This is a genomic window from Microbacterium sp. 18062 (assembly GCF_902706225.1).
GTDB lineage: Bacteria > Actinomycetota > Actinomycetes > Actinomycetales > Microbacteriaceae > Microbacterium.
On the sequence record NZ_CACSKB010000038.1, the window covers coordinates 1 to 42,902 of the forward strand.

The window sequence follows — 42,902 nt, forward strand, 5'->3', positions numbered from 1 at the left end:
GAGACAGCATGTCAGCCTCCCCAAAGGCTTTCGACCCCCCGCCGCCCCCGGCGTGAGGTTGCTTCCAGTTCCCAGGGGGCTACCGTACCCCATCCGCGAGTCGGCCGTGTCGACGCACTTGAGTATTTTTCCTGTCCCCCTTTTGGCGGACAGACGATTTGGGGGTAGCGTCGCTTCTCGCCGGTCACGAGGTGGTGTTTTGGGGAATGCCGCGAAGCCTCGGACCGCGTGGCATTCGGGCTGTCTGGGGGCGTCCCGGTGCGAACGCAATGCCCTTCGTGCAGCGCGGCTCTCAAGGGTCGCGCTGCACGAAGGCATACGTCCCGGGAGCCCCGGCTCAGGTCGGGATCCGAGTGAACGTTTTACGACGAGGTCGTTCACAACGCCGCGAAGTTGTGGTTAGAATCGGCCACGTCAGCCACCGCGAGGTGGATGTGCGCCACCGAGGGGTCGGTGCCGCAACGGCTCTCCGATATGGGAATCGGAGGGCGGATCTGACGGGGGCAGCGGGAATCCGCTCGCTCTGGGGACACGCAGGCTGGGGCCTGCACCGAACGCAGGCGGGGGCCTGCACTGGGGAATCAGCGGGTTTCGACCCGCTCTGGGGAATCACGGGCTGGGGCCCGTATCTGGGGAAACTGGGGAACGTTCATGGGGACAGGACGTTGCACGTGCGCGTGCACCGATAAGGCCGTACGCGGCGGGGACGATTCGACGACGCGCAAGCGTGCGGTCGCGGAGACGTCGCGATGACGACGCTCTCGGTCGAGCAGCCGCCGCTCGCGGTCACGGCACCCGCGCCGCGACCGACACCGGAGCTGGAGCGCCGACAGCGCCACGACGCACGGCATCGACGCCGCGTCGCGATGGGCGATCTGTGCGCGATCGCCGCGGCGACCGGAGCGGCCGCCATCCTGCGGAGCACGGTGGCACCCCCCGACACGCACGCCGGTCCGGGGACGGCGATGGCTGTCCCCCTCGCGGTCGCACTCGTGTGGATGGTGCTGCTCGCGGCGCTGCGCACCCGCGACCCGGGGCTCGTCTTCGCGGGGAAGGCCGAGTATGCGCGAGTGGCACACGCCACCGCCCTCGCCTTCACCGTCCTGTCGGTCTGTTTCGTCGCGCTGCCGCTGCAGGGCGTGCGAACACAGCTGATCGGCGCGCTTCCCGCCGGACTCGGCGCGCTTCTTCTCAACCGCTGGATTCAGCGACAGCGGGTCGCCCGCCGGCGCCGGCTCGGGCTGTTCGCATCGCGAACACTCATCGTGGGTTCCCGCAACGACGTGGAGCACGTGGCCCGTGCCCTTCAACACGGCGGTCGGCTCGGTCACAACGTCGTGGGGACGACGTTGGATGGCGATACCGCCACCGAGCTGACCGTCGGCCCCATGACCTACCCGGTATGGGGCCCCGCCGTCCGCACGGCCCAGGCGGCCCGCGAGCTCGGAGCCGACACGGTCGTCGTGGCCGGCGCGCTCGAAGACCCGGACCTCATCCGCCGTCTGAGCTGGGAGCTCGAGGGGACCGCCGCGGAGCTGGTCCTCGCCACGCGATTGACGGATGTGGCGGCCGGCCGCATCTCGTTCCACCGTGCCGAGGGACTCGCCCTTGTGGCGGTCAGCATCCCGACGTTCGACGGCACGCGGCATCGCCTCAAGCGTGTGCTCGACGTCGTCATCTCCGGGCTCGCGCTGGTCCCGATCGCGCTCGTGACGCCGCTCATCGCCGCGCTCATCCTCCTCGACTCCCGAGGCGGCGTCTTCTTCCGCCAGCGCCGCGTCGGACGCGACGGACGCGAGTTCGACATCGTGAAGTTCCGCACGATGCGCGCCGGAGCCGAGACCGAGCGCGCGGCGCTCGCAATGAGCAACGAGGCATCCGGCGCGCTGTTCAAGATCCGGCGGGATCCGCGGGTCACCCGCGTGGGCGGATTCCTGCGCAGGTACTCGATCGACGAGCTGCCGCAGTTCTGGAACGTGCTGCGCGGCGACATGAGCGTCGTGGGCCCGAGGCCTCCGCTGCCGAGCGAGGTGCGCGACTACGACGGGGTGGCGTCCCGACGGCTGTACATCAAGCCCGGCATCACCGGCCCGTGGCAGGTGGGCGGCCGCAGCGACCTGACGTGGGAGCAGAGCGTGCGCCTCGACCTGCACTACGTCGAGAACTGGTCGGTGCTCAGCGACCTCGGCATCATCTGCCGCACGGCGCGAGCCGTCGTCAGCGCGAAGGGGGCGTACTGATGAGTCAGACAGTCCCGCCCTTCGTCGTCGCCGCACCTGCGCGGATCTCGGCCCCGCCGCGCAGCGCCGCGCCGACACCCGTCGCGACGCGTGTGCCCCTGGGCATCCCCGCCGCGACGCACTCCACGCTCGACGCGCTCCAGCTCGAGATCGCCGGCATCGCCGTCCACGTGCTCGACGAGTCCGGCGCGCTCGGCATCATCGCCGAGGCGGGCCGCCGGCACCCGGCGGCCCCGCTGGCGATCGCGTCCGTGAACCTCGATCACATCCACCACTTCGGGCGCCGGAACGGCGCGCGCGCCGGTACGACGCCGCGCCATGCGACGGTGCCCACGGGTGGCGGTGTTCGATGGCTGAACCTCATCGACGGCGCACCGATCGCGCAGCAGGTGCGACGGCGCACCGGAGCGCCTCATCCGCGCCTGGCCGGCAGCGATCTCATCGGCGGCGTCCTGGACGACGCCGCCGCGGGCGGGCTCACGGTCGCCGTGCTCGGCGGCGCACCGGAGCTGAGAGATGCCCTCACTCGCCGGCTGCGCGAGCGCTGGCCGTCCCTCCGGTACGCGGGCCACTGGACGCCCGCGCGCGAAGAGCTCGACTCGCCCGATCGCTGCGTCGCGATCGCCGCGGAGATACGTGAGACGGGTGCCGACATCGTCGTCGTGTGCCTCGGCAAGCCCCGGCAGGAGGACTGGATCGACGCATACGGCGTCGCCACCGGCGCAGGTGCGCTGCTGGCGTTCGGCGCGGTCGTCGACTTCCTCGCCGGGCGAGTCTCCCGTGCCCCGCGGTGGGTTTCCGCGGCGGGCATGGAATGGATGTGGCGGCTCATGCTCGAGCCACGGCGATTGGCGCGACGGTACCTCATCGAGGGACCCGCGGCCTACGTCGCCGTACGCCGCTCGTCGGCTCACCCCCGACGAGCATGAGTCGCCACTCAAGAGCGGGCACGGGCGGATGGCTCCCCCTCCTCCGTCCGTGTCCGCCCTCTTGCTCCCCGTCGTCGGCCCTCGGGCCGGCAGCGGGTCACGAGCCGTCGCCGGGAGATGCCGAGCGACCCGATGACAAGCCCGAGCCGTCAGCGGTCGGACTCGAGTGGACCGAACTCCTCCGACGCAGCAGCACCAGCACCAGCACCAGCCACGCGATACCCGAACCGAGCAGCGCACCGAGCACGTTGGCGACGACGTCGCGGATGCTCGCAAGCCGCGCCGGCAGCAGGAGCTGCACGAGCTCGGCCCCGGTCGACACGGCCAGCGCGACGAGCACACCGATCCAGGGCCGCGACCACAGCGCCGTCAGCAGAAACCCGAGCGGCACGAACAACACGACGTTCGCGGCGAACTCGACCCAGCCCGCGCCGAACTCCGTGAGTCCGAGCCCGTCCCTCACCACTCGCACGAGCAGGTCGACGGCGGCTCCCGCCGACAGCGGCGAGAGCAGCACGACGGCGGCCAGCACCAGATATGCCGCCAGCCCCCAGGACGCCCAACGGCGCCGCGCTCCGGTCATTCGCCCACTGTCCCACAACGGCACCATCGAGGCCAACACCGCCGGGTTCCTGCTGTCCGCCGCTCCGAGCGACGCGCCTGTGTGGCGCGACACCACCGGACAGTACACATACGGCGAGCTGCGCCAGGCGGTCGCCGCGGTCCGCGATCTGCTCGCGGTGCATCGGATGGAACCAGGATCACCCGTGGCACTGCTGGCGCCCAACGGGTTGTTCTGGATCGCCTCCTACCTGGCCGTGTTCGCCGCGGGCATGGTGGTGGTGCCGCTGCCCGCGACGATCGCGATCGACGAGGCGGCGGCACGGGCCGCCTGGGCAGGCTGCGCCGCGGCGATCCTCGGCCGCATCCCGCACTCCCGCTCGGAACCGTTCGTCCAGCGGGGCATCGCGGTGATCGGCGAGACCGCCTTCGATTCCACGTGGGACCGTCGCGGCCGCGCCCCGCTGCGCCTGGCTCCGGTCGACCCGGACCAGGATGCCGCGTACCTGTTCACGTCGGGCACGACAGGCGCCCCACGCGCGGTGCGCCTGACGCATCGCAACCTCCAGGCGAACACGACCTCGATCCTCGGGGCGGTGCCGATCGCATCCGACGACAGGATGCTGGTGCTCCTCCCTTTCAGCTATGTGTTCGGGGCGTCGCTCCTGCACACCCACCTCCGCGTCGGGGCCGGACTGGTGGGACATGCCACTGCGGCGTACCCGGAGACGACGGTGGCAGCGCTTGCGGCCCACGAATGCACAGGGCTCGCCGGCGTGCCGTCGGTGTTCACCGCGCTGGTGCGCAACAGCAGCTTCACCGAGCGCCCGCTGCCTCGGCTGCGCACGATCCAGCAGGCCGGCGGAGCACTGGCGACCAGCATCCTGCACGAGCTCGTCGCGGCCCAACCCCACGCACGGGTACATGTGATGTACGGGCAGACCGAGGCGACCGCGCGGCTGTCGTGCCTCTCCCCCGACGACCTGTCCGCACGGCCCGGGTCGATCGGCCGCGGCATCCCCGGTGTGACCCTGCGGGTCGTCGACGACGCCGGCGACGACGTGCCGCCGGGACAGGTCGGGCAGATCGTCGCCACCGGAGAGAACGTGTCGCCGGGATACCTCCATGATCCGGCGGCGAGCGCCGCGAAGATGTCCGAGGGCATACTGCACACCGGCGATCTGGCGCGGGTCGACGCCGAGGGCTTCCTGTACGTCGTCGACCGTGCGGAAGGCTTCATCAAGACCTGGGGGCACCGGGTCAGCGCAGCCGAGGTCGAGTCGGCCGTGATGCGGATGTCGGACATCGTGGCCGCGGCGGCGTTCGACGTGCCGGACGAGCGGGCGGGCGAGCGGATCGAGCTGGCGATCGTGGCGCGCGACGGCAGCGGGCTCGCCGAACGCGACGTGGCGGAGCACTGTCAGCGCGCATTGCCCGCGCACATGCGGCCCATGCGAGTCCACGTGCTCGGCGCGCTGCCGCTGAACGCGAACGGCAAGGTCGTCAAGCACGAGGTGCGCCGGCTGTGCGCCGAGCGGGAGGCCGCGGTGGTGCCCGGACGGCGGGACGAGCCGTGGTGACGGGCACCCGCCGCGGCGCGCTGATCGCGGCCGGCGCCGCGTTGGCTCTGGCTGCGGGCGCGGTGACCGCCATCTGGAGAGTGGAGAACCCGCCCATGGACGCCATCGACCGCACGCCTCCCACCGTCGCCGAGCTGGAGGCCGCGGCGCGGACCCGCGTGCTCTTCGGCCATCAGTCCGTCGGCGGGAACGTTCTGGACGGGGTGGACGCTCTGTATGAGGCGGAGGGCGTAGCGGCTCCCCCCGTCACGGAGGTGCACGCGGACGGCCGCGGCGCCCTCGACGACGACGCCTTCCTCGCTCACGCGCACGTCGGCGTCAACGGCGATCCCTTCACGAAGCTCGACGACCTCGCGCGGCTCGTCGACGGACCGCTGGGCGATGGTGTGGACCTCGCCCTGGTCAAGTTCTGCTACCTGGACGTGACGGCGCCGACCGACGTGCAGGCGCTGTTCGACGAGTACGTGCACGTGGTCGAGGGTCTCGAACGCCGCAAGCCCGGCATCCGGTTCCTGCACGCGACCGTGCCGCTGACAACCGATCGCAGCTGGCGCGCGAGTCTGAAGGCCGTGCTCGGCGACGACGACCAGGCCGGGCCCGCGGACAACATCGCCCGGTACCGCTACAACGAGCTGGTGCGCGAACGCTATGCGGACTCCGGGCGCCTGTTCGACATCGCGGCGGTGGAGGCGACCCTCGCTCAGCACCCCACGATCCGATCCGAGGACGGAGTCGAGTACTTCGTGCTCAACCGCGCGCTCGCCGCCGACGCAGGCCACCTGAACGAGCTCGGCTCGGCGGAGGCCGCCGCGGAGCTGGTTCGCGTCGTCGCCGCGAACGCGCCATGAGCGTGCACGGGATCGGAGTGGACCTCGCCTCGGTCGCGCGACTGGATCGATTGCGCGCACGCGACACGGCGTGGCGACGGTGGTTCAGCGCGGCCGAACGGATGCGGTGCGCCGAGGCGCCGCATCCCGACCGTCGCGCCGCGGAGATCTTCGCCGCCAAGGAGGCGACGTTCAAGGCGCTGGCGCTCGCCCCCTGGGACGGGCGGGTGCCGTGGGCCTGGATCGACACGGCTCCGATCGGCACCGGCCGGCTGGCCGTGCGGCTGTCGGGCCCCGTTGCCGCGGCAGCCGGCGACCGCCTTCACATCGAGGTCTCGGTCGCCTCCGACGAGCGAGTCGCCACCGCCTTCGCCATCGCCCTGGCCGATGACGCCGCCCCCGCCCGGGATGCCCGCTGACGAGAGCGGGCGGAGCCGCCTGCGGGCGCTCCGCGGGAGAGGGAGGACCCGGTCGCTGAGCGAGCGCAGCGAGACGAAGCGCGAGGACTTTCGGGTCAGCCGCATCCGTCGCATGTCTCACTTGAGCATCCGGATCACGCCGAAACCCTGCACAAGCGAGACACCGACCCCCGGAACCACCCACACCCTCGACCCCGTGTCTCACTTGTACAGCCGGAAACCCCGACCGACCTGCACAAGCGAGACACGAATCCGGGACGACCGCCGTCGGGAGACTTTCGGGTCAGCGTTCCGGGGGCGCCGTGCCCCGCGACACGGACTCGACGAGCTCCGGCGGCTCGTGGAGGTACGCGGTGCTTCGCCGCTTCTGCGCGATGTCGCGGTGCACGCGGAGCACCTGCTCCTCGGTCAGCCCCGTGGCGTCCGCGATCTCTGTCGTGGAGACGCCGTGTTCGAGCCCGTAGAGGCACAGATCCATGCGCGGGTACGGCAGTGAGAAGTAGAACTCCTCCTGCGACTGCGGCAGCGAGTACGTGTCGGTGGTCGAGGGACGCGCCCGGACGGAGGCGGGAACGCCGAGGTGCTCGGCCAGCGCGTACACCTGCGTCTTATAGAGATGTGCGATCGGTTTCACGTCGGCCGCGCCGTCGCCGAGCTTGACGAAGAACCCCTGGTCGTACTCCAGCCGGTTCGGAGTGCCGGCCACCAGGTGGTTCAGCCGGTCGGCGTGGCTGTACTCGACCATCTTGCGCACTCGCTGCTTGACGTTCGTCGCCGCCACGATCTCCAGGTACGCCTCGGTCGTGAGCCGGTGCGTCGACTGCATGCCGTCGGGTGTCTCCACGACCACCGAGTAGAGCCGGAACGCGTCGGAGTCTACGACGCTGGGCAACACGATCTTCGAGCGCCATCGGTCCCCGTAGTCGGGTACCACGCGCCGGATGGCGTCGTCGCGGCGGCGGTAGGCGCCCGTCGCGACGAGCACCGGGGTGATGTCCTCCACCGCGGAGTCGACCCCGAGCCAGTCGGTCACCTCCCGGCTCATCGCGAGCGTCTCGGCCGCCGACTCCGCCTCCGGCATGTGCAGGGCGAACACGCGATCGGCGCCGAAGGCGCGCACGCACAACGCCGCGACCACGCTGGAGTCGATGCCGCCGGAGACCCCCAGCACTGCCCCGCGGCGCCGGAACCGTCGCGCGTATCCCTGCAGTGACTCGACGATGCGCGCCACCTCCGCCGCGGCGTCCAGCCGCAGCACCTCCGGACCGAATCCCGTCATGCCGCCCTCTCCTCCTCCGTGCGCACCAGATCACGCACCGCCACGGGGACGAGCGGTGGCACCGTCTCCCGCGCCCCGAGGAGCCGGTGCGCCAGCAGCTGCGTCGACAGCACCGTGGCCAGCCGCATGTCGTCGGTGTTCCCCATGCCGCGGCCGCCCGCCGCACGGGCCTTGCGCACGAGCGCTGCGACCGCATCCGGACGGAACACGCCGGCGTCTGCCACCGCCGCGGCCGAGGTGACGTCGTCGAGCCAGTCGGGCGTGCGCCCCGCGAAGAAACGCGAGGCCTCGGGCGCGCGGTAGGGCTGCTTGGGACGGCGGCGGATCGTCTCGGGCACGAGATCGGCGAAGGCGCGCTTGAGCAGGTGCTTCTCGTCGAGCCCCAGGAGCTTCTGGCGGGCCGGGAACCGTGAGGCGAGCTCGACGACCTCGGGGTCCAGGAACGGGAAGCGTCCCTCGACCGAGCCGGCCATCAGCATCCGGTCTCCCTGCGAGGAGAGGATGTAGCCGGGCAGCAACGTCGTCAGCTCGAGCCACTGCGCGCGCGACAGCGAGTCCCACCCGGCGCCGATCCGTCCCAGCTCGCCGAGGAGCCGTTCCTCGCCCGTCTCGACGGATGCCTCCAGGCCCGGGACGAGCATCGAGGTCAGGGCACGGCCCGCGTCCCACCGGGGTCGATGCGAAAGGCCGGGGTCTCCTGGATCGGCGCCTCGGGCGAAGAACGCGCGGGCGAAAGCCGGAGCCTGCTGCGGCGCACGTCGCAGCCACGGGTAGAGCAACGCGAGCGCCTCGGCGCGCACCGGAGAGGCGGGGTCGCGCGCCATCAGCTCGCGCACGCGGAGCTCGCGGAAGACGTCGTACCCGGCGAGCACCTCGTCGGCACCCTCGCCGGTGACCACGACCGGGAAGCCGCGCTCGCGCGCCAGCCGCGACAGCAGCAGCATGGGGGCGGGTGCAGTGCGCGGCAACACGGTCTCGGCGTGCCACACCGCCTCGGGGAAGACCTCGGCGATGTCCTGCTCGGTGACCCGGAGCTCGTGGTGGACGGTGCCGAGGGACGCGGCCACCTGTGCCTGGTGGCGGCCCTCGTCGTAGTCGGCGTCGGAGAAGCGCACGGAGAAGGTGTGCAGCTCGGCGTCGGTGAACCGCGCGATGGCGCCCGCTGTGACGGCGGAGTCCAGACCGCCGGAGAGGTAGGCGCCCACCGGCACGTCGGCGCGCTCGAAGCGCAGCCGGGTCGCCCGCAAGACCGCCTCGCGCAGCATCCGTGCGTTCTCCTCGAGGTCCTGCAGCGGCTCCTGCCCGCGCTCGGGGAAGGTCGGCGCCCAGTAGGGATGCAGCTCCTCCCGCCCCTCGGACACGATCAGGCAGCAGCCCGGCGGCACCTGGCTCACCCCGGCGAACACGGTGCGCGGGGCGACCGCGGACCAGAGCACGAGCGCGTCGCGCACCCCCGCGGCATCCCACTCGCGCCGCACCCGGGGGTCGGCGAACAGCGCCTTCACCTCGGAGGCGAAGACGAGGTCGCCGTCGGCGCGCGCATAGAACAGCGGATGCACGCCCACCCGGTCGCGCGAGAGCACGAGCCGTCGGGTGCGGCGATCCCAGATCGCCAGGGCCCACTGTCCGTTGAACCGCTCGAAGCAGTGCACACCCCATTCCTCCCACGCGTGCACGATGACCTCGGTGTCGCTGCGCGTGCGGAAGACATGGCCGCGGGCGGCGAGCTCGGCCCGCAGCTCGGGATGGTTGTAGATCTCGCCGTTGAAGGTGACCCACACCGTCTCGTCCTCGTTCGCCATCGGCTGGACACCGCCGACGAGGTCGACGATCGCGAGCCGGGTGTGCCCGAGCAGCACGGTCTCGTCGCGGTAGTAGCCGGCGCCGTCGGGACCACGGTGGCCGAGCCGGCTCAGCATCGCCACGCCATGCTCGACCCTGGGCGGCGCACCCCGTGAGTACACGCCGCACACGCCGCACATCAGGCCACGCCGATCGCGACGAGCGTCCGGCGGATCGCCGCCTCGTCGCAGAGGTGCTCTGGCGAGAGGAGCACGTCGGGGATCAGCACGCAGAGCGCGTTCTCGAGGTGCACCGCGACACTCAGCGCGTCCGCGCCGTCGTCCGGCCCGTTGCCCACCAGCGCCAGTGCCTCACGCACCGCCGTATCCGCATCCGGTCGTGTCATGATCCCCCACAATCACGTGCCGCGATCCCCCCGATCGCGTGACGCCGCAGCTGATATAGTATGCGCTGCCCACGGGTTCCTCATACCTTTTGCGGGCCGCGTTCGGAAAAGGGGATTCGTCGTGGCGGAAGACGTACGCACGCGCATCGAGGGATTCATCCTCGATGCATTTCTGCTGGGCGACACATCGGGGCTGCCGGGTCCATCGGACTCTCTCATCGAGACCGGGGTGATCGACTCGACCGGGGTGCTCGAGCTGATCGAGTTCGTCGAGGGCGAGTTCGGCATCCGCGTCGAGGACGACGAGACCGTTCCCGACAATCTCGACTCCGTCGACAGCCTGGTCGCGTTCGTGCAGCGGAAGCTCGGCTGAGCGTGGCCGGCGGGTCGCGCACGGGACGCGGGCGGCTGTGAAGGGCGCGTTCGCGGGCGATCTGGCCCGGATGCTCGACGGCGTACCGCGTTCGTGGCGTGCCCGCCTCGGTTTCCTGTTGCTCAGCTCGGAGCTGCACTGCGTCGCCTGCTACCGTTTCGGCCGCTTCGCGCGCCGGATGGCAGCGCGGCATCGGCTGGTCGCCCTGCCGCTGGTGGTCGCGCATAGATTCTGGAATCGCCGGTGCACGCACGTGCACCACTGCGATGTCCACCGCCACGCCCGCATCGGCCCCGGCCTGGTGATCATGCACCGCACGGGCGTGCTGGTGGGGCCGGCGACCATCGGCCGGAACGCGACGCTCCACCAGAACGTGACGATCGGAATGCGGGTGGCGCGCAACGACCAAGGCACGCCCCGCATCGGCGACAACGTGTGGATCGGTCCGGGCGCGACGATCACCGGGGCGATCACGGTGGGTGACGATGTGACGGTGTCGGCCGGCACCGTGCTCTCCCGCGATGTGCCGGCACGGTCGCTGGTCGCCGGCAACCCCGGGCGCGTGATCGCGCGCGACTACGACAACAGCACGATCGTCAACGCCTCATAGGGGTAGACGACGGTTTACGGGCAGAGACCGTCCGCCGGCCTCAGGGATCGGGCTCTCCCGCGCCCGCCTCGTCGAACCCGTGTGCGTCGCACCTCGGCACAGACGGCGATGGCATCCGGCTGACGGAGCGGCTAGACTTCCCGGAACTGGGGAATGGCGGCCGCTGGCCGCCGCATCACGACCGCCTTCGGCGAGTCGTCGGACATGGGGGTGTCCATTGGGGAATCCGACTGTCAGCGCCGTCGAAGCATGGCGCGATACAGCACAACGTCCACCGGCGTACTTCGTGAGGACCGGGCGCGTCGAAGTCGCCGTCGTGGTGGTGACGTACCGCAATGCGGACGACATAGAAGGACTCGTCGCCGACCTGCGCCGTGAGGCGGGCGCGCACCGGTTGCGCGTCATCGTCGCCGACAACTCCTCACCCGACGGCACGCTCGCGGCCGCGCAACGTTATCCGGACGTGGTCGCGATCGCCACCGGAGGCAATCTGGGCTACGCGGGCGGCATCAACGCGGCCGCGTGTCACATCGGCGAGGCCGAGGCCGTGCTGGTGCTGAATCCCGATCTGCGGGTGACGCCCGGAGCGGTCGGCTCTCTGCTCGCACGGATGCGCGCCGACGCGGCGATCGGCGCCGTGGTGCCGTTGCTGCGCGACGACGACGGCACGGTGTACGAATCCCTCCGGCGTGAGCCGAGCCTGCTGCGCGCCACGGCCGACGCCCTGTTCGGGCGGCGCTGGCGGACCAGGCCGGCGGTGCTGTCGGAATATGTGCGCGAGGAGTCCGCGTACCGTTGCACCCACCGCATCGATTGGGCGACCGGCGCCGCGCTGCTGGTCCGCGCAGAAGCGGCCGCCGCTGCCGGCGAGTGGGACGACCGCTTCTTCCTCTACTCCGAGGAGACCGACTACCAGCGTCGGCTCCGCGACGCCGGCTGGCACATCTGGTTCGAGCCCGATGCCGTGATGACGCACCGCCGAGGCGGATCGGGCGCGTCCGCCGACCTCGTGGCCCTCACGATCGTCAACCGGGTGCGCTACATCGAGAAGCATCGTCCCCGATCGGCAGCGGCCTTTCGCGCTGCGGTGATGGTCGGGGAAGAGCTCCGGCGCGATCCGACGCACGCACGCGCCCGCTGGGCGCTGCGGCGGCGCGCCCGCTGGCAGCATCTGCCGACCGCGCAATCCGACCCGCTCCCCCTTGAGCTCTTCCCGACGGCATCCGTCGTCGTCCCTGCGCACGACGAGGCGAGCACGATCGCGCGCACGCTCCAACCGCTCGCACCACTGGCGCAGGCGGGCCGGCTGGAGATCGTCGTCGTGTGCAACGGATGTCACGACGACACGGCTGCGCGCGCACGCGCCTTCGAGGGCATCCAGGTCGTCGAGACGCCTGTCGCATCGAAGGCGCACGCCCTCGATCTGGGCGACGAGCACGCCACGCGGTGGCCGCGCGTGTATCTCGACGCCGATATCGTCGCCACGCCGCGGGCGCTCGAACCCGTGCTGCGCGCGCTGACGGATGGCCGCGCGCTCGCCGGTCGTCCCGCATTCCGGACGGTGCTCGACGGCGCCTCGGCTCCAGTGCGCGCCTACCACCGAGCGCGGGCACGGATGCCGCAGGCTTCCTCCGCGCTCTGGGGCGCGGGCGTCTACGCGCTCAGCCGTGAGGGCCACGACCGGCTGGGACGCTTCCCGGCCGTGACCGCCGACGACCTCTACGTCGACCGCCTGTTCTCAGCCGAAGAGAAGGCCCTTCCGGATGGCGAGCCGGTGGAGGTGCGTCCGCCGCGCGACGCCGCGGCCATGCTGCGCGTGCTCGCACGTGCGCGGCGGGGGCCCGCCGAGCAGGACGTGGACACCGGCGCATCGACCTTGCGCGAGTTGGCGCGGACGATCCGCGGCCCGCTGTCGGCGCTGGACGCCGCGGCGTACGCGGGCTTCGCACTCATCGGACGGTGGCGCGGCGAGCGCGCGGCGCAGCGCGGCCGACGCGACTGGGAGCGCGATGATTCCTCGCGCGTCGCCGGCGGCTCGGCGGGCCCAGGGAGCGGAGACGTAGCGACGGATACCGCATCCGTCGATCACGTGCTGCTCACCCGGTTCAACCTGCCGACCCCCGGACCGGAGAGCCTCGTCCGCTCCCGCGAGGGATGGTTGCGCGAGCGGATCGAGCTGTTCGAGCGGTACACCGTGCCCTCGGTGCGCAGGCAGACGGTGCAGCGCTTTCGGTGGATCGTGTATCTCGATCCGCAGAGTCCGGAGTGGCTGATCGAGCGACTGACCCCCTTCATACGTGACGGGGTGTTCACCCCGCTGTACCGCGAAGCCGTGTCCTGGCAGGATGTCGCCGCCGACGCGCGCACGATCACCGGGGCCGCGGGGTCGGTGCTGCTGACGACGAACCTCGACAACGACGATGCGATCGCCGACGACTTCGTGGAGCGGCTGCAACGCCTCGCCGTACAGCGACCACACGCGGCGATCTTCCTCGGACGGGGGCTGATCATGCAGGGGAATGCTCTCTACCTGCGCCGCGACGACGAGAACGCCTTCTGCAGCGTCGCCGAGTCATGGCAGGCGCCGGGAACGGCGTGGCGCGACTGGCACACGCTGCTGCGCGAACATCTCCCGGTCGTGGTCGATCGGGGCTCTCCCGCATGGCTGCAGGTCGTGCACGGCGGGAACGTCAGCAACCGTGTGCGCGGCAGGAGAGTGAACCCGACGCCCTACCGGCAGGCGTTCGGCGGATTGCTCGACGGGCTGCCTGTTCCGGCGCCGGTCACGGTCGTCCGCGACCAGCTGGTGACGTCGCCGCTGCGCGCCGCGAGAGAGGTGGCGCGTCGGTCGGCGAAGCAGGCCGTGTTGCGCGTCGCCGGCAAGGACGCTCTCGACCGGATCAAGAGTCGGCTCGCCGAAAGACGGAGGTCGGCATGACCGTGCCTTCGGCCTCGGCCTTACGGCCGACGGCGCAGGATCAGATCGAGCACGAGCGCCACCACGACCGTGAGGCCGCCGCCGAGCAGCGCGATGCCGCCGAGCGCGCGCGCCCGGTCCGGTCCGACGTACGACACCTCCGGCGACGCGGGGCTCGCGTACCAGGCGATGCGCTGGTCGGCGACGACGCCCTGCGCGTCCTGCAGCTCGTCCATCCTGGTGACGATCTCGTCGGTGAGGGCAAGCACACGCTCTTCGACCTGGGCGGACGTGGGCGCCACCACATCGATGATGAGCGTCGGCCGGTTGAAGTTCGGCGACCACTGTCCGCCGTAGTTCGGCACGTAGACTACCGCGCCATCGCGGATCCCCGAGCCGTACAGCGGCGTGTCCGCGACGGCGAACAGCTGGCCTGTCTGCGCTCCGGGCAGCGATTCCTCGACGAGCTTCGCGAAGCCGACGAGCGACGCGGCGCTGTCGGTGAAGGTGTTGCCTGCGACGGCCCAGCCGGCCGGCGGGGTGAGCGTGATCGAGGTGCGGGCGGTGTACACACCGACCGCCTGGAACGCGACCACAACGGCGACGCAGGTGGCGATCGCGCCCACGAGCAGCACGTACCAACGCCGCCCGAGGGCGCGAAGAAGCTGAGCAAGGGTCATGGTCTGCCGTCACGGTCGGGCGATCCGCCAGTCTAACCGGTCCCGCGCACACTCCGGGACACACGACCAGTTCGACGTATTCGGCTGAAAGGGGAGCCATGTATTTCAGTGACCTGCTGCGCGGACTGTTGCGCCGCTGGTATGTCATCGTCGCCGGTTTGCTGCTGGCCGGCGGCGGCGCCTACCTCGTGTTCGACGCGGTGCCCGTCCGCTACGAGGCGAACGCGACGATGATGCTGCTGCCGCCCGAGGAAAGCCTCGGCGTGGAGGGCAGCAATCCCTATCTCATCCTCGGCGGCATGGGTCAGGCGCTGGCCGTGCTCACCACGCGACTGAACGCTCCCGTCACCCGGGACGCTCTTCTCGGCGACGACGATGAGACCGACTACGGCGTGACCGCCGACACCACCACCGGAGCGCCGTTCCTCGAGATCACGACCCAGACAGTCACCGAACACGACGCGCTCGCCGTGATCGCCGAGGTGCAGGAGGCGGCACGCGCCGAGCTGGAGCGCATGCAGGTCGAGTTGGAGATACCTGCGGAATCCATCATCGGCATCATGGATGTCGCTGCCGACATCGAGGCGACGAGACTCTCCTCGACGAGGATGCAGCTGACACTCGCGACGGCGACGGTCGGCGCCGTGCTCACGATCGTCGTCGCCGCCGTCGCAGATGGTCTCCTGGCCGTACGCCGACGCCGCCGTGTCGCGGCGAACGCGCCGACTCCGCGCGAGCGCGAAGCCTACGAGCCGCTGGCGGCCACAGAGGTGCTCGCCCAGGACGAGTCGACGCAGAAGGGCTGGAGCATGCGCAAGACATCGCGTCGACGAAGCCGCGTCGACGAAGCCCGCGAGAACGACGCCGACGAGCATGACGTATCCGACGGCAGTGACATCGATGCAGAGCATCGGGCCGGAGAACACGGCGGGTGGGCGGATGTCGCCGACGAGCACGAGCCGGCGATCGAAACCGCGCAGACGCACCAAGCGGAACAAGACACAGAGGGGCATGAGCAGGAACACGAGCAGGACGCACAAGAGGACGACGAGGTGAACGAGTCGGGCGAACAGGAACGTTCCTCCTCCATCGGTACGCAGCCGGGCAGCGGTGTCATCGGAGCGCCGCGGCGATGACCGACGTCAGGACCACCCGGAGCGATGAGCCGGTCCGCACCACCTACGACGCAGTCGAGTTGACCGAGCAGGGCACGCCGAGGAGAGGCTTCGACGCGGCGACGGCACTCACCGTCTACGTCGCCCTGCTGATCCTGATCCCCTCGGACCGGGTTGTCCCGGGGCTCGGGAATCTGGGGGCGCCCGCCGTGCTGTGGGGGTTCGCCTGCTTCCTCTGGTGGGTCTGGCATGTGCTGTCCCGACGCGAGTCCGACCGTTTGCGGCGGCCGTCGCCGGTGACGATCGCTGCGCTCGCGTTCGTCGGGACAGTGCTGCTGAGCTATGTGTTCGCGATGCTGAGGGCGGTCCCCGCCGACGAGGTCCTTCCCGCCGATCGTGGACTGCTGCGGATGATCTCCTTCCTCGGCGTCGTGCTGGTGGCTGCCGACGGCATCCGCTCGTTCTCGCGCCTCATCGTCCTGCTCAAACGGATCGTCGTGCTCGCCGGGTTCGTCGCGCTCGTCGGCGTCCTCGAGTTCGCGACGGACACCCCCATCGGCAATGCGATCACGATTCCAGGGCTGAGCGGCTCCGGGGATGCGTCGCTCCAGGTGCGCGGCGAGTTCGTGCGCCCCACCGCGACCGCGGCGCATGCGCTGGAGTACGCCACCATGCTGTCGGTGGCCTTTCCGATCGCGCTCATGCTCGCGCTCCGCAGCCGCGGCCGCACCCGCGCGACCATGTTCGTGTGCGCGGCCCTGATCGGTATGGCCCTGCTGCTGGCGGGATCGAGATCGGCGATCCTGGGCCTGGTGATCGGGGTGATTCCGCTGCTCGCCGTGCTCGGCGGGCGAGAGCGCCTCATGGCGCTCTTCGGCGGCATCGCCGCGGTCGTCGCGGTCTACGTGACCGTGCCCGGGATGCTCGGCACGCTGCGCAACATGTTCCAGTCCGCAGGCTCGGACACCAGCGTGCTCTCACGCACCGAGAGTCTGGACGTGTTTGGCATGCTGCTGCCGGTGAGCCCCTGGGTGGGCCGGGGCCTGGGCACTTTGCTGCCCCGATACCAGATCTTCGACAACCAGTTCCTGCTGCTGGTGCTGGAGCTCGGAGTGATCGGCGCCCTCGGATTCGTCGCCTTGTACGCCGTCGCGATCGTGTGTGTGGCCGCGTGCCGCACCGCTCCCCCGACGATCGCCGGAATCGCCGCCGCGCTCGCGGCCGGATGCCTCGTCGCCGTGTCGCTCTCCGCCTTCTTCGACTCGTTCTCGTTCCCCAAGGCGTTCGGTCTGCTCGCCCTCGCGCCCGGTCTCTGTGCCGCCGTCTGGGGTATCGCGCAGAGCCTGCCGGCGCAGTTCTCTCGCCCGGGCGTCCCAGAAAGCAGGATCTCATGACCCCCGATCTCGGAACCGCATCGGCTGCCGTCCCCCTCGACTATGCGATCGTCGTAGCCACGCGCAACCGTCTCGACATGTTGAAGGTCTCCCTTCCGCTGCTGCTCGCACAGAGCAGGCCGGCAGGCAGGATCGTGGTCGTCGATCACAGCGACGACCACGCAGCCGTGCGGAAACACTGCCTGTCGCTGGCCACGACCTCGATGATTCCGCTCGAGGTACACCACGGTCGGCAGGCAAATCTGCCCAGCCAGCGCAACCAGGGGCTGACACGAGTCCGTGAGGCGGTTGTCGCCTTTCCCGACGACGACTCGCTCTGGTTCCCTGATACGGCGGCTCAGCTCATGGCAGTGTACGAAGCCGACCGGAATGGATGCTACGGCGCCGTCTCCGCCACCGAGGTGCACGTCCCGCCCCGGGAAGCCGCCCCCGAGCGTCCCCCGCGTGAGGGACACGCCAAGGATCATCCGGCGATCATGCGCATCCGCAACCGGGTCGAGGCGACCATCGTCCCGCAGCCCTTCAACCTCTTCGGAGCCGAGCGCATCGATGCGCTCGGCTCCGTGGCGGCGACCGATGGGTTGTCGTATCCGCTCGTCGAGACGATCGGCGGCTACCTCATGAGCTTCCGCACTGAGGTGGCATCCGGGATCGCCTTCGACGAGTTGCTCGGTTCACGAATCGGCTATGCGACGCATGAGGACAAGGACCTCGGGTTGCGAGTACTCGCCGCCGGGAAGCTCATCGCCGCAGCACCCGACGCACACGTGTTCCACAACGCCGCCCCTGGGCGACGAGCGGACGGCTTCGACTACGGGTTCTTCCACATCCTCAACTACATGTACGCGTGCTACAAGACGGTCGCAGCGTCGCCTCGGGCGCGACGAGCGATCCCGCGGTATCTCCGGTACAAGGTCTTCCTCTACTCGCTGCGCCGCGCCGACCCCCATGGGCGAGATATCCATCGCGGAGCGCAGGCTGCGCTCACCGCACTGCCGGAGATGGCCTCGGCCTCACCCGGGTCGCTCGCTGAGCGGTATACGGCGATCTGCGACCGCAACGGCATAGGTGCTGCCAGAAAGACGGGAGGAAAGATCCGATGAACGGCAGGATCAGGTCTTTCGTCCGCCGCATCCGGAACAAGTCACCGCGTCAGCTGGCACAGTACGCGGCAGCTCGGCTGTTCGAAGCGACCAAGGCCGATGAGCGGGGATTCCCCCTGCTATCCCAGGACGTGGCCGACTCGACTCGGCTGAGCGCGCCCCGGCTGACGCCGCAGCAGCCGAACGCGCGGCCGCGCATCGCGTGGGTGACTCATCCGCCCAGCCCCGGCTCGGGCGGACACACCACGCTGTTCCGCATGGTCGCCGCGGCCGCTGCGTCCGGCTATGACAACACGCTGCTCCTCTATAACCGTCACGCCGGCGACATCCGCGATCACGCCGAGGTTATCCGCCACGCCTGGCCGTGGCTGGATGCCGCGGTCGAAGAAGCGCCTGCCGCCATCCGCGGTTACGACGCGCTCGTCGCGTCCAGCTGGTCGACCGCGCACGTCATCGCGAGCCGCGCCAGCGAAGGGCGACGACTCTACTTCATCCAGGACTACGAGCCCTTTTTCAGCCCGCGCGGCTCGGAATACGCCTACGCGGAGGACTCCTACCGGCTCGGCTTCCGCAATCTCGCCCTCGGCGGCATGGTCCATGCGCTGTTGCGCGACGAGTTGGGGGTCGGAAGCGACCTCATCCCCTTCGGCGCCGACACCAGCGCCTACGTGTTCGCCGGCGAGTCCGGACAGCGCCGGGGTGTGGGCTGGTATGCGAGACGCCGCAACGATCGACGCGGTTACGACCACGCCGTGCGCGCGCTGACGCTGTTCCATCGACAGTGTCCGGCCGAGCCGATCCACATCTATGGTGATGTCATAGGCGACACCCCCTTCCCCGCGGTGAACCACGGCAGCCTTTCGCCCGTTGAGCTCAACGCCCTCTACAACTCGGTCGTCGCCGGTCTCGCTCTGTCGTTCACGAATGTGTCCCTCGTGCCAGAGGAGATGCTCGCGGCGGGTGCGATCCCCGTGGTGAACGAGGACAGATACGCGCGGATGGTGCTCGACAATCCGCACGCCGTGTGGGCGCGGGCGACGCCCGGCGCATTGGCCGACGCGTTGGCCGCGGTGATCGGGCGTCCCGACCGGGACTCCCGCGCTGCCACCGCGGCGGCGAGCGTCGCAGGACGATCGTGGGCCGCAGCCGGGGCCGCAGTGCTGCGCGCCATCGCCGAGGAGATCGGCCCCGCTCCCGCTGAGAGACGCGCGGATCATGCGATGTGAGCGACGACCCGCTGCGGCCGCACGCCTGATCGCGGCCGTCAGCGCCCGGTTCTTCGGAGCGCTCGCGTTCGCCCTCGATCTGCTGCCGCCGCGGTGGCGGTACGGTCACGCTCGCCGTGTGACGACTGCTCTGTTCCGCGCCTCCATACGGTCGGTGCAAGAGACACGGCGGACAGGGCTCGACGCTCCGGGCCCACCGCTGCCCGAGTCGAAGGCCGAGCTGACCTGCGCGATCCTCTGTGCGCGTCTCGATGTCGGCGGCATCGGCTCGGTCGTCGAGATCCTCGCGCTCCGATTGTCGGCCCACGGCATCCGCGCGATCATCGTGTGCGACGGTGACGACGACGGCACACGCGCACGCCGTCTCCGCGAGCGCGGTGTCGAGGTGCACGCGGCCACGGACATACGTTCAGCGGCGGACGCTCTCTCTCGCGCGCAACCAGATGTGATCCAGCTCCACTACGTGGCTCCGCCGTACCTGGAACGAGTTGCGATCCACAGCGGCGTGCCGGTCGTTGCGGTCCTGCACAACACCGAGATCCACTATTCGAAGGAGAGATGGCGCGAGTTCTCCGCACAGCTTTCCGGTCTGGCCGACGCAGTGGCAGTGAGCGAGACGGTCCGCGAGTTCCACTCCCGGCACGTGCCGCCGGAGCTGCGGAGCCGGATTGCCGTGATTCCGAACGGTGTGCCTCCGCACTCGACGGCGGACGCCGGGCAGCGTACAGCAGCACGGCGGATGCTCGGGGAAGCCCTTGCCTGCGATCTGGAGGAGGACATCGTGTTCCTCTGCCTCGGTCGCTACGATCCGCAGAAGAACGTGGCTGGCACCGTCGCGTCTTTTCTCCGAGCGCTCGATGAAGGATGCGACGGGTCGGTGCGGCTCGTGTTCGCGGGCGAACCGTCTGACTGGGTGGAGTTCCGGCGAGCCGACGCGATCCGCCGCGCCCATCTCCGCGGTGACCGCATTCATCTGCTCGGAAACTCAGATGCCGGCGTGCTCCTGGACGCCGCAGACTCCTTCCTCATGAATTCCTTCTTCGAGGGTTGGCCGGTGGCGGCGACCGAAGCGCTGGCAGCCGGGCTTCCGCTGCTGCTCAGCGATTCGGGTGGTGCCCGCGAGCTCGTCGCGAGACGGCCCGAGCGTTCGATCCTCGTCTCCAACGCCTGCGGCGACCCGGCGACTGTCAGCGATGCGAGCGTGCGAGCGGCACGCCGCCGATCGCACCATCAGTCCAACAGCGCAGCCCTCGCAACCGCGATCGAGAAGACCGCCTTCCGTCTTCGGGATCGACGCGGAGAACACGACGGTATCGCTGCGCACGACGCCGGAGCAGACGGCTGCATCGCCGAGATGGTCGCTGCGCACGCAGCCGCGCTACGCGCTGCGGCCAAGCGAACCAGCGCGTAGCACCTCGGTGTCTGCGGTCGCCGCGGCCTGCGGTCGCCACCGCGCCCGACGCCCGACGAGCGCGGCGAGCTTTGGGAGCTCTCCGCCGAGGTCGCCGACCCACGCACGCAGCCTGTACGATTTCAGCGCCTGGTCGTACACGCCGGCGAGCCTGCGCGCCATCGCGTCGAGCCCGAAGTTCTCGGCCGCGAACGCACGCCCGAACCGCCCGAGTCGCTCACGGCGTGCCGGAGCGTCGATGAGCGATCGCAAGACGGACGCCTGCACCTGCGCCGCATGCTCCTGCACGTCAGGGTTCCAGAAGTTGCGGTGGAACAGGCTCTCCGCGTTCTCGGGTCCGAACACCTCCGTCGTCCCCCACTCCCCGTGCACGACGACGGGCGTCTCGAAGGCGAGCGAGCGGGCGGCGGAGTTCCCCATCCCCAAGGCGATGTCGGCGGCCGCGTATGCCGGTCGGGGATCGTGCATCGCGCCGATGAATCGCACCATCTCACGGCCCGCACGTCGATTGATCTCGTCGCCGAGGGCGCGCAAGCGAGGTTCCTCCGTGCCTGTCCCGACGACCACGAGCGCGGCGTCGGTATCGGCCAGGTGCTCCATCGCTCGGACGCCCGTCTCGACGGCGAATCCTTTGAGGTACTGGTCGAGGCGGGAGACGATGACGATGAGCGGCCGGTCGCCCAGCGCTCCGAGCTGGTCGCGGAACGGTGCGGCGAGCCCCGGGTCCGGCGAGTCCGCCGCCAGGTCGACCGGAGGACTGATGAACGAGGTGGGCCCCGGCCTGCCTGCCAACTCGTCGCGATGGTAGCCGGTGCCGACGATGAGGGAGTTGTGGCGGTAGACGCTCGGATCGACGACTGTCTCGTAGGCGGTCTGCACGAAGGGCAGCCGCCCGAACCGGCACGGTCCCCAGTAGGCGTTGCGCGCGCCTCCCCAGGTGCCGTAGAGGTGGACGAGGTCGGCGCCGATCGCATCGGCGCGTTCCCGGAGCTCGCGGGCGGCGCCGGACGCCACCGTGGCGGGAGGGCGGAAGCCGTGCAGCTCCACCCCGCGGGCCGCTGCGACCTCCCGCAGGTCCGCGCCGGATGCGGGCAACGAGTCCAGCGGACCGTAGAGAATACTGCGGTAGCCGTGCCGTGCGACCGCGCGGGCCAGGTCGACGGCGTTGATCTGCGTCCCTCCCAGCGCGAGGCTGTTCACCTGGACGAGGACGGTCTTCTCGGCGCTCACGCTATGCGCTCCGCAGGCTGTCGGCGACCAGCTGCTGCTGCTCGGGGGTGAGGTGCGGGAACATGGGCAGCGAGAGTATCTCGCCCGCGGCCCGCTCCGCGATCGGGCACACGCCCGGACGATGACCGAGGTGAGCGTAGGCGGCGCTCGAGTACCACGGTTCCGGGTAGTGCAGCGCCGCGGCCACACCCGCCGCGGCCAGATGCGCCAGCACTCGATCCCGATCCGCGACCCGGATGACGTACAGATGCCACACATCACTGTTGCCGTCCAGGGAGCGCGGTGTCGCCACTCCTGGGATGTCCGCGAGCAACTGCGCATACCGGCGGGCCGCATCCTGGCGGAGAGCGTTCCAGGCGCGCAGGCGTCGCAGTTTGGCGCGCAGGGTCACGGCGTGGATCGGATCGAGCCGCGAGTTCACGCCCACGACCTCATGACGGTATTTGACCTCCGAGCCGTGGTTCGCGAGAACGCGCACGCGTCGCGCGAGCTCTTCGTCGTCGGTCGTCACCGCACCGCCGTCCCCAGACGCTCCGAGATTCTTCCCGGGATAGAACGACGTGGCCGCGATCGTTCCGAGGCTGCCGGCGGCCCGTCCGTGGCGGAGCGCACCCTGCGACTGCGCTCCATCCTCGACGATCGGGATGCCGGCGGCCCGCGCGAGCGGCTCCAGCGCCTCGATCGGAGCGACCTGACCGTAGAGATGCACGGGGACGATCGCCCGCGTCCTGTCGGTGATCGCCACCTCGACCGCCGCCGGATCGATCAGCAGGTGTTCCGGGTCGACGTCCACGGGCACGGGGATCGCCCCGATGCGCGACGCCGCCTCTGCGGTGGCGATGAAGGTGTTGGCCGGGACGATGACCTCGTCGCCGGCACCGACGCCCACCGCTCGATAGGCGAGCTCCAGGGCATCGGTGCCGTTGGCGACGCCCACGGCCCAGGCCACGCCGACGAAGTCCGCGAACTCCCGCTCGAAGGAGGCGACCTCCTCCCCTCCGACGAACTGTGCGGCCTCGAACAGCCTCCGCCAGGCCGGAAGCACCTCCGCGGCGATCTCCGCGCTCTGCGCGGCGAGGTCGAGAAACGGTACGGTCACGACGACTCCCTCTCTTTGGGGCGAATCCTTCGAACGGCGGCGCGGATGAGGTCTCGCAGTTCCGCCCACACCGCGGGCAGCATGAATCTGATGAGCGGCAGGTAGACCGCGATCACGACCACGCATGCGACCGCGAGCGTGAGCAGCGGCGCAGTATCCTCCATCACGAGGACGATCGCGGTGCCCGCCGCACCGGCGCCCGCGGCGGGGACCAGCACTCGCACGAGCGTCTTGCCGATCACCCACCAGGACGTCTCCAGGAGCCGGGAGACCAAGAACCAGCGGGCCACGGTCGCGAGGACGGCGACACAGAGGAAGCCCAGCGCGAACGCCACGAGCCCATGCGGAGCGGTAAGCCACGCGACACCGATCGTCACAGCGTCCACGATCGCGACGTACACAAGCCACGTACCCGGTCTGCCGAGGCCGATGAACAGGCCGTTGTCCAGCCCGCTCAGCGTGACGATGCCAGCCAGCGCGAGGATCTGTGCAGGACCGATGCTCTGCTCCCACTGGTCGCCGAACAGGAGCGGTAGCAGCAGCGACGACCCCACGGCGAGTCCCACCATGACGGGCACAACCATGGCGTGCGCGAGGTACTGGGCACGAAGATATGCGGCGCGCAGCCGGTCCACCGCCTCACGGATCTGCGCGAAGATGACCATCGACACCCAAGTCACGGGCGTGGTGGTCAGGTCATGGGCAACCTGGACGAGCCGCTGTGCGATGTTCAGATACCCGAGTCCGGTGACACCGAGCGCCGCGACGACGATCACGTTCTCGAGCCAGCCGCGGACCAGAGCCACCACGTCACCGCCGACCACCTTCACCCCGAACCGGATCATGTCCGCCAGCTCCGTACTCGAGAACGACCATGACGGGTGCCAGCGTGCAGACGCCCAGGCCAGAACGGTCAGCACGGCTTGGAAGGTGATGGTCTGCCACACAAGAGCCCAGACGCCGGCACCGAGCAACGCGAGCGTGATGGCGACGACCTGGCCGATGGCTCCCGCGACGACGGACTGCAGCGCGATCGTCCGGAACCGCAACGCCCGACGTAGCAGGACGGTCGGCACCATGCCGAGCAGCGCGATGGGCCCCACGACCGCGAGCAGTTGCACGACCGGCCCCAGTTCATCGACATCGAAGAAGGCGCCGATGAACGGCCCGGCGGCCACCATTCCCCCCGCGAGCGCGAGGGAGACGGCTCCGGTGTACCAGAATACTGTGTCGAACGTTGCATCCGACGGTCGATCGCGCTGCACGAGATAGGTGGTCAGCCCCATGTTGGCGACCAGCTGCACGAACGGAATCATCGAGCTCGCGAGCGCGACGGTGCCGAACTCCGCCGGGCTCAGCAGCCGCGTCAGAATCGCGATGGTCACGAACCCTGTGATGCGGATGCTCCACTGCTGCGACACCGTCCACACGACCCCGGAGACCGCCCGTGATCGGAGGCCGCCCGTCTGCCCGGCTCGCGTGCTGGTCATCTCGTTTCCCGACCTGTGAAAGCGATCACACGCGACTCGGTTCGCGGTCGCCCGATGGGCGAGACGCGCGACCGGACTGCAGGCTCACCCGCGCTGCCTCCAGCACCGACAGCACACGCAGGCCAGCAGTTCCGTCGGTACGCGGCGGACGCCCGTCGCGGATCGCTTCGGCGAACTCGCCGACCATCGCCGCGAGGGCTTCGCGTTCTTGCAGTGCCGGCGCCCAGGTGTCGCCGAGCCGGTAGGAGATGTTCGCGTTCGTGCGGGCCTCGAGGGTTCCCGCGGTCAGATCCACACCACGGTCATAGACGCTCAGCCGTTGCTGCGGGTTGAGGTCGTCCCACACAAGGGTGCGGCGAGAGCCGCCGACGACCACCTGACGGATCTTGGTCGGGCTGAGCCAGTTCACGTGCGCGTGTCCGATCGCGCCGCCCGGGAGATCCATCGAGAGGTACCCGACGCACGCCTTGCCCGTGCCCAGCGGATCCGCGCCGACGGCGGTGACGGAGGTCGGATGCAGCCCGCCGGGCAGCAGGAAGTCCATGATCGACAGGTCGTGCGGCGCCAGATCCCAGAAGACGTCGACGTCGGGCTGCACGAGCCCGAGGTTGATGCGCACCGAGTCGATGTAGAGGATGTCCCCCAGATGGCCGTCTTCCACCAGCTCGCGCGCCTTCAGCACGGCCGGCGTGTAGCAGTACGTGTGGTCGATCATCAACACGACGCCGGTCGCCTGCGCCGCGCTTGCCATCTCCTCGGCCAGCTGCGTGCTGTCCGCGAGCGGCTTCTCCACGACGACGTGCTTGCCGGAGGCGATGGCCGCCATCGCGATCGGATAGTGCGTGCGAGCCGGTGTCGCGATGGCGACGGCGTCGACACGCGGATCGGCCAGCACCTCGTCGAGTGATCTCACGGCTGCAACGCCGAATTTCGCGGCCAGCCCGGTTGCTCGCTCGAGATCGAGGTCGCAGATCGCCTCGAGCCGCCAATCCGGACTGTAGTGGAAGTTGCGTGCGAGGTTCGGGCCCCAATACCCCGCACCGATGACGGCAACGCCGAGTGTCTCATTCATAGCCGAATCCCCCATTCGGATCGTGTTGCTGCGTGTGTTGTGTCGTGCCGGGTCTCAGCCGGCCGTCACCGTGAGGCGGCTGATCACCGCGGTGGACGGGCTGCCCCCGGCACCGCCCACGATGATGCCGGCTCTCGGCGAGTCGATGGACTGCGTCACACTGCCCAGCGCCGTCCATGTCGTGCCCGCATCGGTCGAGGATGAGGCGCTGAGCGACTCCCCGACGCGGTCGAGGCGGAGCACCAGACTCGTCGCCGACGTGCTGGCGCTCGACCGGAGCGACGCGCTTCCGCCGCTCTCGCGGACCAGCGAAACGAGTTGCCCGCCCGTCCACGGGTTGAAGTGGCGCGTCACCTGCACGTAGTCGTCGTCGGACTCGTAGACGACGATCCCGGCCTGGTCGAGCGCCGTCGACGGCGCATACTCGAGCGCGAGCTCGACCCGCGACCAGTCGTCGGGCAGATCACGGAAAAGGCTGTTGCGCGTGTCGTTGAGTCCCTCCCAGAGATCGCCCGCTTGGGTCGGGATCTGCAGCCCGGATGCCGAGAACCCGACCACGGCGCCGGTCACCACCTCGGTGTCACGCTCCTGGCCTACCGCGGAGCGCGCGAGGAAGTCCCACCCGTCCGCGAGCAGCGCCGATCGGTCCGCGTAGTCGAACACGACGTCTTCGGATCCCTCGGGGCCCGGACTCGGCGACGGGCCGCTCGTGGGCGACGGGCTCGGGTCGGTCGTGGGCGACGGGCTCGACGACGGCTCCGGTCCCGGCGTCTCGGACCCCTCGGGCGCGGTGACCGTCAGTGCGCGGAGCGTCGCGACCGGTGCGGTATCGGCCGAGTCGTTCGCCCCGACGATGATCCCCGCCCTCGGCGACTCGATCGTACGCGTGACCGACCCCAGCGACGCCCAGGAGACGCCGTCGTCCACCGAGTACCCGCCGGTGATCGTCGTGCCGTCGCGTTCGAGGCGGAGGGTCAGGCTCGTCTGCGTCGTCGCGGCCGAACCCGGCGCGGTCGCGGCACCTGCGGACTCGGACACGAAAACCGTTCGCTGCCCGCCGATCCACGAGTTGTGGTTGCGGGTCATCTGCACGTAGTCGTCGTCCGAGCCGTACACCACCAGTCCGGCCTGTTGGTGGTTCGCCGTCGGAGCGAAGTCCAGCGTGAGCTCCACCCGCGTCCAGTCATCGGGCAGATCGCGGAACAGGCTGTTCTGCGTGTCGTTCAGCCCCTCCCACAGATCGCCCGGGCCCGCCGGGATCCCGAGTCCCGAGGACGAGTAGGAGACCGTGCCGGCCTGCTCGGTGTCGCGTTCCTGCCCTTCAGCCGTGCGCGCGAGGAAGTCCCATCCGTCATCCACCAGGGCGGCGCGGTCCGCGTAATCGAACGCAAACTCCTGCGTCTCGTCGGCATCCGACCCCGGATCCGGCGTCGGTGTGGGATCCGGCGTCGGTGTGGGATCCGGCGTCGGCTCGGGCGTGGGCTCCGGCGTCGGCTCGGGCATGGGTGTCGGTTCCGGCGTCGTGGTGCTCGGAGCATCCGGTGTCACGACGGCGCTCAGGACCGTCGCCACGGGGAACCCGCTGGGCGACCCGCCGATGACGATGCCCAGGCGCGGGCTCGTGAAGTCCTTCGTCGTCGACCCCACGGTCAACCAGGTCGCTCCGCCATCGGCCGAGAGGAAGCCCGTGATCGCATCGGTGGCAGGGTCGCGATCGAGACGTAGCACGAACGTCGTCACCGATGTCGGCCGACGGGCGCTGTCATCCGCGGCACCACCCGACTCGGTGATGAACGAGACTTCCTGTCCACTGCCCCATGAGTTGTGGTCCCTCGTCAGAAGCACATAGTCGTCGTCGTCGTAGATAGCAATGCCTGCCTGCTGGCTGTCCCGCGTCGGCGCGAAGCTCAGGGCGACACGCGCACTCGTCCACTCCGGGTCGAGATCACGGAACACGCTGTTGCGCGTGTTGTTCAGGCTCTCCCACAGGTCACCGCTGTCGGCCGGGATCTGCAGTCCGTCCGCCGTGTAGCCGACCGTGGTCCCCGAGGTCTGCTCCGTGTCGCGAGTGGCCCCGCCGGCGGTGCGGGCGTGGAAATCCCATCCGTCCGCGAGCAGCACCGCGCGGGAGGTGTCGTCGAATGCGTACACGCCAGCGTCGGCCTCGTCGACGCGCAGTTCCACGTCGATCGTCCGGGGGGCGCGCTTCGAGTCCAGTGCTACCGTGACCGTGCCGGTGTAGGTTCCGGCCGCGAGCCCGTCGGGCGAGACGGCGACACTCACCGTGCCGTCACCGGCTCCGCTCGTCGGCGTCACCGAGAGCCAATCCGCGGACGCGGTGTCGCCCTGTGCGCTCCACGTCGACGCGGTGGATCCGGTCACCGACACGTCGACGGACTGCGACGCGATCGGCTCCCCGGCCTTGCCGGCGAACGTCAGCTGCGAGACGTCGACGCCGACCTCCGGTTGAGCCTGGTCGGCGAGCGTGACGTGCACCGAACGCGCGGTCAGGCCGACCGGCACCGACAACAACAGCGTGCGATCGTCGCCGTCGGTTCGCACCTCGAACGTGGCCGGTGTTCCGTTCACGCTCACGGCTGCCGCATCCTGTACCGCGCCGAGCGGAACCTCGAGCGTGATGAGGTCGTTCTCGCCAACCGTCGACTCGAAGTCGCGAAGCAACGAGGTGGGCAGAGCCAGGCGGTGGTAGGCGAAGTCGATGGACGCGCTCGAGGCGGCGTAGTCGGTGAACACTGTCCGGTCCCGCTGCAGAATGTAGGTGACGACCTCACCGATCGGCGCGACCCACACATCGCTCACCGCTGCGTAGGCGATCGCGCTGTCGTCGTTCGCGAACTCGTGCAGCACGAGGTTCGCCCACTTGCCCTCCGACACGGCCGCATCCACAATCGAGGTCAGATCCTCCGGCGGGAACGGCGTGTGCTCGTGTGAGTTGAAGCTCTTGAGGTTCATGAAGTCGGTGGGCGTCGTGTCCTCGAGCTGATTGATGTTGTAGCCGCGCGCGGACAGGAAGTACTCGGAGGCGATCGCCCCGTATTCGATGTCGCGGAAACCGCACGGCCACACCAGCGAGATGACGTCGTCGAGCGAACCGGCGACATCAACGACGCCGTCGAGGTTGGTCTCGATCTCATCCCGGAGCGAGTCATGAGAGATCGTCGAACAGGAGTGGCTCCGCAGGTGCGAACCCAGTTCCTGCCCGGCGTCGCGCATGGCGGCGTACTCGGCGGGCGCCGTCACGCCGTTCATGACGAACGTGCCCGCCGTGCCCTGCTCGAGGTTCTCCGCGAAGCCCGCCGAGTACCCGTCGTCCGTCGATGAGCTGAAGGCTCCGGCATGCCCGTTGCGCCACATCGATACGGTCACGCCCCCTGCGGGATTGACGACCGCACTGACCGGCACCTGCACGACGCCCGGCGTCGTCTCGTCGCTCGTGATGGTGATGGTCGCTTCGTGGACGCCCGTCGCCAATGCTGCGCAATCGGCGGTGACGATCGGCTGAGCAGGTGTCGTGCCGGTCGACTGATCGAGATGGAGCCACGAGTCGCTCGTGGTCGCCGTCCACCCCACCGGTGATTCTTCGTCCCAGTCGACGACCGACAGGGCCTGCGGGGTCGCACACGCCTCGCCCTCGGTCGCCGCGAACACGATCTGCGACGGCGTCGCGGCTAGAGCCGACGGTGCGGGCGCGTCGATCGCGTGCGCAGCCTGCGTGGCGACCGCCCCGGTCAACACCAACGAGCTGGCCACCACGCCGACGACGATCCGCCGTGCAGCGGGCAGACCACTTCGTGCCCCCGCGGCGCCCGGCGACGCCACGACGCTCCCCAGTTTCCCCATGCTCTCCCCCGTCGCGCACACCCCGAGCGTGAGGTGTGAGCCATATGCCGGCACAGCGGGCAGTTGTTTCTGCCGCTGTCGTGTCTGCGCTTCCCTGGCACGGACACAACCGGTATCCCCGCGAGCAGTGTAGCCACAACAGCGCGGCGCATACAACACGCGCGCACGTCAGGTTTCGGACTCTTGATCCGCGGGTGCGTGCACCACCCCGATCCCGGGTCGAATGCCCTGTCGCCCCGGGGCGCGGCCGCAGCACCCGGGCACGAACAGCGGCCTGTCGTCTGGACTGGGTGAACGCCGTCTCTCCCTCCTATGCTGGGCGCCACGGCGTATCGAACGCCGCGGGGATCACACAATTGGGGAAGCATGAGTACTTCTGAAGGTTCTTCTGAAGGTTCGTTCGTCCACGACTCGGCGGATGTCGACTCCTCGGCGCGCATCGGCGCAGGCACGCGGGTGTGGCATCTGGCACAAGTGCGCGAAGACGCCCGATTGGGCGCGGACTGCACGATCGGACGCGGCGCCTACATCGGGCCCGGCGTCGAGGTGGGCGACGCATGCAAGGTGCAAAACTATGCACTGGTCTACGAGCCGGCGCGCCTCGCCGACGGCGTTTTCATCGGTCCAGGCGCCGTTCTCACCAACGACGAGTTCCCCCGGGCCGCCAACCCCGACGGCACGGCGAAGAGCGCCGAGGACTGGGATGCAGTGGCCGTGACGATCGAGCAGGGGGCCTCCGTCGGCGCCCGCGCCGTGTGCATCGCCCCGGTCACGATCGGCGCCTGGGCGTTGGTCGCCGCGGGTGCCGTGGTCACGACCGACGTGCCGCCGCATGCGCTCGTCGTCGGCGTACCGGCCCGGCGCATCGGCTGGGTCGGGCGCGCCGGGCGCCCCCTCGTGTCCGAGGGTGAGGATTGGGTGTGCCCCGTCAGCGGCGAGCGCTACCGGGAGACGTCCGGGCGGCTGCATCCGGCCGTGTAGCCAGCGCAAATCTGTCGGATAGGCTCCCGCCATTCGAGTCTGCGGCACCCGTTGTCTGGGCGGGCCGACATACGGGGGAACGATGATGCGTAAGACGTTGTCGACTTGCACGCTGCTGATTGCCGCGGCCGCGGTGCTGGCCGGCTGCGCGACGGCGGCCCCACCGATCGGATCGGCCTCCGCCTCCTCGCCCTCGATCGCGGCCTCCGCGACGCCGAACCCGATATCGACGCCGACCACTGCGGCGACGCCGCCCGCACTGCCGGACTTGGACGCATCCGATCTGGAGCGGATCGCACAGACCCGGATCTTCTTCGGCCACCGCTCGGTTGGCTCGGACATCGTCGAACTCGGCGTCCCCGCCGTCTACGAGCGGTTCGGCGTCGCGCCGCCCGATGTGAGTTCGGGCTCGCCGTTGGGCGCCGGTTCGGCCGGCGATCAATGGCTGGCACAGACCGATGATCCTCGCGTGAAGATCGACGACTTCGAGGAGTGGATCCGCGAACGCAGCGTCGCAACGGCATCCGACATCGCCTTCATGAAGCTCGGATACGTCGACATCCTCGCCGAGACCGATCTCCAGGCCGTCTTCGACCACTACCGCGCCGTGCTGGACGGGCTCGAGACCGATTTCCCCGCCATGATGTTCCTGCACGCGACGGTCTCGCCGACCCGGTGGGACCCCTGGAACAACGCCGCCATCGAGAGGTTCAACACCCTCATGCGCACCACCTACGCGGACTCGGGCAGCCTGTACGATCTCGCCGCCGTGCTCTCGACCTGCCCCGACGGGACGATCGACGCGCACGAGACCGACGACGGCCTCGCCTACGTGCAACTCTGCGCCGACTACTCCCGTGACGGCGGACACCTGAGCCAGCTCGGTTCCGAGGTCGCCGCGACCGAACTCCTGCGCCTGCTGGCGGCCGTCACCGGCGACGCCGCCGCCGGGTGACCGGGGCGGGCGACGGTCGCGGCGGCGCTGGCCGGTCAGACCCGTGTGCTGGCGCAGGCCCCGGGAAACCGACGCCCTGGCTGGTCGGGGAGTGTGGTCTTCACGCGCTTGCGCAGCCGGATCCCCGCCAGCCGACGCTCGCGTGCGATCTTCGCGAAATCTTGAGGAAGCACGGCGCTGATCTTGCGGCTTCTACGGAAGATTCGAAGTGTTGGCCCGGAAAGGATCGGCTGGACTTCTGAGATGGGGGTCCGGGTCGAGTGCGTCCCGGAAAGAAGCGGGGAGCCCTCGGCGATGCTCGAACAGAGCATCATCCGGCCGATCGTCTGTGGGGAGACGAAGGGTCACGCTCGTGCCGCAACCGATGTCCGCGACAGTCCCGACCAGGTCGCCCTGGGGTGAGACGACGCGGCTCGAGCGCAGCACGGATCACCCGCCCTGCAGACCATGCGTCTGCGGGGCGGGTGACCTCCACCGTGGGCACGTGCCGCGCCAGCGCATCGTAGACGCCGACGATGCTGCCGGAGCGACTTATCCACATGGTGATCTGGAGCCGGTGCCCCCGCGGTTACGCTGACAACAGCCACCATGCGCCAACGAGCCCGGCGAGACCGCCCCCGGCCGTGTCCTTCCAGAGCATCGAGCGTCATGTCCCCCCATACCTCCCAGAAGACCCTCCGCACAGCGATCGTCGAGGACCAACCGCTGTACCGCGAGATGATCACGATCATCCTGGACGCCGCCGACGACTTCCATCTGGCCGGCTCGGCCGACAGCATCGCCGCTGCGGCCACGTTCACCGCATCCGAGCTCGATGTCGTCCTGCTCGACGTGCAGCTGCCCGACGGCTCCGGCATCGATCTGGGACTGTCTCTCCAGGCGGCGAACCCGCGTCTGCCCGTCGTCTTGATCTCTGCCACGGACCAGCTCGACGTGCTCCTCGAACTGCCCGACGAGCAACGTTCCCGATGGAGCTATCTGTCCAAGACGTCATCGCTGTCGACGCAGACGCTCCTCCATGCGCTCAGATCGGCCGCCGCCGGCCGCAGCGTGATCGACCGCACCCTGGTCGAACGCAGACGAGGCCGCCCGAACGGACGCCTCGCGGTGCTCACCGCCCGCCAGCAGGAGGTCATGGCGCTCCTGGCCGCCGGTCTGTCCAACCGCGCCATCGCTGCGCGCCTGGAGGTCTCGGAGCGTTCCGTCGACAACCAGATCAACAGCATCTACCACGCACTGGAGCTGTCCGGAGACAAGACGGGCAATCCGCGTGTGCGTGCGACGCGCATCTTCCTGGAGGAGACTCGATGAACGCGAACGAGGTCACGACTGCAGCGCGCCCGCCGGGTCGCCTCCCCTCCGCCACGGTGAACGACTCACGGCTGTTCTACGGCGCGGCCGGTCTCGCCGGCGCCATCGCCTATGTGACCGTCAGCTCGCACACCGTGTTCCTCTGGGGCGCTCAGTCGGCGTCACTGCGTTCGGCGGTAGCGGCCTCGTTGCCGGACATCACGATCCGTATAGCGGCGAACCTCATCGCCATCATCAGCCTCTTCATCGTGTGCGTGCTCGCACGCGTTCCCGAGCGCATGCCACGCACCTGGGCATGGCTCGTCCCCGCCATGGTCCTGATCGCCGTGGTCGTGCGCGTGATCATCCATCAGGTGACCGGCTTGCGCCCGCGTTACGACATGCCCCCGCTGCTGAACGACCTGGCCTTCGTCGCCGTGATGTCGATGGCCGTCCTGGCATCCGGCCTCGCCGCGGTCAGCGTCGTGCGATACGTGCGCGCCACGGACGAAGCGCGCGCAGGAGACGCGCTGCACGCCGCGGAGGACCTCGCGCTGGTCCGGGAGGAAGAGTTGCAGGTGCGGCGGCGGATCGCCGACGAGCTGCACGGTACCGTCCAGAACCGCCTTGTGCTGCTCGAGACCGAGCTCACAGACATCGCCGAGACGCTGCCGCCCGAGAGCGCACGGCGCGTCCGTGCCGTCTCCGACGCGCTCGACGAAGTGCGCGAGAAGGAGGTGCGCCTGGCCAGTGCCTCGCTGTACCCCGAGTCCTTCGACCGCGGACTCGTTCCCGCCATCCGGGCGCTCGTGCGCCGCGTTCCCGCATCCATCGACATCGACATCGACATCGACGAGACGGCGGTCGCGGCCGTCGACCGCGGACTCGACACAACGGGCAGACTGCTCATCGTCCGCGCGACCGAGGAGGCGCTCACCAATGCGCTACGGCACGGCAAGGCGACACGGCTGACCGTGTCGCTCGACACCGATGACGACGACCTCGTCCTCCGGTTCGCGGACAACGGTGAGGGCTTCGGAGCAGACGTGGAGCTGAGCGGACTCGCCCGTCTCCGGCACAGTCTGCGACGCGCGGGCGGGGACCTCCAGGTGGTCTCGAGGCCCGGTGACGGCACGGTCGTGTCGGCGCGCGCGCCCGCGCGCCTCGGCGAAGCCTGCTAGCGAAGCCGCCGCATCCGCTGCCGGGGCGTGCGCATCCGCCGGCCGGACCGGGGAGGTCGCGAGGCGGGCGGCACGGCTCCCGGTGGCCGCTCAGAGCTTGCGCAGCAGCACGCGGTCGACGGCGTGTGAGGCGCCCTTCTGCAGGATGAGCGAGGCACGGTGCTTGGTGGGCAGGACGTTCTCCACCAGGTTCGGCAGGTTGATCTCGTTCCAGTAGTAGCCCGCGCGGCTCACGGCCTCGTCGTCGGAGATGTCGGCGAAGACCCGGAAGTACGAGCTCGGGTCGTTGAACGCCGCCTGACGCAGTGCCAGGAACCGCTCGGTGTACCACTGCTGGATGTGCAGGGGATCCGCATCCACGTAGATCGAGAAGTCGAACAGATCGCTCACCGCGACGTCGTTCGGCGTCGGCGGCGGCTGCAGCACGTTCAGTCCCTCGACGATGACGACGTCGGGGCGCCGCACGGTGGTGTGCGCGTCGGGGACGATGTCGTAGCGCATGTGCGAGTAGTACGGCGCCTGCACCTCGGGCGCGCCCGACTTCACGGCGGTGAGGAACTCGACGAGACCACGGCGGTCGTAGGACTCCGGAAAGCCCTTGCGGCTCATGATCCCGCGGCGCTCGAGCTCGGCGTTGGGATGGAGGAACCCGTCGGTCGTCATCAGCTCGACGCGGGGCGTGCCCGGCCAGCGGCTGACGAGCTCGCGCAGCAGACGCGCGATCGTGGACTTGCCGACGGCCACCGAGCCGGCGACGCCGATCACGAACGGCGTCGTCGTGTCGTCCTCGCCCAGGAAGGCGCTCTCCTCGGCACCGATCCGCCGGGTCGACGACGCGCGCAAGGACAGCAGCCGACTGAGCGGCACGTACACCTCGCGCACCTCGGTGAGATCGAGCCGATCGCCGAGACCGCGCAGCTGCACGACCTCGGACTCGGTCAGCGGCTGCTCCATCCCCGCAGCCAGTCGCGCCCACTCCGCACGATCGATCTGTCGGTACAGCGACAACGCGAGCGGCTCGGACACCTCGGAAACCTCGGGCACGGGGCAATCGTAGCGGGCCGCGTGTCGGGCGAGCCCGCGGGGCGGCCGGCGCGGGACGGGTCCGTTACGCGCCGGCGGGGCGCGGGACGGGCCGGCGCCGCCGCGCGGGACGGGTACGCTGACCGGGTGCGACTGGGCGTTCTCGACATCGGTTCCAACACGGTGCATCTTCTGGTCGCCGATGCGCACCCTGGCGGACGCCCGCTCGCGACCACGAGCCGGCGCACCGTGCTGCGCCTCATGCGCTACCTGACGCCCGGCGGCGCCATCAGCGAGGCCGGCATCCGTGCGCTCGAGGATGCCGCCGACGAAGCCCGGACGACCGCGCGCGCCGAGGGCGTCGTCGAACTGCTCGCGACCGCCACCTCGGCCGTCCGCGAGGCCACGAACGGACCCGAGGTGATCGCGCGGATCGAGGACGCCCTCGGCCAGCCGTTGCAGGTGCTGGGCGGCGAGGACGAGGCACGGTTCACCTTCCTGGCCGTCCGCCGCTGGCTCGGCTGGTCGGCCGGGCAGATCCTCCTCCTGGACATCGGCGGCGGCTCGCTGGAGATCGCGGCGGGTGCCGACGAGCTGCCGGCGGCGGCCGCATCCGTCCCCCTGGGCGCCGGACGGATGACGCTGCGGTTCCTGCCCGACGAGCCGCCCGGCGAGGATGCCGTCGACCGCCTGCGCGAACACGCCCGCACCGTGCTGGCACCCGTGGCCGAGACGTTCGCGGCGCAGCCGCGCCCCGATCACGTCGCCGGCTCGTCCAAGGCCATCCGCTCGCTCGCGAAGCTCGCCGGGTACCCGGCGCCGGGCTGGTCGGGCAACGAGCGGCTGCTGCTTCCGCGCGCGGCGCTCGGCTCGTGGATCCCGCGACTCGCGCGACTGCCCGCATCCGCCCGCCAGGAGCTGCCCGGCATCACGGCGGACCGCACGTTCCAGATCGTCGCAGGCGCCGTCGTGCTGCACACCGCGATGCGCGAGCTCGGCATCGAGGAGCTCGAGGTCAGCCCGTGGGCGCTGCGCGAGGGCGTGCTGCTGCGCTACATCGAATCGATGGCGTGGGGCTGACCCCTGTGCCGCGCCGGATGTCGCTCGTAGGATGAGGCATCCGTACACCCGGCGGGCCCACGGAACGCCGTGCACCCGCCGGGCGCACGGCGCGGCACCGACGTCCCCCCAAATCCAGGCGGTCGCTCGCCGCATATGCAGAGAGCAGGACCTTCCGTCGGTATGAACGAAACTAGGCCAGAATCCGACGACGGACAAGACTATGGACTCAGAGTCCATAACGATTCGTCACACGACGCGTCGTCGACCGCGAGCGGACGGCCGAGGCGGATCCCCCGCGACGAGCTGCGCACCCGCGTGCTCGACGCCGCCGAGGAGCTGCTCGCCGACGGCGCCATCTCGGTCGGGCTCCACCACCTCAACATGGAGGAGCTCATCCGCCGGGTGGGAGTGCCGCGCAGCTCGGCCTTCGCCGCGTTCGGCGGGAAGGACGAGCTGCTCACCGCACTCATGCTGCGCCTGCTCGACCCGGCCGGACCGCACTCGCTCGGGTACTCCCCCGGCACGAACGACGTGACAGCGGCGGCGTTCCGACAGCACGCCGACCTCTTGACGGATGCGGAGGGCCGCCCGGATCCGGACGGCACCGTCGGGGTGCTGCACGAGGCGATCCGTCGCGGGCTCGCCCGGAACGTCGCCGATACCGTGCAATCGGCCGAGTGGCGCACCTACATGGCCCTGTCGGTGTCGGTGTCGAGCCTCCCGCCCGCGCAGCAGCCGCGCGTCCGCGCCGCGCTGCAGGCGGCGGAGACGCGGTTCCTCGAGCAGATGGCCGAGGACTACCGGAGCGCACTGACCTCCGTCGGGCTCCGTCCGGTGGAAGGGGTGACATGGATCCAGATCGCCGCGATCGGTGCGTCGCTGGTCGAGGGGATCGCGAGCAAGCGGCTGATCGGCATCCCGGATGCCGACGGGGTCGTCCTTCGTCCCGGCATCGACGGCGAGCCGGTGGAGTGGGAGCTGGCGGCCCTGGCCTTCGCGGCGATGATCGACGGGCTCACCCGCCCGGTGGCGTGACCGCGGCGGGGCGTGACCCGGAGCGAGGCGGGCCGCGGCCACCGTGCAGATCCGCGGGGAAAGACGCGGCAGACTCCCGGATCGCGACGGGCACGGGACCGGGCCGGGCGGCTACAGGGTCAGGTGCGTGCGCACGACGTCGGCGAGGCGCTCGGCGATGCGATGCGCGTCGTCGACGTGCTCAGCCTCGACCATGACCCGCACGAGCTGCTCGGTGCCCGAGGCGCGCAGCAGCACACGGCCGCCGCCCCCGAGCTCCGTCTCCGCGGCGGCGACGGCCGCCGACACCGCGGCGTCCGCGACACGCGTGCGGTCGACGTCCTTGACGTTGAGCAGCACCTGCGGGAACACCGTCATGATCGATGCGAGCTCGGCGAGGGTCTTGCCCTGCCGCGCCATCTCGGCCATCAGGTGCAGCCCCGTGAGCACCCCGTCGCCGGTCGTCGCGAACTCGCTCATGATCACATGACCGGACTGCTCGCCGCCGAGCGTGTACCCGTTCGCGTTCATCGCCTCGAGCACGTACCGGTCGCCGACGGCGGTCTGCACGACACGGATGCCGCGGGCCTCCATCGCACGATGCAGCCCCAGGTTGCTCATCACGGTCGCCACGAGGGTGTCCTCGCGGAGGACCCCGCGATCCTGCATGGCCGCGGCGAGGATCGCCATGATCTGATCGCCGTCGATCGTGTTGCCGGCCGCATCCACCGCGAGGCAGCGATCTGCGTCGCCGTCGTGCGCGATGCCGAGGTCGGCGCCGGAGCGCAGCACCTCGGCCGAGAGGTGGTCGAGGTGCGTCGAGCCGACGCCGTCGTTGATGTTGAGCCCGTCCGGGTCGGCACCGATGACGGTCACACGCGCCCCGGCGTCGCGGAACGTCTCCGGCGAGACGCCGGCGGCTGCGCCGTGCGCGCAGTCCAGCACGACGTGCAGGCCCTCGAGTCGATGCGGCAACGACTGCAGCAGGTGCACGACGTAGCGGTCCTCGGCATCCGCGAACCGGCGGATGCGGCCGACATCGGCTCCCGTGGGCTGCAGCTTCTGCCCGGCGATCGCGTACTCGATGCGCTGCTCGACCAGATCGGGAAGCTTGGCACCGCCACGCGCGAAGATCTTGATCCCGTTGTCGGGAGCGGGGTTGTGCGAGGCCGAGACCATCACACCGAAGTCGGCGTCGATGTCGGCGATGAGGAACGCCGCCGCCGGTGTCGGCAGCACGCCCGCGTCGTACACGTCGACCCCCGAGGAGGCGAGACCCGCCGCCACCGCGGCCGAGAGGAACTCACCGGAGATGCGCGGGTCGCGTGCCACGACCGCGGTGATCCGCTTGCCTGCGGCACGCCGCGCCTCGGCGGAACGTCCCTGGCCCAGGACGACAGCAGTCGCCTGGGCCAGGGAGAGCGCCAGATCGGCGGTGAGGGGGCCGTTGGCCAGCCCCCGCACGCCGTCCGTACCGAACAGCGCCATCCGGCGTGTCAGCGCTTCGAGTACTGAGGAGCCTTGCGCGCCTTCTTGAGACCGGCCTTCTTGCGCTCCTTGACGCGAGCGTCGCGCGAGAGGAAGCCGGCCTTCTTCAGGGTCGGGCGGTTGTTCTCGATGTCGATCTCGTTGAGCGCGCGGGCGATGCCGAGACGGAGCGCCCCGGCCTGGCCCGAGGGGCCGCCGCCGCTGATGCGCGCGATCACGTCGTACGCGTCGGTGAGGTTCAGCACCGTGAACGGGTCGGTCACGAGCTGCTGGTGCAGCTTGTTCGGGAAGTAGTCCTCGAACGTGCGGCCGTTGATCGTGATGGTTCCCGAGCCCGGGATCAGCCGCACGCGGGCGATGGCCTGCTTGCGACGTCCGACGGCGGCACCGGGGACCGAGAGCACGGGGCGCACGGCCTCCGCGGTCTCGAGGTCGGCCGGGGTCTCGGTGGAGTAGTTGGTGGTCTCTTCGATGTTCGCCACGAGTGTGTCCTTATCCTTTTCGGCGCTTACTGGGCGACCTGGTCGAAGACGTAGGCCTTGGGCTGCTGAGCGGCGTGCGGGTGCTCGCCTCCGACGTAGACCTTGAGCTTCGTGAGCTGCTGACGGCCGAGGCTGTTCTTGGGGAGCATGCCGCGGATCGCCTTCTCCACGGCGCGGATCGGGTTCTTCTCGAGAAGCTCCGAGTACGTCACCGACTTGAGGCCGCCCGGGTAGCCCGAGTGGCGGTAGGCCTTCTTCTGCTCGAGCTTCTGGCCGGTCAGGGCGACCTTGTCGGCATTGATGATGACGACGAAGTCGCCGGTGTCGACGTGGTTCGCGAAGGTGGGCTTGTGCTTGCCGCGGAGCAGGGTCGCCGCGTGCGAGGCGAGGCGTCCGAGGACGACGTCGGTCGCGTCGATGACCAGCCACTCGCGCTGGATCTCGCCAGCCTTGGGGGTGAAAGTGCGCGTCACAGTAGTGCTGCTTTCTTGATCGAACGGAGAGGTTCGTGAATCCCACTCCGGGGTGCTTCCCGCGGGGAAGACGCCAGTGGAGGGCTCACGTTCGCGGGCCGGCCCAGCAGGGGCGCGGCACCAAAGAGTCAGAATAGCACGTCGGCGGCCGCGGCGCGGGGCCCGCCGCCGCGCCTCGGCGCTCGGAGGCGTGCACGACCCGGGTTCGAGACGACGATGCGGAGCCGGGTCGGGAACGCGCGGGCAGGGCGAGAGGGGTGCCGACCGCCGTCCCCACGTGCCGTCCGCACCCCTCTACGCGATGTCCCCGAACGCACGGCACGGCGGCGACGTGCGGTAGACCCACGCGCACGACCTCTCGTGTCCGTCGCGTCGTGAATCCCCCCAAGTCCACTCGTCGGAGCGCGGAGGCAGCCTTTCGGGGCGAGCGCCTCGGGAATGGATGCGCATGACGCGCCCGAGGCGATCTCCATCATGCTGACCGCCGGTGCCGCATCGGCAGAGCCGTTCCCGCGGTTTTCACCCCGCGTTTCACCCTGCCCTGCCCACCCTGTCCTGCCCAACCGCCGCAAGCCGTCCGGCGACATCGCCCCGACGACGAGGGCCGCGTTCCGCACACGACCGCACGGGTGGCGAACGGGCTCAGGCCGGGGGCAGCACGGTGATCGACTCGACCACCGCGCCGTGGGGCCGCATCCGCTCGATCGCGCCCTCGACCTCGTGGAAAGCGCCGGCCACGAGCACCGTGTCGCCGGGACCCCACGGGGTGATCGCCGCGGGACCGATGCGCCCGTCGGGCGCTCCCGAGACGACGGCGACGGCACGGACGTCGGGCGCCGAGGCGCGCGCGAGCGTCACCGCCTGCGTCACCACGAGCCGTTCGAGGGTGCGGGCCAGCACGAGCGCGAGGCGCTCGCTCGATCGGAAGAGGATCGACATCGTGCCCGCCCCGTCGCCCACGACGAGGGTGTTGAACGACGTGAAGCTGATCCCGCGGGTCGAGAACATCTCGGCGAGCGCGGTCAGCGCGCCGCTGCGGTCGTCGGCGCGCACGAAGACGACCCAGCGGTCGTGGATGCTGCCGCCGTCGGGGAGCGGCGTCTGCTCGCTCACGCGGTCCACCTCGCGATCGCGGCGTCGATCTGCGCGCCGACGACACTCAGCCGGGTCTCCTCGTCGGGGGCGAGGTCGCCGAGAAGCACGTGCGTCCAGCCGTCGGGGCCGAGCACGACCGGGACGCCGAGCGTACCGCGCCAGGGATCACCGGCGAGCACGATCTCGCCGTCGAGCGCGACCTGCCCGGCGACCACGATGTCGCGCCCGTCGAGCACCGTGTCCACGAGGTCGACGGTCGCTCCGGCGGTGCCGTAGGCGGTCTTCGCCCCGCTCTGGTGGGTCAGGTACGGACGCACGACCGCCTGCACGTCGGGCCGCCAGCCGTCGATGCGCTGGAACGCCGCGGCGAGGGATGCCGCATCCGCCGTCGCCGAGATCGCGCCGAGCTCGGCCTTGGCCGCGGCGACCTCCTCGCCGAAGGCGACGAGCGAGCGCTCGCCGCGCAGGTTCGCGAGCGACTCGATGCGCTCGTCGACGTCGAGTCCCCGGATGCGGACGCTCGACCACAGCGGCACGGCCCCGTCGCCGTGCTGCCCGCCGACGAAGCCGCTGATGCGCTGGCGACGGATGCCGAGGGACGCGGCGATCTCGCGCCGGAAGCGCAGGGTGTCGAGCCACGCGCCCATGCCGATCACCCGGTGCCGGCCGAGGCGCCGCGCGAAGATCGAGACGCCGAGCTCGACCGGGTTCGACACGACGATGACGACCTCGTGACCGCTGCCAGTCGCCGCGATCGCGTCGGCGTACTCCTCGAAGACGGCACGGTTGGCGAGGGCGAGCGCGTCACGGTCGACGACCTGCCCGACGCCGGTGGGGATCGTGCGGCCCGCCGCGACCACGATGACGTCCGCGACCACGTCGGCCGGGGAGACCGCGACGTCGATGAGCGGGGCGTGCTCGTCGTGCGCGTCGATGAGATCCACCCGCAGGCCGTGCGCGGCGCGACCCGAAGGCCCGTCCGCACGGCCGACCAGCTGCAGCCGGGAGCTCGATCGCAGCACGCGGCGCTGGATCAGCTCGGCGCAGATGGCGCGGCCGACGTCGCCGGTGGCTCCGAGCACGGCGACGTCCATGGCCACGACGCTACCCGTGCACGATGACGATCGGATGTCGCCGAGCATGATCCCGGGACGTGCACGACGGCGTGCACGTCGGCGGATGCGGCGCCCGACACCCCGCGACCCCACCGCCCACGTCGGCGTGTCGCCCACGATCCCCGCCGTCGTGCACGGGACGACTCGAGCCCCACGGACCTCAGAGACGGCGGTAGCCGCCCTCGGGGGTGCGCACCACGAGCCCCCGCTCGGCGAAGGCGTCGAGCCATCCGGTCATCGGCCACCGTCCCCACCGGGTGTGGAAGAGCTCGCCGTTGCGCAGGATCGCGTCGAGGTGGCGCACCGGGGGATCCTCGACCTCGTGGTGCTGATGGAACGCCCGCGCCGACCCGACCCACGCCATCCCGACGCCCCGCGCCTCGGCGGCTCGGCCGAAGTCGGTGTCCTCGCCGCCGTAGCCGACGTAGTCCTCGCAGAACCGGCCGATCCGCCCCCACGTCCCGGCGGCGAGGGCGAACGAGAGCGACCAGAAGAGGTCCGGGTCGCCGCCGAGAAGGACCTCTCCCGGCGCGGGCGCGGGACGACCCGGATGCGGCCGGTCGCTCGCGGCGAGCGCGTCGAGGTCGTATCCGCCCGCGGGGGCGGGCGGCAGGTAGGTGACCGGGCCGCTGAGCAGCAGCCCCGCGCTCTCGGGCGCGACGGCCGCATCCGTGTACGCACCGATCAGATCGGGCCCGGGCAGACAGTCGACGTCGAGGAAGACCAGCACATCGGCGCCCCGGGCGAGCGCGGCGGCCGCACCGGCGTTGCGCGCACGGGCGAGCGGCAGCCCGCTCCCGCCGCCCGGCAGCTCGACGATGTGCGTGCGCGGGTCGCCGGCGCGGGCGAGGGCGACGAGGACGGGATCGTCCATCGCGACCAGGATGCGGTCATCCGCCGGCCGCGCGGAGCGCCGGGCGGCCTCGGTCTGCCGCGACCAGTGCGCGTGGCGGCCGTGCGCGATCGTGATGAGGGCGGTCCGGGTCACGTCGGCCCCGAGCCCGGCACCGGCCCCCGCTCCGAGCCCGACCTCGACACCCGCACGGGCCCAGACCCCCGCACAGAGTCCGAGCCCGCGGCCGGCGCGGGGTGAGAAGCGCCCGCCCCCGCGGCGACCTCCGCGATGATCCGGGCTGCCC

At 70.3% G+C, this 42,902-nt stretch carries 36 protein-coding genes; 19 read left to right on the forward strand and 17 right to left on the reverse strand.

The features are described 5' to 3' along the window. Nucleotides 1-749: 749 nt before the first annotated feature. Complete coding sequence (locus GVL03_RS13650) at nt 750-2,240, forward strand: sugar transferase (protein WP_159501559.1); 1,491 nt, start codon at nt 750-752, stop codon at nt 2,238-2,240. Beyond that, nucleotides 2,240-3,169, forward strand: a complete 930-nt coding sequence (locus tag GVL03_RS13655; protein WP_159501560.1) for a WecB/TagA/CpsF family glycosyltransferase — start codon at nt 2,240-2,242, stop codon at nt 3,167-3,169. Before GVL03_RS13650 ends, GVL03_RS13655 begins: the two co-directional genes overlap by 1 nt. Before the next feature lie 97 nt (nt 3,170-3,266). Here the strand turns inward: GVL03_RS13655 and GVL03_RS13660 are convergent, their stop codons facing one another. After that, complete coding sequence (locus tag GVL03_RS13660) at nt 3,267-3,752, reverse strand: VanZ family protein (protein ID WP_159501561.1); 486 nt, start codon at nt 3,750-3,752, stop codon at nt 3,267-3,269. 79 nt (nt 3,753-3,831) lie between these two features. Here GVL03_RS13660 and GVL03_RS13665 point away from each other — a divergent pair, with 79 nt between their 5' ends. Genes GVL03_RS13665 through GVL03_RS13675 form a run of 3 tightly spaced genes read left to right on the forward strand, consistent with a single transcriptional unit; the run spans nt 3,832 to nt 6,556 of the window. After that, entirely contained in the window at nt 3,832-5,310 is a 1,479-nt protein-coding gene (locus GVL03_RS13665) for an AMP-binding protein (RefSeq protein WP_159501562.1), read from the forward strand. After that, complete coding sequence (locus GVL03_RS13670; protein ID WP_159501563.1) at nt 5,307-6,158, forward strand: hypothetical protein; 852 nt, start codon at nt 5,307-5,309, stop codon at nt 6,156-6,158. Before GVL03_RS13665 ends, GVL03_RS13670 begins: the two co-directional genes overlap by 4 nt. Continuing rightward, nucleotides 6,155-6,556 carry a 4'-phosphopantetheinyl transferase superfamily protein gene (locus tag GVL03_RS13675; protein WP_159501564.1) on the forward strand — a complete coding sequence of 134 codons (402 nt, stop codon included), beginning with the start codon at nt 6,155-6,157 and terminating at the stop codon, nt 6,554-6,556. Before GVL03_RS13670 ends, GVL03_RS13675 begins: the two co-directional genes overlap by 4 nt. A gap of 283 nt (nt 6,557-6,839) precedes the next feature. Here GVL03_RS13675 and nadE read toward each other — a convergent pair whose 3' ends face one another. The 3 genes from nadE to GVL03_RS13690 are packed head-to-tail and all read right to left on the reverse strand — an operon-like array spanning nt 6,840 to nt 9,996. Further along, nucleotides 6,840-7,835 carry an NAD(+) synthase gene (gene nadE / locus GVL03_RS13680; RefSeq protein ID WP_159501565.1) on the reverse strand — a complete coding sequence of 332 codons (996 nt, stop codon included), beginning with the start codon at nt 7,833-7,835 and terminating at the stop codon, nt 6,840-6,842. Further along, nucleotides 7,832-9,817: an asparagine synthase (glutamine-hydrolyzing) gene (gene asnB, locus GVL03_RS13685; RefSeq protein ID WP_159501566.1), complete on the reverse strand. Its 1,986-nt coding sequence runs from the start codon at nt 9,815-9,817 to the stop codon at nt 7,832-7,834. The genes nadE and asnB overlap by 4 nt, the downstream gene beginning before the upstream one ends. Further along, nucleotides 9,817-9,996, reverse strand: coding sequence for a hypothetical protein (locus tag GVL03_RS13690; RefSeq protein WP_159501567.1), 180 nt, complete (start codon nt 9,994-9,996; stop codon nt 9,817-9,819). Before GVL03_RS13690 ends, asnB begins: the two co-directional genes overlap by 1 nt. Before the next feature lie 148 nt (nt 9,997-10,144). On the opposite strand from GVL03_RS13690, the gene GVL03_RS13695 reads away from it, so the two are divergent. The 3 genes from GVL03_RS13695 (at nt 10,145) to GVL03_RS22350 (ending at nt 13,944) form a co-directional block, all read left to right on the forward strand. Further along, nucleotides 10,145-10,396, forward strand: coding sequence for an acyl carrier protein (locus GVL03_RS13695; protein ID WP_159501568.1), 252 nt, complete (start codon nt 10,145-10,147; stop codon nt 10,394-10,396). 37 nt (nt 10,397-10,433) lie between these two features. After that, nucleotides 10,434-11,006, forward strand: a complete 573-nt coding sequence (locus GVL03_RS13700) for a serine O-acetyltransferase (protein ID WP_200847182.1) — start codon at nt 10,434-10,436, stop codon at nt 11,004-11,006. A gap of 286 nt (nt 11,007-11,292) precedes the next feature. Then, entirely contained in the window at nt 11,293-13,944 is a 2,652-nt protein-coding gene (locus GVL03_RS22350) for a glycosyltransferase (protein WP_235038169.1), read from the forward strand. Nucleotides 13,945-13,964: 20 nt separating this feature from the next. On the opposite strand, the gene GVL03_RS13720 is transcribed toward GVL03_RS22350, so the two are convergent. After that, the gene (locus GVL03_RS13720) at nt 13,965-14,603 is read right to left on the reverse strand and encodes a Wzz/FepE/Etk N-terminal domain-containing protein (RefSeq protein WP_159501569.1); all 639 of its coding nucleotides are present in this window, start codon (nt 14,601-14,603) and stop codon (nt 13,965-13,967) included. A 98-nt stretch (nt 14,604-14,701) separates the two neighbouring features. On the opposite strand from GVL03_RS13720, the gene GVL03_RS13725 reads away from it, so the two are divergent. Genes GVL03_RS13725 through GVL03_RS13745 form a run of 5 tightly spaced genes read left to right on the forward strand, consistent with a single transcriptional unit; the run spans nt 14,702 to nt 20,852 of the window. Then, entirely contained in the window at nt 14,702-15,739 is a 1,038-nt protein-coding gene (locus GVL03_RS13725) for a hypothetical protein (RefSeq protein ID WP_159501570.1), read from the forward strand. Then, nucleotides 15,736-17,112: an O-antigen ligase gene (locus GVL03_RS13730; RefSeq protein WP_159501571.1), complete on the forward strand. Its 1,377-nt coding sequence runs from the start codon at nt 15,736-15,738 to the stop codon at nt 17,110-17,112. Before GVL03_RS13725 ends, GVL03_RS13730 begins: the two co-directional genes overlap by 4 nt. Further along, on the forward strand, nt 17,109-18,215 hold the full coding sequence (locus tag GVL03_RS13735) for a glycosyltransferase family 2 protein (RefSeq protein ID WP_159501572.1): 1,107 nt from the start codon (nt 17,109-17,111) through the stop codon (nt 18,213-18,215). Before GVL03_RS13730 ends, GVL03_RS13735 begins: the two co-directional genes overlap by 4 nt. Beyond that, complete coding sequence (locus GVL03_RS13740) at nt 18,212-19,441, forward strand: glycosyltransferase family 1 protein (protein ID WP_159501573.1); 1,230 nt, start codon at nt 18,212-18,214, stop codon at nt 19,439-19,441. The genes GVL03_RS13735 and GVL03_RS13740 overlap by 4 nt, the downstream gene beginning before the upstream one ends. Continuing rightward, nucleotides 19,431-20,852 (forward strand): glycosyltransferase, encoded by a 1,422-nt coding sequence (locus tag GVL03_RS13745; protein WP_159501574.1) that lies wholly within the window; start codon nt 19,431-19,433, stop codon nt 20,850-20,852. The genes GVL03_RS13740 and GVL03_RS13745 overlap by 11 nt, the downstream gene beginning before the upstream one ends. Here the strand turns inward: GVL03_RS13745 and GVL03_RS13750 are convergent. Genes GVL03_RS13750 through GVL03_RS13770 form a run of 5 tightly spaced genes read right to left on the reverse strand, consistent with a single transcriptional unit; the run spans nt 20,820 to nt 29,604 of the window. Continuing rightward, on the reverse strand, nt 20,820-22,082 hold the full coding sequence (locus GVL03_RS13750; RefSeq protein ID WP_159501575.1) for a glycosyltransferase family 4 protein: 1,263 nt from the start codon (nt 22,080-22,082) through the stop codon (nt 20,820-20,822). The genes GVL03_RS13745 and GVL03_RS13750 overlap by 33 nt on opposite strands. A gap of 1 nt (nt 22,083) precedes the next feature. After that, nucleotides 22,084-23,181: a DegT/DnrJ/EryC1/StrS aminotransferase family protein gene (locus GVL03_RS13755; protein WP_235038171.1), complete on the reverse strand. Its 1,098-nt coding sequence runs from the start codon at nt 23,179-23,181 to the stop codon at nt 22,084-22,086. Next, a complete protein-coding gene (locus GVL03_RS22355) occupies nt 23,178-24,671 on the reverse strand; it encodes a lipopolysaccharide biosynthesis protein (RefSeq protein ID WP_159501577.1) in 1,494 nt (497 codons plus the stop codon). The genes GVL03_RS13755 and GVL03_RS22355 overlap by 4 nt, the downstream gene beginning before the upstream one ends. 25 nt (nt 24,672-24,696) lie before the next feature. Then, nucleotides 24,697-25,743 (reverse strand): Gfo/Idh/MocA family protein, encoded by a 1,047-nt coding sequence (locus tag GVL03_RS13765; protein ID WP_159501578.1) that lies wholly within the window; start codon nt 25,741-25,743, stop codon nt 24,697-24,699. A gap of 54 nt (nt 25,744-25,797) precedes the next feature. Then, nucleotides 25,798-29,604, reverse strand: a complete 3,807-nt coding sequence (locus GVL03_RS13770) for a hypothetical protein (protein ID WP_159501579.1) — start codon at nt 29,602-29,604, stop codon at nt 25,798-25,800. A gap of 366 nt (nt 29,605-29,970) precedes the next feature. Between GVL03_RS13770 and GVL03_RS13775 the strand changes: the two genes are divergently transcribed. The 4 genes from GVL03_RS13775 (at nt 29,971) to GVL03_RS13790 (ending at nt 34,011) form a co-directional block, all read left to right on the forward strand. Then, nucleotides 29,971-30,585: an acyltransferase gene (locus tag GVL03_RS13775; protein ID WP_159501580.1), complete on the forward strand. Its 615-nt coding sequence runs from the start codon at nt 29,971-29,973 to the stop codon at nt 30,583-30,585. 82 nt (nt 30,586-30,667) lie between these two features. Then, nucleotides 30,668-31,540 (forward strand): hypothetical protein, encoded by an 873-nt coding sequence (locus tag GVL03_RS13780; RefSeq protein WP_159501581.1) that lies wholly within the window; start codon nt 30,668-30,670, stop codon nt 31,538-31,540. 648 nt (nt 31,541-32,188) lie between these two features. Further along, nucleotides 32,189-32,851: a response regulator gene (locus tag GVL03_RS13785; protein WP_159501582.1), complete on the forward strand. Its 663-nt coding sequence runs from the start codon at nt 32,189-32,191 to the stop codon at nt 32,849-32,851. After that, complete coding sequence (locus GVL03_RS13790; RefSeq protein ID WP_159501583.1) at nt 32,848-34,011, forward strand: sensor histidine kinase; 1,164 nt, start codon at nt 32,848-32,850, stop codon at nt 34,009-34,011. The genes GVL03_RS13785 and GVL03_RS13790 overlap by 4 nt, the downstream gene beginning before the upstream one ends. Nucleotides 34,012-34,101: 90 nt before the next feature. On the opposite strand, the gene coaA is transcribed toward GVL03_RS13790, so the two are convergent. Beyond that, nucleotides 34,102-35,055: a type I pantothenate kinase gene (gene coaA, locus GVL03_RS13795; protein WP_235038172.1), complete on the reverse strand. Its 954-nt coding sequence runs from the start codon at nt 35,053-35,055 to the stop codon at nt 34,102-34,104. A gap of 126 nt (nt 35,056-35,181) precedes the next feature. Between coaA and GVL03_RS13800 the strand changes: the two genes are divergently transcribed. Then, nucleotides 35,182-36,114 (forward strand): Ppx/GppA phosphatase family protein, encoded by a 933-nt coding sequence (locus GVL03_RS13800; protein ID WP_159501584.1) that lies wholly within the window; start codon nt 35,182-35,184, stop codon nt 36,112-36,114. A 297-nt stretch (nt 36,115-36,411) separates the two neighbouring features. Then, entirely contained in the window at nt 36,412-37,131 is a 720-nt protein-coding gene (locus GVL03_RS13805; protein WP_159501585.1) for a TetR family transcriptional regulator, read from the forward strand. Between the two features lie 111 nt (nt 37,132-37,242). Here GVL03_RS13805 and glmM read toward each other — a convergent pair whose 3' ends face one another. The 6 genes from glmM to GVL03_RS13835 form a co-directional block, all read right to left on the reverse strand. Next, a complete protein-coding gene (gene glmM, locus GVL03_RS13810) occupies nt 37,243-38,598 on the reverse strand; it encodes a phosphoglucosamine mutase (RefSeq protein WP_159501586.1) in 1,356 nt (451 codons plus the stop codon). 8 nt (nt 38,599-38,606) lie between these two features. Beyond that, nucleotides 38,607-39,080: a 30S ribosomal protein S9 gene (gene rpsI, locus GVL03_RS13815; protein ID WP_159501587.1), complete on the reverse strand. Its 474-nt coding sequence runs from the start codon at nt 39,078-39,080 to the stop codon at nt 38,607-38,609. Between the two features lie 26 nt (nt 39,081-39,106). Continuing rightward, nucleotides 39,107-39,553: a 50S ribosomal protein L13 gene (gene rplM, locus GVL03_RS13820; protein ID WP_159501588.1), complete on the reverse strand. Its 447-nt coding sequence runs from the start codon at nt 39,551-39,553 to the stop codon at nt 39,107-39,109. A gap of 642 nt (nt 39,554-40,195) precedes the next feature. Further along, the gene (locus GVL03_RS13825) at nt 40,196-40,666 is read right to left on the reverse strand and encodes a hypothetical protein (RefSeq protein WP_159501589.1); all 471 of its coding nucleotides are present in this window, start codon (nt 40,664-40,666) and stop codon (nt 40,196-40,198) included. Continuing rightward, nucleotides 40,663-41,742 carry a lactate dehydrogenase gene (locus GVL03_RS13830; RefSeq protein ID WP_159501590.1) on the reverse strand — a complete coding sequence of 360 codons (1,080 nt, stop codon included), beginning with the start codon at nt 41,740-41,742 and terminating at the stop codon, nt 40,663-40,665. The genes GVL03_RS13825 and GVL03_RS13830 overlap by 4 nt, the downstream gene beginning before the upstream one ends. Before the next feature lie 181 nt (nt 41,743-41,923). Then, a partial coding sequence (locus tag GVL03_RS13835) for a glycosyltransferase family 2 protein (protein ID WP_235038173.1) occupies nt 41,924-42,902 on the reverse strand: 979 nt, incomplete at its 5' end.

Excerpts from the sequence above, each read along its gene's own strand:
- GVL03_RS13650 (WP_159501559.1), top strand. The coding sequence starts at position 750 with ATGACGACGCTCTCGGTCGAGCAGCCGCCGCTCGCGGTCACGGCACCC.
- GVL03_RS13655 (WP_159501560.1), top strand. The coding sequence starts at position 2,240 with ATGAGTCAGACAGTCCCGCCCTTCGTCGTCGCCGCACCTGCGCGGATC.
- GVL03_RS13660 (WP_159501561.1), bottom strand. The coding sequence starts at position 3,752 with ATGACCGGAGCGCGGCGCCGTTGGGCGTCCTGGGGGCTGGCGGCATAT.
- GVL03_RS13675 (WP_159501564.1), top strand. The coding sequence starts at position 6,155 with ATGAGCGTGCACGGGATCGGAGTGGACCTCGCCTCGGTCGCGCGACTG.
- nadE (WP_159501565.1), bottom strand. The coding sequence starts at position 7,835 with ATGACGGGATTCGGTCCGGAGGTGCTGCGGCTGGACGCCGCGGCGGAG.
- asnB (WP_159501566.1), bottom strand. The coding sequence starts at position 9,817 with ATGTGCGGCGTGTGCGGCGTGTACTCACGGGGTGCGCCGCCCAGGGTC.
- GVL03_RS13720 (WP_159501569.1), bottom strand. The coding sequence starts at position 14,603 with ATGACCCTTGCTCAGCTTCTTCGCGCCCTCGGGCGGCGTTGGTACGTG.
- GVL03_RS13725 (WP_159501570.1), top strand. The coding sequence starts at position 14,702 with ATGTATTTCAGTGACCTGCTGCGCGGACTGTTGCGCCGCTGGTATGTC.
- GVL03_RS13730 (WP_159501571.1), top strand. The coding sequence starts at position 15,736 with ATGACCGACGTCAGGACCACCCGGAGCGATGAGCCGGTCCGCACCACC.
- GVL03_RS13735 (WP_159501572.1), top strand. The coding sequence starts at position 17,109 with ATGACCCCCGATCTCGGAACCGCATCGGCTGCCGTCCCCCTCGACTAT.
- GVL03_RS13740 (WP_159501573.1), top strand. The coding sequence starts at position 18,212 with ATGAACGGCAGGATCAGGTCTTTCGTCCGCCGCATCCGGAACAAGTCA.
- GVL03_RS13745 (WP_159501574.1), top strand. The coding sequence starts at position 19,431 with ATGCGATGTGAGCGACGACCCGCTGCGGCCGCACGCCTGATCGCGGCC.
- GVL03_RS22355 (WP_159501577.1), bottom strand. The coding sequence starts at position 24,671 with ATGACCAGCACGCGAGCCGGGCAGACGGGCGGCCTCCGATCACGGGCG.
- GVL03_RS13765 (WP_159501578.1), bottom strand. The coding sequence starts at position 25,743 with ATGAATGAGACACTCGGCGTTGCCGTCATCGGTGCGGGGTATTGGGGC.
- GVL03_RS13770 (WP_159501579.1), bottom strand. The coding sequence starts at position 29,604 with ATGGGGAAACTGGGGAGCGTCGTGGCGTCGCCGGGCGCCGCGGGGGCA.
- GVL03_RS13775 (WP_159501580.1), top strand. The coding sequence starts at position 29,971 with ATGAGTACTTCTGAAGGTTCTTCTGAAGGTTCGTTCGTCCACGACTCG.
- GVL03_RS13780 (WP_159501581.1), top strand. The coding sequence starts at position 30,668 with ATGATGCGTAAGACGTTGTCGACTTGCACGCTGCTGATTGCCGCGGCC.
- GVL03_RS13785 (WP_159501582.1), top strand. The coding sequence starts at position 32,189 with ATGTCCCCCCATACCTCCCAGAAGACCCTCCGCACAGCGATCGTCGAG.
- GVL03_RS13790 (WP_159501583.1), top strand. The coding sequence starts at position 32,848 with ATGAACGCGAACGAGGTCACGACTGCAGCGCGCCCGCCGGGTCGCCTC.
- glmM (WP_159501586.1), bottom strand. The coding sequence starts at position 38,598 with ATGGCGCTGTTCGGTACGGACGGCGTGCGGGGGCTGGCCAACGGCCCC.
- GVL03_RS13830 (WP_159501590.1), bottom strand. The coding sequence starts at position 41,742 with ATGGACGTCGCCGTGCTCGGAGCCACCGGCGACGTCGGCCGCGCCATC.